The organism is Tsukamurella sp. 8F (assembly GCF_029167375.1).
Lineage (GTDB): Bacteria > Actinomycetota > Actinomycetes > Mycobacteriales > Mycobacteriaceae > Tsukamurella.
The window spans coordinates 1-56,249 of sequence record NZ_JARFTP010000026.1; the positions used below are offsets into that span (position 1 = coordinate 1).

Annotated in this window: 53 protein-coding genes and 1 pseudogene (1 of these 54 running past the window's edge); 29 read left to right on the forward strand and 25 right to left on the reverse strand. The window is 69.0% G+C overall.

The genetic code is table 11. The annotated features are described in order from the left end of the window. Nucleotides 1-74 precede the first annotated feature (74 nt). The gene (locus tag P0W64_RS17210; protein ID WP_275481391.1) at nt 75-518 is read right to left on the reverse strand and encodes a flavodoxin domain-containing protein; all 444 of its coding nucleotides are present in this window, start codon (nt 516-518) and stop codon (nt 75-77) included. A 104-nt stretch (nt 519-622) separates the two neighbouring features. Here P0W64_RS17210 and P0W64_RS17215 point away from each other — a divergent pair, with 104 nt between their 5' ends. The 4 genes from P0W64_RS17215 to P0W64_RS17230 all read left to right on the forward strand — a co-directional run bounded on the left by P0W64_RS17215 (nt 623) and on the right by P0W64_RS17230 (nt 4,670). Then, nucleotides 623-1,492 carry an alpha/beta hydrolase-fold protein gene (locus P0W64_RS17215; RefSeq protein WP_275481392.1) on the forward strand — a complete coding sequence of 290 codons (870 nt, stop codon included), beginning with the start codon at nt 623-625 and terminating at the stop codon, nt 1,490-1,492. Nucleotides 1,493-1,536: 44 nt separating this feature from the next. Then, nucleotides 1,537-2,319, forward strand: coding sequence for an alpha/beta fold hydrolase (locus P0W64_RS17220; RefSeq protein ID WP_275481393.1), 783 nt, complete (start codon nt 1,537-1,539; stop codon nt 2,317-2,319). Between the two features lie 69 nt (nt 2,320-2,388). After that, a complete protein-coding gene (locus P0W64_RS17225) occupies nt 2,389-3,489 on the forward strand; it encodes an alpha-hydroxy-acid oxidizing protein (protein WP_275481442.1) in 1,101 nt (366 codons plus the stop codon). A 26-nt stretch (nt 3,490-3,515) separates the two neighbouring features. After that, on the forward strand, nt 3,516-4,670 hold the full coding sequence (locus P0W64_RS17230; RefSeq protein ID WP_275481394.1) for a cation:proton antiporter: 1,155 nt from the start codon (nt 3,516-3,518) through the stop codon (nt 4,668-4,670). Here P0W64_RS17230 and P0W64_RS17235 read toward each other — a convergent pair. Beyond that, the gene (locus P0W64_RS17235; RefSeq protein ID WP_275481395.1) at nt 4,667-5,599 is read right to left on the reverse strand and encodes an exodeoxyribonuclease III; all 933 of its coding nucleotides are present in this window, start codon (nt 5,597-5,599) and stop codon (nt 4,667-4,669) included. The genes P0W64_RS17230 and P0W64_RS17235 overlap by 4 nt on opposite strands. 4 nt (nt 5,600-5,603) lie before the next feature. Further along, the gene (locus P0W64_RS17240; protein ID WP_275481396.1) at nt 5,604-6,776 is read right to left on the reverse strand and encodes a zinc-binding dehydrogenase; all 1,173 of its coding nucleotides are present in this window, start codon (nt 6,774-6,776) and stop codon (nt 5,604-5,606) included. 178 nt (nt 6,777-6,954) lie between these two features. Here P0W64_RS17240 and P0W64_RS17245 point away from each other — a divergent pair, with 178 nt between their 5' ends. The 5 genes and pseudogenes from P0W64_RS17245 to P0W64_RS17265 all read left to right on the forward strand — a co-directional run bounded on the left by P0W64_RS17245 (nt 6,955) and on the right by P0W64_RS17265 (nt 11,925). After that, nucleotides 6,955-8,772: a DUF4407 domain-containing protein gene (locus P0W64_RS17245; RefSeq protein WP_275481397.1), complete on the forward strand. Its 1,818-nt coding sequence runs from the start codon at nt 6,955-6,957 to the stop codon at nt 8,770-8,772. A 78-nt stretch (nt 8,773-8,850) separates the two neighbouring features. Further along, nucleotides 8,851-10,059, forward strand: coding sequence for a GGDEF domain-containing protein (locus tag P0W64_RS17250; RefSeq protein WP_275481398.1), 1,209 nt, complete (start codon nt 8,851-8,853; stop codon nt 10,057-10,059). Between the two features lie 9 nt (nt 10,060-10,068). After that, a pseudogene (locus tag P0W64_RS17255) lies at nt 10,069-10,689 on the forward strand (dihydrofolate reductase family protein); the annotation flags it as partial. A gap of 42 nt (nt 10,690-10,731) precedes the next feature. After that, nucleotides 10,732-11,166, forward strand: a complete 435-nt coding sequence (locus P0W64_RS17260; protein ID WP_275481443.1) for an SRPBCC family protein — start codon at nt 10,732-10,734, stop codon at nt 11,164-11,166. 39 nt (nt 11,167-11,205) lie between these two features. Continuing rightward, entirely contained in the window at nt 11,206-11,925 is a 720-nt protein-coding gene (locus P0W64_RS17265; protein WP_275481399.1) for a dienelactone hydrolase family protein, read from the forward strand. On the opposite strand, the gene P0W64_RS17270 is transcribed toward P0W64_RS17265, so the two are convergent. Then, nucleotides 11,922-12,686, reverse strand: coding sequence for a hypothetical protein (locus tag P0W64_RS17270; protein ID WP_275481400.1), 765 nt, complete (start codon nt 12,684-12,686; stop codon nt 11,922-11,924). The genes P0W64_RS17265 and P0W64_RS17270 overlap by 4 nt on opposite strands. Nucleotides 12,687-12,816: 130 nt before the next feature. On the opposite strand from P0W64_RS17270, the gene P0W64_RS17275 reads away from it, so the two are divergent. Next, a complete protein-coding gene (locus P0W64_RS17275; protein WP_275481401.1) occupies nt 12,817-13,593 on the forward strand; it encodes an NAD(P)-binding domain-containing protein in 777 nt (258 codons plus the stop codon). Between the two features lie 70 nt (nt 13,594-13,663). Here P0W64_RS17275 and katG read toward each other — a convergent pair whose 3' ends face one another. The 6 genes from katG to P0W64_RS17305 form a co-directional block, all read right to left on the reverse strand. Next, the gene (gene katG / locus P0W64_RS17280; protein ID WP_275481402.1) at nt 13,664-15,862 is read right to left on the reverse strand and encodes a catalase/peroxidase HPI; all 2,199 of its coding nucleotides are present in this window, start codon (nt 15,860-15,862) and stop codon (nt 13,664-13,666) included. Nucleotides 15,863-16,050: 188 nt separating this feature from the next. Continuing rightward, complete coding sequence (locus P0W64_RS17285; RefSeq protein WP_343232877.1) at nt 16,051-17,235, reverse strand: MFS transporter; 1,185 nt, start codon at nt 17,233-17,235, stop codon at nt 16,051-16,053. 37 nt (nt 17,236-17,272) lie between these two features. Then, nucleotides 17,273-17,911 carry a GntR family transcriptional regulator gene (locus P0W64_RS17290; RefSeq protein ID WP_275481444.1) on the reverse strand — a complete coding sequence of 213 codons (639 nt, stop codon included), beginning with the start codon at nt 17,909-17,911 and terminating at the stop codon, nt 17,273-17,275. A 70-nt stretch (nt 17,912-17,981) separates the two neighbouring features. After that, entirely contained in the window at nt 17,982-18,641 is a 660-nt protein-coding gene (locus tag P0W64_RS17295; protein ID WP_275481404.1) for a CE1759 family FMN reductase, read from the reverse strand. A gap of 2 nt (nt 18,642-18,643) precedes the next feature. Beyond that, nucleotides 18,644-19,780 (reverse strand): LLM class flavin-dependent oxidoreductase, encoded by a 1,137-nt coding sequence (locus P0W64_RS17300; RefSeq protein ID WP_275481405.1) that lies wholly within the window; start codon nt 19,778-19,780, stop codon nt 18,644-18,646. Nucleotides 19,781-19,871: 91 nt separating this feature from the next. Further along, on the reverse strand, nt 19,872-21,125 hold the full coding sequence (locus P0W64_RS17305; RefSeq protein WP_275481406.1) for a serine hydrolase: 1,254 nt from the start codon (nt 21,123-21,125) through the stop codon (nt 19,872-19,874). A gap of 40 nt (nt 21,126-21,165) precedes the next feature. Between P0W64_RS17305 and P0W64_RS17310 the strand changes: the two genes are divergently transcribed. Continuing rightward, entirely contained in the window at nt 21,166-21,843 is a 678-nt protein-coding gene (locus P0W64_RS17310) for a lysoplasmalogenase (RefSeq protein ID WP_275481407.1), read from the forward strand. After that, complete coding sequence (locus P0W64_RS17315) at nt 21,836-22,393, forward strand: hypothetical protein (RefSeq protein WP_275481408.1); 558 nt, start codon at nt 21,836-21,838, stop codon at nt 22,391-22,393. The genes P0W64_RS17310 and P0W64_RS17315 overlap by 8 nt, the downstream gene beginning before the upstream one ends. Before the next feature lie 2 nt (nt 22,394-22,395). Here the strand turns inward: P0W64_RS17315 and P0W64_RS17320 are convergent, their stop codons facing one another. Then, the gene (locus tag P0W64_RS17320) at nt 22,396-23,148 is read right to left on the reverse strand and encodes a hypothetical protein (RefSeq protein ID WP_275481409.1); all 753 of its coding nucleotides are present in this window, start codon (nt 23,146-23,148) and stop codon (nt 22,396-22,398) included. A 99-nt stretch (nt 23,149-23,247) separates the two neighbouring features. Then, a complete protein-coding gene (locus P0W64_RS17325; RefSeq protein ID WP_275481410.1) occupies nt 23,248-24,777 on the reverse strand; it encodes an urea amidolyase family protein in 1,530 nt (509 codons plus the stop codon). A 35-nt stretch (nt 24,778-24,812) separates the two neighbouring features. Here P0W64_RS17325 and P0W64_RS17330 point away from each other — a divergent pair, with 35 nt between their 5' ends. From P0W64_RS17330 to P0W64_RS17360, 7 genes are all read left to right on the forward strand, one after another. Further along, entirely contained in the window at nt 24,813-25,970 is a 1,158-nt protein-coding gene (locus P0W64_RS17330; protein ID WP_275481411.1) for a metallophosphoesterase, read from the forward strand. A gap of 39 nt (nt 25,971-26,009) precedes the next feature. After that, nucleotides 26,010-26,660 (forward strand): PASTA domain-containing protein, encoded by a 651-nt coding sequence (locus tag P0W64_RS17335; protein ID WP_275481412.1) that lies wholly within the window; start codon nt 26,010-26,012, stop codon nt 26,658-26,660. 35 nt (nt 26,661-26,695) lie between these two features. After that, nucleotides 26,696-28,255, forward strand: a complete 1,560-nt coding sequence (locus P0W64_RS17340; protein WP_275481413.1) for a carboxyl transferase domain-containing protein — start codon at nt 26,696-26,698, stop codon at nt 28,253-28,255. Between the two features lie 144 nt (nt 28,256-28,399). Beyond that, entirely contained in the window at nt 28,400-30,640 is a 2,241-nt protein-coding gene (locus tag P0W64_RS17345) for an NADP-dependent isocitrate dehydrogenase (protein ID WP_275481414.1), read from the forward strand. A 144-nt stretch (nt 30,641-30,784) separates the two neighbouring features. Continuing rightward, a complete protein-coding gene (locus P0W64_RS17350) occupies nt 30,785-32,239 on the forward strand; it encodes an FAD-dependent oxidoreductase (RefSeq protein WP_275481415.1) in 1,455 nt (484 codons plus the stop codon). A 23-nt stretch (nt 32,240-32,262) separates the two neighbouring features. Further along, entirely contained in the window at nt 32,263-33,417 is a 1,155-nt protein-coding gene (locus tag P0W64_RS17355) for a GTP-binding protein (protein ID WP_275481416.1), read from the forward strand. A 337-nt stretch (nt 33,418-33,754) separates the two neighbouring features. After that, the gene (locus P0W64_RS17360) at nt 33,755-35,179 is read left to right on the forward strand and encodes an APC family permease (RefSeq protein WP_275481417.1); all 1,425 of its coding nucleotides are present in this window, start codon (nt 33,755-33,757) and stop codon (nt 35,177-35,179) included. Here P0W64_RS17360 and P0W64_RS17365 read toward each other — a convergent pair. Beyond that, entirely contained in the window at nt 35,176-36,090 is a 915-nt protein-coding gene (locus tag P0W64_RS17365; RefSeq protein ID WP_275481418.1) for a class I SAM-dependent methyltransferase, read from the reverse strand. The two genes, P0W64_RS17360 and P0W64_RS17365, sit on opposite strands and share 4 nt — an antisense overlap. Nucleotides 36,091-36,167: 77 nt before the next feature. Between P0W64_RS17365 and P0W64_RS17370 the strand changes: the two genes are divergently transcribed. Further along, on the forward strand, nt 36,168-36,785 hold the full coding sequence (locus P0W64_RS17370; protein ID WP_275481419.1) for an ATP-dependent Clp protease proteolytic subunit: 618 nt from the start codon (nt 36,168-36,170) through the stop codon (nt 36,783-36,785). Beyond that, complete coding sequence (locus P0W64_RS17375) at nt 36,782-37,369, forward strand: ATP-dependent Clp protease proteolytic subunit (RefSeq protein WP_275481420.1); 588 nt, start codon at nt 36,782-36,784, stop codon at nt 37,367-37,369. The genes P0W64_RS17370 and P0W64_RS17375 overlap by 4 nt, the downstream gene beginning before the upstream one ends. Here the strand turns inward: P0W64_RS17375 and P0W64_RS17380 are convergent, their stop codons facing one another. Together P0W64_RS17380 and P0W64_RS17385 are read right to left on the reverse strand one after the other, a co-directional pair. Beyond that, nucleotides 37,370-37,678, reverse strand: a complete 309-nt coding sequence (locus P0W64_RS17380; protein WP_275481421.1) for a helix-turn-helix transcriptional regulator — start codon at nt 37,676-37,678, stop codon at nt 37,370-37,372. A gap of 57 nt (nt 37,679-37,735) precedes the next feature. Then, nucleotides 37,736-39,067 carry an MFS transporter gene (locus P0W64_RS17385; protein WP_275481422.1) on the reverse strand — a complete coding sequence of 444 codons (1,332 nt, stop codon included), beginning with the start codon at nt 39,065-39,067 and terminating at the stop codon, nt 37,736-37,738. Between the two features lie 146 nt (nt 39,068-39,213). Between P0W64_RS17385 and P0W64_RS17390 the strand changes: the two genes are divergently transcribed. From P0W64_RS17390 to P0W64_RS17400, 3 genes are all read left to right on the forward strand, one after another. Continuing rightward, complete coding sequence (locus P0W64_RS17390) at nt 39,214-39,639, forward strand: hypothetical protein (RefSeq protein WP_275481423.1); 426 nt, start codon at nt 39,214-39,216, stop codon at nt 39,637-39,639. A 104-nt stretch (nt 39,640-39,743) separates the two neighbouring features. Then, nucleotides 39,744-39,941 (forward strand): hypothetical protein, encoded by a 198-nt coding sequence (locus P0W64_RS17395; RefSeq protein WP_275481424.1) that lies wholly within the window; start codon nt 39,744-39,746, stop codon nt 39,939-39,941. 75 nt (nt 39,942-40,016) lie between these two features. Further along, nucleotides 40,017-40,928: a ribokinase gene (locus P0W64_RS17400; protein WP_275481425.1), complete on the forward strand. Its 912-nt coding sequence runs from the start codon at nt 40,017-40,019 to the stop codon at nt 40,926-40,928. A gap of 2 nt (nt 40,929-40,930) precedes the next feature. Here the strand turns inward: P0W64_RS17400 and P0W64_RS17405 are convergent, their stop codons facing one another. From P0W64_RS17405 to P0W64_RS17420, 4 genes are all read right to left on the reverse strand, one after another. Further along, nucleotides 40,931-42,586: an LCP family protein gene (locus tag P0W64_RS17405; protein WP_275481426.1), complete on the reverse strand. Its 1,656-nt coding sequence runs from the start codon at nt 42,584-42,586 to the stop codon at nt 40,931-40,933. Nucleotides 42,587-42,745: 159 nt separating this feature from the next. Continuing rightward, complete coding sequence (locus tag P0W64_RS17410) at nt 42,746-44,113, reverse strand: NtaA/DmoA family FMN-dependent monooxygenase (protein ID WP_275481427.1); 1,368 nt, start codon at nt 44,111-44,113, stop codon at nt 42,746-42,748. Then, a complete protein-coding gene (locus P0W64_RS17415) occupies nt 44,088-45,047 on the reverse strand; it encodes an LLM class flavin-dependent oxidoreductase (RefSeq protein WP_275481428.1) in 960 nt (319 codons plus the stop codon). Before P0W64_RS17415 ends, P0W64_RS17410 begins: the two co-directional genes overlap by 26 nt. Then, nucleotides 45,044-46,162, reverse strand: a complete 1,119-nt coding sequence (locus P0W64_RS17420) for an LLM class flavin-dependent oxidoreductase (RefSeq protein WP_275481429.1) — start codon at nt 46,160-46,162, stop codon at nt 45,044-45,046. Before P0W64_RS17420 ends, P0W64_RS17415 begins: the two co-directional genes overlap by 4 nt. 227 nt (nt 46,163-46,389) lie before the next feature. On the opposite strand from P0W64_RS17420, the gene P0W64_RS17425 reads away from it, so the two are divergent. Then, nucleotides 46,390-47,703, forward strand: coding sequence for an NtaA/DmoA family FMN-dependent monooxygenase (locus tag P0W64_RS17425; RefSeq protein WP_275481430.1), 1,314 nt, complete (start codon nt 46,390-46,392; stop codon nt 47,701-47,703). Here the strand turns inward: P0W64_RS17425 and P0W64_RS17430 are convergent. After that, entirely contained in the window at nt 47,700-48,641 is a 942-nt protein-coding gene (locus P0W64_RS17430) for a DUF5995 family protein (protein ID WP_275481431.1), read from the reverse strand. The genes P0W64_RS17425 and P0W64_RS17430 overlap by 4 nt on opposite strands. Nucleotides 48,642-48,711: 70 nt before the next feature. Continuing rightward, a complete protein-coding gene (locus P0W64_RS17435; protein WP_275481432.1) occupies nt 48,712-49,284 on the reverse strand; it encodes a CGNR zinc finger domain-containing protein in 573 nt (190 codons plus the stop codon). A 93-nt stretch (nt 49,285-49,377) separates the two neighbouring features. On the opposite strand from P0W64_RS17435, the gene P0W64_RS17440 reads away from it, so the two are divergent. Next, a complete protein-coding gene (locus P0W64_RS17440) occupies nt 49,378-50,550 on the forward strand; it encodes an epoxide hydrolase family protein (protein ID WP_275481433.1) in 1,173 nt (390 codons plus the stop codon). A 93-nt stretch (nt 50,551-50,643) separates the two neighbouring features. Here the strand turns inward: P0W64_RS17440 and P0W64_RS17445 are convergent, their stop codons facing one another. After that, on the reverse strand, nt 50,644-51,174 hold the full coding sequence (locus P0W64_RS17445; protein WP_275481434.1) for a hypothetical protein: 531 nt from the start codon (nt 51,172-51,174) through the stop codon (nt 50,644-50,646). A gap of 207 nt (nt 51,175-51,381) precedes the next feature. Here P0W64_RS17445 and P0W64_RS17450 point away from each other — a divergent pair, with 207 nt between their 5' ends. Then, the gene (locus P0W64_RS17450) at nt 51,382-52,161 is read left to right on the forward strand and encodes a crotonase/enoyl-CoA hydratase family protein (RefSeq protein ID WP_275481435.1); all 780 of its coding nucleotides are present in this window, start codon (nt 51,382-51,384) and stop codon (nt 52,159-52,161) included. A gap of 58 nt (nt 52,162-52,219) precedes the next feature. On the opposite strand, the gene P0W64_RS17455 is transcribed toward P0W64_RS17450, so the two are convergent. The 3 genes from P0W64_RS17455 to P0W64_RS17465 form a co-directional block, all read right to left on the reverse strand. Continuing rightward, on the reverse strand, nt 52,220-52,633 hold the full coding sequence (locus tag P0W64_RS17455) for an STAS domain-containing protein (protein WP_275481436.1): 414 nt from the start codon (nt 52,631-52,633) through the stop codon (nt 52,220-52,222). 198 nt (nt 52,634-52,831) lie between these two features. Then, nucleotides 52,832-53,578 carry a GAF and ANTAR domain-containing protein gene (locus P0W64_RS17460; protein WP_275481437.1) on the reverse strand — a complete coding sequence of 249 codons (747 nt, stop codon included), beginning with the start codon at nt 53,576-53,578 and terminating at the stop codon, nt 52,832-52,834. A 160-nt stretch (nt 53,579-53,738) separates the two neighbouring features. Continuing rightward, nucleotides 53,739-54,374: a TetR family transcriptional regulator gene (locus P0W64_RS17465; RefSeq protein ID WP_275481438.1), complete on the reverse strand. Its 636-nt coding sequence runs from the start codon at nt 54,372-54,374 to the stop codon at nt 53,739-53,741. A gap of 75 nt (nt 54,375-54,449) precedes the next feature. On the opposite strand from P0W64_RS17465, the gene P0W64_RS17470 reads away from it, so the two are divergent. Then, the gene (locus P0W64_RS17470) at nt 54,450-55,361 is read left to right on the forward strand and encodes an alpha/beta fold hydrolase (protein WP_275481439.1); all 912 of its coding nucleotides are present in this window, start codon (nt 54,450-54,452) and stop codon (nt 55,359-55,361) included. 47 nt (nt 55,362-55,408) lie between these two features. Continuing rightward, a protein-coding gene (locus P0W64_RS17475) for a hypothetical protein (RefSeq protein WP_275481440.1) crosses the window boundary here: on the forward strand, nt 55,409-56,249 show its 5' portion. It continues 29 nt past the right edge of the window; the window shows 841 of its 870 coding nt (coding positions 1-841); the start codon lies at nt 55,409-55,411; its stop codon lies off the right edge, out of view.

Here is a 56,249-nt window from a genome sequence, read left to right on the forward strand (position 1 = left end):
TTCCCGCTCGCGGACCCCCCGCACAGCGGCGTGCCCCCGTCGCCGACGGGGGCACGCCTTTGCGCTCGGACCGGTCAGATCAGCGGGAGGATCCCCTGCGCCCACTCGACGGCGGTCTCCTCGGGGTCGTCCTCGCCGGAGTTGTCGTGCTCGGCGCGCTCGCCGACGCGCTCGCCGCCCAGCTCGGTGATCTTGGCGGTGATGATCTTGCCCGCGGCGTTATAGGTGTCGTCGTAGATCGTGTCGCCGAGACCGAACACCGCGAACCGCAGACCGGCCAGGTCCGGCTCCTCGTCGCCGAGCGTCTCGAAGAAGTACTCGGCACCGGCGGGGAGTTCGCCCTCGCCGTACGTGGCGCACACGAAGACGTGGAAGGAGCCCGGGTCGAGCGCGTCGGTCTCGCCGTCCATCATGTCGTGGACTTCCACGGGGCCCTGCTTCTCGAACACCTCGACCATCGAATTGGCCGCGCCCTCGGCGGTCCCCGTCGACGAACCGTAGAAGATGTGTACAGACATGACCGTAGAGTGTACTGCGCGCTCGAGGCGGCCCTCACATCTGTTCACGCGGGTGTGACCGGCTCGCTATCGCGCTGCCAGGGGGTTTCGGTACGGGAGGGTGCATGGGGGGATCACTCGGTGTGACCAGGCGCACATTCATCGGGTTCGGCCTGGGCGCCGCAGCGCTCGGAGCGGTGGGGGCGGCAGCGGCGACAGGGGTGGGAGAGGAGGTAGTCGGCCGCATACTCCCGGCGCCCGGCGGCACCCCGGTCCGCGCAGGCGTGCGCGTCACGAGCGGCGCGTTCACGTCCCTCGCAGCGCGCGCCGAGGTCGGGTACTCGATCGCACGTCCCGCCCGCGGCGGTCCGATGCGGGTGGTCGTCGTATTGCACGGCAAGGGCGGCGACCATCGCGCGGCCTTCGACGGATTGCACATGGATCGCTCGCTCCAGGAGGCGGTCGACGAGGGAGTGCCCCCCTTCGCGCTGGCCTCGATCGACGGCGGCGACCACTCCTATTACCACCGGCGCTCGGATGGCACGGATCGCGGTGCGATGATCCTGCAGGAGTTCCTGCCGCTCCTGGCCCGGCAGGGCTTCGACACGTCCCGAGTCGGATTTCAGGGCACGTCGATGGGTGGGTACGGTGCTCTGCTCCTGGCCGCACGGCTCGGTGAGCGACGCACCGCGGTCGTCGGCGCGGAGGGCCCGGCGATCTGGCGCCGCGCAGCCGACACCGCGGCGGGAGCCTATGACTCGGCTCAGGACTTCGCTGCCAACGACCTCTTCGCGCTGATCGACGAACTCGCGCCTGTCCCGAAGCGCATCGACATCGGCATCGCGGACCCGTTCTACGCGGCCACCACGGCGTTCATCGACTCGTTCGCGCCGCGGCCCGCACACGCGTACCTCCCCGGCGGGCACGACCCCGCCGTATGGGTCAGGGCGATGCCCGACCAGCTCCGATTCATCGGCGGGCACCTGTCGGCGTGAACCCGCCCGGCGAAGGCGTCGCCCTACCCGCGATAGTGGACGGCATGTCGTTCGCCACCGCCTCCGACGGCGCGCAGCTCTGGTACCACGTCCACCCCGCGACCGTATCCGGAGCCGACCGGGCGACGCTGCTCATCGCCGGCCAGTCCCTCGGGGCGAAGGCGTGGCACCCCGTCGTCGATGCGTTCCGCGTGCTCGGTCCCGTCGTGACGTACGACCACCGCGGTGTCGGCCGCAGCGACGACAGGTTCCCCGACGGCGGTTGGAGCACGCGATACGGCGCGCAGGACGCGGCCTCGGTGCTCGACGCGGCCGGCATCGCGTCCGCCGGCGTATACGGATTCTCGATGGGTGGGCGCATCGCACAGTGGCTTGCCGTCGAGCACCCGGTCCGCGTGTCCCGTCTCGTGCTCGGCGCCACGACCGTCGGCGACCGACGCGGCGTGCCGCTCCCCGAGGAAGCCCTGCGGATCCTCATGCGCTCGGACCGTCGCAAGCTACTGGAGATGTTCTTCACGCCCGGGTGGCTCGACGCCGATCCGCCGGAGGCGGGGGCGGTCCTCGCGGCGCCGCGATCGCTGCGTGCGCAGCGCCAGCACTTCGGCGCGAGCATGGACCATGACGCCTTCGCGGCCCTGTCGACCGTGGAAGCACCCACGTTGGTTCTGCACGGCGCCGACGACCCGATGTGCCTGCCGGACAATGCACGCATCCTCGCGGACGCGGTCGGCGCTGCGCGGGTCGTCACCTACCCGGGGATGCGGCACGGCTATTACCTGGAGGAGCCGCGCGCAACGCCGGACGCCGTCGGATTCCTGGCGGGCTGACCGGCTGCTAGCGTCGCGATCATGACGACCTTCGGCGCGTTCCAGGATCCGATCTACGCGGAGGGCCTCATGGCCCGGCATCGGAGGCTGCCCTTCTCGTTCGCCGAGTTGGAGCGCAGGGCCGGGGATGTGCTCGACCACGAGGCCTTCGACTACATCCGTGGCGGCGCGGGCGACGAGTACACCCAGGACGTCAACGTGTCCGAGCTGCGCCGCTACGGCTTCGTGCCGCGCATGCTGCGCGATCGCACGGCCCGAGACCTCTCCACGTCTTTCCTGGGGCGCCGACTCGACGCGCCGGTGTTTCTGTGCCCGGTAGGCGCCAACGGTATGGCGTACCCCGACGGCGACGTCGAGACAGCCCGTGCCGCAGCCGAGCTCGGCGTCGCGGCGATGTATTCGACCCTGTCGGATGCGCCGCTCGAGGAGATCGCCGATGCGCGTGGGGACTCGTTCGCGATGTTCCAGCTCTACCCGACCAAGGACGACGTCCTGACCGACAGTCTCGTCAAGCGCGCGGCGGCCGCGGGCTTCGACGCCCTCGCGATCACCCTCGACACGGGATCGCTCGGCTGGCGCCCCCGGGACCTGGCCAACGCGTACATCCCGTTCCTGCGGGGAAGATGCCTCGCGAACTACACGACCGACCCGCGATTCCTCGAGATCGCCGGCTCCGACGCTCCTGCGCCGCAGCACGCCGGGATCGTCTGGGCATCGCTGTTCTCCAAGCCGACCTTCTCGTGGGAGGACGTCGCCCGCATCCGACGGCTCACCGACCTACCGATCGTGCTCAAGGGCATCTGCCACCCCGGCGACGCCCGCCGCGCCGCAGCCGAGGGCGTCGACGCGATCGCGTGCTCGAATCACGGCGGGCGCCAGGCCAACGGCGGCATACCCGCTATCGCGCACCTCGCCGACGTCATCGAGGCATCCGGCCTGCCCGTCACGTTCGACTCCGGTGTCCGGGACGGTGTCGACATCCTGCGGGTCGTCGGCCTCGGCGCGGTCCTCGCGGGCATCGCGCGTCCCTATGTCTACGGCCTGGCGTTGGGCGGCCGGGAGGGCGTGGTGCACGTGGTGCGGTCCATGCTCGCGGAGGCCGACCTGACCATGGCGGCGGACTGTTATGCGTCGATTTCCGAGCTCGAGGTGGTCAAGCGCGCCGAATAGCGCTCCGCGCGTGACACACTCGCGCGGTGACCTTCTCGACTCTCGCCCTCGTCATTGTGCTGGGGCTGCTGGGCCCGCTGCTCGCGTGGCGACAGAGCTGGCACATCCCGGTCATCGTCGGGGAGCTCGGCGCGGGTGTCGTGTTCGGTGTCACCGGGCTGCGTGTGCTCCATCCGGGCGACCACGTCTTCACCTTTCTCGCCGACATCGGGTTCGCCGTCGTCATGTTCATCGCGGGAACCCATGTGCCCGTGCGGGATCCGCAGGTGCGCGCGGCACTGGGCAGGGGGGCGGTCCGGGCCGCTGCGGTCGGCGTCTTCGCAGCAGTCATCGGATACGGACTCGCGGCGGCCTTCGAGACCGGCCACGCCGGTGTGTACGCCGTGCTCATGGCGTCGTCGTCGGCCGCGGTGGTGCTGCCCATCATCGACGGTGTGGGACTGACCGGCGACAACGTGCTCGCCACCACAGCCCAGGTCGCCATCGCGGATACGGTGTGCATCGTCGCTCTCCCGTTGGTGGTCGACGCGCGACACGCCGCTGCGGCGGCGCTCGGCGCCGTAGCGGTGGCCGGGTGTGCGGCGGTGTTGTTCGCGGCGATGCGCTGGGCCGAGCGATCGGGTCTCCGCAGGCGCGTGCATCAGGTCTCGGAGGACCGGAAGTTCGCGATCGAGTTGCGGGTGAGTCTCGTCGGCCTGTTCGCGCTTGCTGCGCTCGCCACCGCGGCTGGCGTATCGGTCATGCTCGCCGGTTTCGCGCTGGGCCTCGCAGTCGCGGGTGTGGGGGAGCCGCGGCGGGTCGCGCACCAGTTGTTCGCGATAGGCGAGGGTTTTCTCGCGCCGCTGTTCTTCGTATGGCTCGGAGCGCGGATCGACCTGCGCGAGTTCGGCGCGCACCCGAGGTCGATCGTGCTCGGCCTCGCCCTCGGAGGCGGCGCGATTGCTGTGCACGCTGCTATGCGGTTACTCGGCCAGCCCCTGTCCCTGGGTGCCCTGGCCGCCGCGCAGATCGGCGTCCCGGTTGCGGCGGTCACCGTCGGGCAACAACTGCATGTGCTGGTGCCCGGGGAGGCCGCCGCGATCGTGCTCGGGGCGCTGATAACCATCGCCGGGGCGGCCGCGGCCGCCGGGATCGCCGCTCGCGCAAGAGCTTCCGCTCCTGCATCGGCGGAGGCGCGCTAGAGCTCGTAGCCGACCACAACCGGAGCGTGGTCGCTCATGCGCTGCTCCCGGGTCGCTGCACGGTCGACGCCGGCCCACGCCGCCGTGCGGGCCAGCGCCGGGCTCGCGAGGTGGTAGTCGATGCGCCAGCCCACGTCGTTCTCGAACGACCGACCCAGCCAACTCCACCACGAGAGCGGCCCGGGTTCGCCGGGATGCAGCATGCGGACCACGTCGACCAGGGTGCGCGGGCCGAGCCGCGCGCCGAGCCACTGCCGTTCCTCGGGCAGGAAGCCCTCCATCTTCTGCGCCGGGCGCCACCGGGTCACGTCCAGCTCGGTGTGCGCGATGTTGAGGTCACCCATCAGCAGGAACTCGCGGCCACGTGCGCGCGCGGCCAGCCGCGCGCGGTCCAGCTGACGGGCGAAGGAGCCCAGGAAGCGCATCTTGCGTAGGTACTTCGCGCCGCCGTCGGGGGCGTCCCGCATGCCGCCGCTCTTCTGCATGTGCGCGGGTAGGCCTCCCTTCGGGAGGTACAGGCAGGCGACGGTGACCGGGCGGTCGGTCAGGTCGACCTCGATGTACCGCCCCTCGGCCGCGTACGTGGCCAGCCCGCGGGCGAGTGCACCGCCCCGCCCGGCCGCGACGGAATCACCGCTCCGCCCCCCGGCGACGGATGGACCCGAGAGCCACACCGTCGAACCCCAGGTGCGTACAGCCTCCGGGGGCTCGCGGGTGAGAACCGCGACCCCGTTGCGCCCTGCGAGCGTGCCGGGGTCGTATGCGAGGTGGTACCCGCGGAAGGCCGGGAGCTCGGAGACCGGACATCGCATCTCCTGCAGCGCGGCGGCGTCGGGGGAGCGCGTCGCGAGCCAGTCGGCGAATCCGCGCCGCGTGGAAGCACGGATGCCGTTGACGTTGAAGGAGGCCGCGGTGAACGGTTCGGCCATATCGCTAGGCGACCGGCTCCGGCGTCGTGGCCGAACTGGTGGGCGATACCAGGATCTTCGCGTGGGTCTCCGGGTCGCCGAGCGCATCGAACGCGGCCGCTGTGCCCTCGAGACCGACGCGACCCGTGATGAGCGGTCGCACGTCCACCTTGCCGTTCGCGATCATGTGCAGCGTGTCGCGGAACTCGCCTGGGTCGTAGCCGAACATGAAGCGCAGGTCGATCTCCTTGCTGATCGCGAGCGCCGGCAGGATCGTGTCGGGTTCCATACATACGCCGACCACCGCGACGCGCGACTGCAGCGGAGCCTCGGCGATGATCGAGTCGATCATCCCCGGAATACCGACGCACTCGAAGACGACGGGTCCGCCCGGTACGGCGCCGATGCGCTCCGCGAGCCGAAACACCTTCCACCACGGCAGTCGATCGACGATGCGGAGTTGCTTCATCGTCGAGATGCCCAGGAGCGCGAGTTCGGAGTAGCGGCGGATCTCGTTCTTGGCCGTGTACGCGTCCCACGGCGACTGCTCGCGCGGGTCGACGACGGTCGTCGCGCCCATCTCGCGCGCCAGTTCGCGCCGGCGTTGCGACAGGTCGCTGGCCACGATCCGCTTCACACCCGAGGCCCGCAGCATCGCGATCACGGCGAGCCCGATGGGACCGCAACCCACCACGATCGCGGTCCGTCCGCGCGAGACGTCGGCGCGGCGCACCGCGTGCCATGCGACCGACATAGGCTCTGTGAGCGCCGCCTGCTCGTCGGTGAGGGAATCGGGAACCGGGATCGCCATCGCTTCCTCCACGACCACCTGCTGTGCGTATGCACCCGGGGACTGCGTCGAGAAGCCGGTCAGCTGGGCGTCGTCGCCGCACTTGCGGATCGGCAGGGCGACGATGCGGGTCCCGACGGGCCAGCGCTTTCGCGTGCCCGGACCGTACGCGGCGACGCGTCCCACGAACTCGTGGCCCATCACCACCCGTTCCGCCGAGCGCATGAAGCCAGGCTGGCCGACCCGGTCCATGAGATCAGCGACCTCGTCGGCATGGCCGCGGGCGTGCAGGTCCGATCCGCAGATACCCGCGTACGCGACGTCGAGCACCAACTGGCCGTGGCCGGGCTCGGGAGCGGGCACCTCGCTCACCGTGAACTCGCCACCCGAACAGATCACTGCCTTCATTGGTCCTCCGTCGTCGCAGGCCCGCCCGTCCGGGCGCTCCGGGCCAGGGTAATCGTGGTTCTTCGCGGTGCGTGAGCGGGTTGATAGAAGTCGGTGTGACGCGTATCACGAGCCCAGGATTCGGTGAGGCGTGGCGGGGGCTGTCAGTCTGAGGTCCACCGAGGTAGGGAGTCGTGAGATGACGCATAGAACCCCTGAGCCCCGCGGCATCACCCCGATGACCGCTACCGCCGTCTGGCTGGGCGGCGGGCGGCCCACCGAGGCCGCCGAGCGCGACGACCGCGCGACCTATGCGACCGCGGGCGTGGTGGTCGCAGTGCTGGTGCTGGTCGCGGCCATGGCATGCGGCCTCGCGCTGGCTGCCGACGGCGCCGTCGTCGCCGGTGTGCTGGGCGCCGTCGCCGCCGGAGCGATCGTGTTCGCGGTGTCCCGTGCCCTGCTGCAGGGGCGCGTGCGCGACGCGTTCGCTGCTCGCGTCGCCGTCGCAGCACTGATCGGTCTCCTCATCGGCGAGTGCGCCGCCCTCGTCCTCCTCGGCGGACGCATCGGCCCGGAGGTCACCCAGCGCGCGTATGCGCAGGCTGCGTCGGCTCCCGCGGTGACGGATGCGAACGCCGCGTTGGCAGACGCCCGCTCAGACCGGGCGGCCCTCGACGCTGCCGTGGACAAGGCCACCGCCGCCCGCGACCGGGCCCTCGTCGTCGCGCGCTGCGAGTTCCGGCCCACAGCCACGTGCCCGCAGACCCGCATCACCGGCGTACCCGGCCAGGGGCCGGAGACCCGTACCGCGGACGCCGAGCTCGCGCGCGTACAGGCGGAGCTCGATGCCGCCGTCGCGGCCCGCACGCAGCAGTCCGCGGGTCTGGACCAGCGCGTCGAGCGGCGTGCCGATGCCGCCTCCACGGCACGCAGGTCGGCGGTCGACTCGGCCGACCGGGGGATCGGTATCCGCTGGCTCGCGCTGGGCCGCGTGACGAAGCGCGACGGTTCCGCTCTGCTGCTGCGTATCGCCGTCGACCTCGCGGGAGTCGCTCTCGCGGTACTTCCGCTCGCGGTGCGGCGCTGGCGCGGGACGACGCGGCAGGACCACGCGGCATCCGTGCGGGCGGCGGCGGGGGCCGCGGAGGCGCGCGCGGACACCGATATCGCCGTGCGTGCGGCGCAGGCGCGTTCGGAAGTGGACGCGGTGTGGACCGAGCAACGGCTCGCCGAGAACCGGATGGCCGCGGACGCCGAGACGGCCGTGGCGCGCAGCGGCATCGAGCGCGGGCTGGCGCAGGCCGGGATCGGGCGTGACTCCGACCCGCCGACGGTGCAGTTCGCCCCGGTCGAGTCGGTACGCCTCACCACACGCCGCAGCGTGCGTGGGGTCCCGCCCAGCAGTCCGCTGCCTCCGCGCAGCACGCTGCCGCCGGCCGGCGACGACGACGGCTTCCTGCCGATCGCGCTTGCTGCCGAGGCCGCCAGCCTGGGTGCTGAGGTTCCCTCGGCAGTAGGACGCCACCGGGGTTCGCGACCCGCGGCGGTCGCCGAGCCGGCCGAGCCCGCCGCGGACCAGGAGTCGTCGGGCGGGGCCCTGCCAGCCGTGCACGAGCCTGCGCCGGACGATGACGGCAAGCTGATCCCGTTCCTGCCGGCGGTGCCCGTACTCGACGACGTGAACCGGGCTGCCGGGCGATGGGTGCGCCCGTTCGTCCCGTCGCTCGTCACCAACGCCTTCGACGCGGGTACCCGACCTCTGCGCACCGTGCGGCACGCGTTCGAGGAGGTCGAGGAGGTGACGTTCTCGATGCGGCGGGTCCGTCGAGTTACCGTCGAGTCGAGCGCGCCCGCGACCGAGGACGCGACGCCCGGACGGGACTGGGTCGAGGGCTCGGTCGCACCCGACGCGGACCGAGCCGCCGTGGACGCGGGTGCCGGGCGTGGCCTGGAGGGGGCGGCGCGGCAGGGGATCGATGCATCCGGGAGACGCGCGTTGGGGCCGTCTCGCGATTGACTCGTCCGTCAGGTGGACCACAGCCACGGGCATGTGTCCTGCGTCTCCTGGTCTGTCGCTATTCTGCATCCTGAACGGATGGGTAGTGGATCGGGGATCTCGGTCCATAGGAGAGACGGTTGGTGCGGGATGGGGGTCGTCGCGCGGGCGCGGTCCGCAGTCCTCTGGACGTTGATCCAGGGCTGGTGGACGGCCGACCTGCAGTACGGCGAGCGGGTCGAATACTGCCGCTCGCGTGGCTTGGCGACGGCGATGCGCATCCTCGTCGGGCTGTGCAGTTGCGCACTGGCCCTGATGCCCGTGATCGTGCAGATCGGCGTGGTGCCGGGCGCACCTGCGCCGTTGACGAATGTCGTCGGCCCGACCGTCGGCGTCGTGGTCGGTCTCGCGTGGGCCTTCCGCTGGTGGTTCGGCCCTATGCCGGGGCGCGTCGAGTCGACGGCGTTCGTGGTGTCGTCGGAACTCGCGATCGTCGCGGTGTCCTGGTCCGACACCGATCCCATGGCCGGTGCGCTCGGTCTCGCGACGCTGGCGCTGATCGCGATGTACGCCGCCTTCCTGCACAGCCAGCGCGTGCTGTTGGTACAGGTGGCGATCGCGGCGGTGGGGATAGCCACGTTCGTGCCGCCGATCGCGACGCAGTTCGGTTGGGGGCTGGCGGCGGTCAAGGCGATGATCCTGCTGATCGTGACCATAGCGTTGCCCGTCGTCACACAGGTGCTGGTGTGGACGATGGGCGGTGATGCGATCTCGGCCGACCTGGACCCGCTCACCGGGGTGCTCAATCGTCGCGGTTTCCTGAACCGGGCCGCCGCGCGTCTCGCGCGCGCTGAGCCGGGCGAGGAGATCGTCGCGGTCCTGGTCGACATCGACCACTTCAAGGACGTCAACGACCAGCAGGGCCACGCCGCGGGCGACCGCGTCCTCGAGCACGTCGCCCGGCAGATCCAGCGCAGCGTCGGCCCGGAGGCCGTGGTCGGCCGTGTCGGAGGGGAGGAGTTCGCCGTCGTCGACGTCCGCACCGGAGCCGCGGCGGAGTGGCTCGGTGACACTGTGCGAGCCGCCATCGCGCAGCGCGGCGACCATGTGCCGGTGACGGCAAGCGTCGGGGTCTTCCGCATGCCCGTGGCCGCCATCGGGCACACGGGGGCGCTGGCGGTGGAGAGTCTGGTCGCCCGGGCGGACGAGGCGATGTACCGGGCGAAGCGTTCCGGCCGGGATGTCACGGTGGTCGCTGCAGGCGGACGACACAGGCTTCCCGAACACGCTCCGGCGCGCACGGCGTAGCCTGACGCCATGTCATCTGTGCGCGTGCACAATCTCGCGGTGTCCCTCGACGGCTTCGCAACCGGAGAGGGCCAGTCGTTCGACGCCCCGTTCGGTCATGCCGGCGGCCGGCTCATGGAGTGGTTCTTCGAGACCCGTCAGTGGCGTGCCCAGCACGGCCTACCGGGTGGAGGTAACGGTGTCGACCAGGCCGTCGCCGCACAGTGGGCGCCCGGGATCGGTGCGGAGATCATGGGCCGCAACAAGTTCGGGCCGCAGCGTGGGCCATGGGAGAACGAGGAATGGCGCGGCTGGTGGGGCGACGAGCCACCCTTCCACACCCCCGTCTTCGTGCTGACGCACCACCCTAGGCCGACCCTGGAGATGGGCGACACCACGTTTCACTTCCTCGACTCGACTCCGGGTGAGGCGTTGGATGCGGCCCGGGAGGCCGCCGGCGGGCTGGACGTGCGTATCGGCGGCGGTCCCACCGTCGTCAGAGAGTTCCTCGAGGCCGACCTCGTCGACACGTTGCACGTCGTCGTGGTACCGATCCTGCTGGGTCGTGGAGTGTCGCTGTGGCAGGGTCTCGAGGGTCTGGAGGAGCGCTTCGATATCGAATCCGTGGCCTCGCCCAGCGGCGTCACGCATGTGACGTTCACGCGGCATCCGAAGGGCGCGAGCGCATCTCGAGTGATTGCCGCCGACGCCGCGGCGCTGTTCGAGCTGATCGCGGACCCTGCCCAGCAGCCGCGGTGGGACGGCAACGACAACCTCGCGCAGGCTCCGGAGGGGCAGCGGGTGCGAGCCGTGGGCGACGTCTTCACCATGGAGCTCACGGTGGGCGCGCAGCGGGAGAACCACGTCTTCGAGTTCGAGGAGGGGCGGCGGCTCGCGTGGCGCCCCTCCGAGCCTGGCGGGCGTCCTCCCGGCCACATATGGCGATGGGAGCTCGAACCCCTGCCCGATGGCGGCGTCCGCGTCACGCACTCCTACGACTGGTCCCACGTCACCGATCCGAGGCGGATGGTCCGCGCGCGCTCGACCACGGCTGATCGGCTGCAGGCGTCGCTCGACCGTCTTGCGACGCTGGCTGAGCAGGGCGACGTCCCGGCGGGGCACGCGTAGGCCTGCACCGACGGCCCCTCGCGTGGCAGGATCGACTGCATGGCAATGGAATCCACTACGTCCGGTCTGCCCTACTATCGGGCCGATCCCACCTCCACGCCGCGTGGCGCGGTCGTGGTCATCCACGAGATCTGGGGCCTGAACGGTCAGATCAAGTCGGTCGCGGATCGCCTCGCGGCGGAGGGGTATGCCGCCGTCGCCCCCGATCTGTTCAGCTCGGTCGGGCTGACCCCCGAAGTGGGCGCCGAGCTCGAGCGGTTGATGCACGGCACCGAAGAGGAACGCCACCGCGCGCAGCCGCTCCTGCGCGAGAAGACGACGCCCATCCGGTCGCCCGAGTTCGCGGAACAGGCCCTGGCGCACCTGAGCTCGCTCGTCGACGATCTCGCAGGGACGACGGTGACGGTGACCGGCTTCTGCTTCGGGGGGACCTATGCGTTCGCGCTTGCGGCCGCTGACCGCCGGATCGCCGCCGCTGCGCCCTTCTACGGATCGGCGCCGGAAGACGCCGATCTCGCAGCGATCGCCGGTCCTGTGCTGGCGTTCTACGGCGCCGACGACGAGCGCATCACCGGTGCCCTGCCGGACGTCGAGCGCGCCATGCGCCGGTCGGGGGTCGACTTCGAGGCTGTCGTGTACGAGAACACGGGCCACGCGTTCTTCAACGACACCAATCCCAGCGCTTTCCGGGCCGGGCCCGCCGCGGACGCGTGGTCTCGGTTGCTGGACTTCTTCGGGCGGGCGACCGCCCAGGACTAGCTCGGTCGCGCCCAGGCGGCGTGCGCAGGGTGGTGTACGTGCCGGCCCGCTGGCGAATGGTCGTGCCACCGTAGCGCGAACACGATGACGGCAGCCGCGGCCGCGGCCGCGATGCCGACCGTTTCAGGCGTCCAACCGACTCCGTTGACCATCCAGTCGGCGGCCGCGGCCGCGAGCGCCCGTGCTGCGGCGAGAGTGGCCCACAGGACGGTTGCGGGAGCCACGCCGGTCACCCGGCGCAGCAGCATTGGGGCGGCTGTGAGCAGTGCTGCGAGCAGCAGCGTCGCCGAGTAGCCTAGGCGGCCGTCGGCGCGGCCCCAGTCGGCCAGCGCGCTCCCGAGCGTGAGCGCCAGCAGCACCGCGCCCCAGTAGCAGGCCTCGCGCCGGCGGGTGTCGACGGATCCGGGCAGCGCACTTCCCTCGGTCGCGCGCCACACGCCGAGCCAGACCGCCAGCCCCGCGCCGACACCGAGCGCGATCACGAAGTAGGGGAGCCCGACGTCGTCCGCACCGCGGACCGCGACCGAGCCGAAGACCGCGATCGCGGTGAACGTCAGCCAGTGCAATGGCGGCATGCCCCGCCTGGACGCGAGTTGCAGGCCGCACAGGGTGAGTACGACGCCACCCGATAGTGCGAGCGCCGCAGGCGGACTCGACGAGAGTAGTTGCGCGGCGGCAGTTCCCGCTAGCGTGCATAGGATGGCCAGCCCCCAGAACCATGCCGAGGGCACGGCGACCCGGCGATGTGGTGTGGCGTGCATGGGCTCTTCCCTCACGGTCGGTTCGGCGTATGTGAGCCGATACTCGCCGCGGCGGCATCGCACCGTCTGATCTCCCGCTCGGAACCGGCTGTGAGTCTCTGGACCGGGTGATCCGTGTTTCACTGGGCCCATGCTGGATCAGACGGTCAGGGTGGGGATCATCGGTGTCGGCGCCATCGCGGAGGCGATGGTCGAGGGTCTGTGCAGAACGGATTCCCCGCCTCGGATACTTCTCTCGCCGCGCAGCGCGCAGTTGTCCAGATCGCTCGCCGAACGGTTCGACGAGGTGGAGATCTGTCCGGGGAATCAAGAGGTGGTCGACGGTTCCGACATCGTTCTGTTGACGGTCCGGCCAGAGGACGTCGACGATGTACTCAGTGCTGTGCGAGTGCCCCGAGATCGCTTGGTGATCAGCGCGGCCGCGGGGTGGTCATGCGCCTCGCTGCGCGCCCTGCTCGGCGATGTGCCTGTGGTTCGGTCCATCCCGCTTCCCGCGGTCCGTTCGAGGGACGGACTCACCGCGATCTTTCCGTCGCACCCGATGGCCGAAGAGCTGTTCTCCAGGCTCGGCGGGGTCGTGGCGGCACCGACGGAGGAGGGCTTCAGCGCGCTGTCCGCCGCGACAGCTGCGGCGTCGAGTCAGCTGCGTTACGTCGCGGTCGTGTCCGAGTGGCTTGCAGCCCGGGGACTCCGACCGGGCGGTGCCGACCGGTTCGCACGGAGCCTGTTTCGCGGCGTGGGGCGCGCTCTGGAGGACGAGTCGAGACCTTTGGACGCGCTAGTGGCCGCGCACGAGACTCCAGGCGGCATCAACGCTGAGTTGCGCGGTCGTTGGCTCGACAGCGGCAATGAAGAACGCCTGCGAGATGCACTAGACAGGATCCTGTCCAGAGTCGAACCGAGCTGAGTCGGCGGGAAGGCGGTGCCCCGCACACGGAGCGTGTGCGGGGCACTCGTCACGAGACTGCAGTACGGCGCTACTTCTTGATGTCGTACCGCTCGTTCTCGGACACCTTGGTCCAGGCGGCGACGAAGTCGCGGACGAACTTCTCCTTCGCGTCGTCCGTGGCGTAGGCCTCGGCGAGAGCGCGCAGGATGGAGTTCGAGCCGAAGCCCAGGTCGGCACGAGTGGCGGTCCATTTCTGGGCGCCGGTGGCGCGGTCGGTCCCGACGTAGGTTCCATCATCCGCGGGCGACGGCGCCCACTTGGTGTTCATGTCGAGCAGGTTGACGAACCAGTCGTTGGTCAGCGCACCCGGCGTCGACGTGAACACACCGTGTGCCGAGTCCTGGAAGTTGTTGCCCAGGACACGGAGACCGCCGATCAGCACCGTCATCTGCGGGGCAGAGAGTCCCAGCTGGCTCGCCTTGTCGACGAGTAGGTACTCGGGCGACATCGGCGCGCCCTTGCCGACGTAGTTGCGGAAGGCGTCCCACTTGGGCTCCAGCGCGTCGACGGAGTCGATCTCGGTGTCCTCCTGCGTCGCGTCGGTGCGGCCGGGTGTGAACGGCACGGTCACATCGAACCCGGCCGCCTTCGCCCCGGCCTCGATGCCGACGTTGCCGGCCAGGACGAGCACATCGGAGAAGGACACCTTCTTGCCGCCGTCGGCCCCCGCATTGAACGCGTCGACGACCCCCTCGAGCTCGGTGATCGTCCGCGCGAGCTCGTCCGGCTCGTTGACCTCCCAGCCGACCTGCGGCTGCAGGCGCACGCGTCCGCCGTTGGCGCCGCCGCGCTTGTCGCTCTGACGGAACGACGAGAACGCCGCCCAGGCGGTCTTTATCAGCCTCGACGTGGACAGGCCGGTTGCGAGAATGCGCTCCTTGATGGCAGCGGCATCGGCGTCGTCGATCAGCGGATGATCGACGGCGGGGACCGGGTCCTGCCAGGTGTGCTCCTCGGCAGGGATCAGTGGGCCGATGTAGCGCGAGGTCGGGCCCATGTCACGGTGCAGGAGCTTGAACCACGCCTTGGCGAACTCGTCGGCAAGCTCCTCGGGGTGATCGAGCCAACGCCGGGTGATCGGGCCGTAGATCGGGTCGAACCGCAGCGACAGGTCGGTGGTGAGCATCGACGGGTGCGTCTTGCCGGAGCCGAAGGCCTGCGGAACGGAGTTCGCCCAGCCCCCATCCTTCGGTTGCCATTGATTGGCGCCCGCGGGGCTCTTGGTCAGCTCCCACTCGTTGCCGTAGAGGATCTCGAGGAAGCTGTTGTCCCACTTGGTGGGTGTGTGCGTCCAGATGACCTCGAGGCCGCTCGTGACCGCGTCCGCGCCGACTCCTGTGCCGTGTGCACCCTTCCATCCCAGGCCCTGTTGCTCGATCGGGGCTGCCTCGGGCTCGGGCCCGGGCTCCTCGGGCCCCGCGCCGTGCGTCTTGCCGAAGGTGTGCCCGCCGACGATGAGCGCTGCGGTCTCGATGTCGTTCATCGCCATCCGGCTGAACGTCTCGCGGATGTCGTCGGCGGCAGCCATGAAATCCGGAACGCCTTCGGGCCCCTCGGGATTGACGTAGATGAGACCCATAGTGGTAGCGCCGAGCGGCTTCTCCAGGTCACGCTTGCCGGTGTAGCGTCCGTCGGTGCCCAACCACGTGTTCTCGGGGCCCCAGTAGACCTCCTGCGGTTCCCACTCGTCCACACGGCCGAACGCGAATCCCTCGGTCTTGAAACCCATGTCCTCGAGCGCGACGTTTCCTGCGAAGAGGATCAGGTCGGCCCACGACAGCTTGCGGCCGTACTTCTTCTTGATCGGCCACAGGAGGCGGCGCGCCTTATCGAGGCTGACGTTGTCCGGCCAGCTGTTCAGCGGCGCGAAGCGCTGCATACCGGCACCGCCTCCGCCGCGGCCGTCGTCGACGCGGTAGGTGCCGGCCGAGTGCCACGACATGCGGATGAAGAACGGACCGTAGTGACCGAAGTCGGCGGGCCACCAGTCCTGCGACGTGTGCATGACCTCGATGACGTCGGCCCGCACGGCGTCCACGTCCAGCGTGGCCACCTCTGCCGCGTAATCGAAGTCGGGATCCATCGGGTTCGCGACGTCGGGGTTGTGCGCGAGAACCTTGAGGTTGACCTCCTCAGGCCACCAATCCTGGTTGCCGCCGCCGGCGACGGGGGGTTCGAGCCGGCCGTTGTGTACAGGGCATCCGGCTGCTGCGGCTTCTTCAGACACGGTGTTCCTTTCAGGCGAATCTTGGCTGTGATCCGTGGGGCTCCGGCCGTTCCTTGTCCGGCGATGTCCGGGGGCTGAACCGGCGCCACGTCAACGACCTTACGAGCCGGCGGCGCCTCGCGCCACCATTTTCTGGAATTATTCAAGAATTTCTCGGGCCTGCGTTCCGACCTGCGGGAACAGCGGCGTCAGTGGCGGATGGACGACTCCAGATCAGCCTTGTCCGCTGTCGGCGGTGTCCTGCCGCGCGATGCCGCCCACACCACGCAGAGGCAGCAGAGAGCGAGCACGGCGAGGGCGCCGAACATGATCGGATACGTCAGTGCGGGCGATGCCTCGTCGAGGACGGTGAGCACCACCGGGATGCCGAAACCGAGGTATGTCACCGCGTAGAAGACGGCCGTCAGGCCTGCCAGATCCGTAGGCGCGGCTATGCGTCCGATCTCCGACAGGCCGGCGACCAGCGCGGTGCCGTAGCCGGCGCCCAGCACGAGGGCGGCCGCCAGCACCACGGGCACCGTCAGCACGCCGGACGCGAGTGCGGCGAGAGCCATGCCCACGACGACGAGCGTGAGCGCCACGACGCCGGCGCGCTCCTGCGGGATGCGTCGAGCGACCGCCTGCGCGCCCAGCCCGCACCCGAGGCACACCAGGCAGCACAGCGCCGAGAAGGCGATCCTCTGGCCCGCGAGTTTCGGCGCGATCAGCGTCGGCAGGACCGCGTACGCCGCAGCGCCGGCGGAGAACACCCATGGTGCGACGGGCAGCACCCGTTCGCGGAAGTCCTTCTGCCGAACCCCGGGCACCCGGAGGTCGTCGACAAGGCGTCCGGCGGAGCGCTCGACGCCCGGCTCCGGAGCGTGCAGCTGAAGCAGCGCGCCGGGCACCGTGAGTGCCACATCGAATAGGAACGCGAGATGGGTGGGCCAGGGCGCCCACTGCGCTAGCGCGCCGGCGACTGCCGCGCCGAGTGAGAAGCCGGCCGTCAGGGACATCGCTCCCCGCCGCGCTCCGGTCCCGTCGGGGGTGTCGTCGAACGGGCGGTCCGACAACTCCTTCACCCACGAGCTGCCGACCGCCATAGCGAGTCCCAACGCCACGCCGGACAGCACGCGGCCCGCGAACAACAGCGGGAACCCGCCGGCGCCGAATGCGAGTACCAGTGAGCCCGCCATGCCGATGAACGGTGCGGGGAGCATGAGCGCCCGGCGCCCGTAGCGATCGGACAGCGGCCCGCCGACGAGCAGCGCAGGGATGATCCCGATGACGTATGCGAACAACAGCAGGTCCACCGCGGCAGCTGACAGTCCCTGTTGCCGGTACATGACCAGCAGCGGGGTGAATTCGTTGCCGCCCCAGGCGACCGCGAACATCGCGGCGGCGACGCGGTGCCACGGCCTGATGCGTATATCAGGCATCGCCGGTCACCACCTTCATGTGCCGGGCGAGTTCTGCCGCGAAACCGGCGGAGTCACCGTCGGCGAGTGCCTTGGCCAGTGCCCGGTGTCCGGCCACGGCCTTTGCGACTCGTTCGGGGTCGACTCCGACGGCGGTAGCCGTCATGCGCCGCTGCCGCTCGCGCAGGCTGTCGTAGAAGTTCTCGAGGAACGGGTTGTCCAGGCATCCCACAACGGCCCGGTGGAAGTCGGCGTCGGCCGCAGAGTATCCGTCGGCGTCGCCGGCCCGGGCCCGGTCCAGTTGCAGTGCGATGAGCCGGTCCAGACGGGACAGCAGCGCGGGCGATGCGCCGTCGGCGACGATGCGCGTGGCAGCCGCACCCTCGACCACCTGCCGGGCGGCGACGACCTGTCGGCCCTCCTCGGGTGCGACAGGCAGCACGAGGGCTCCGCGCTTGGGGTAGAGGCGCATCCAACCCTCGGTCTCGAGTCGCAGGAAGGCCTCGCGGACCGGTGTGCGGCTGTAGCCGAGCCGGGAGGCCACCTCGCCCTCGCTGAGCAGCTCGCCGCCGACGATGTCGCCGCGCAGGATCTGTTCCTTCACCGATCGGTACGCCTGCTCGGCGGCGCTCGGAACGGGGACCGACTTGATAGACACAACTTGTATCTAAGCAGTCGGCCGTAAGCCGGGCAAAACTGTGTGACCGGGTCCGCCCCGACCGCTAGACGGTGCCGGTGTGGCCGCGAAGCAGCGATGCGAAGTCGGCGACGGGACCGAGGTCCTTCGCGGTGCCGGATCGAACTGGCCGCTCGAGGTTCGACGGTCCTCCGAACCCGGCCACCGAACCGCCGTCGGCGACGAGTGCAGCGGCGAGTTCGGCTGCGCCCCGGCTGATCCGGGACGGCAACTCGACCGATGCGAAGTCCTCCGTGGCAGCGAAGACCCCGGTCGGCAGTACCTGTGCTCGCAGGTAGCTGAAGAGCGGCCGCAGCGCGTGATCCAGCACGAGCGAGTGCCGTGGTGTTCCCGCGGTCGCGGCGATCAGAACCGGTACGCCGGTGAGGGCGTCGGGGTCGAGCACGTCGAAGAACATCTTGAAGAGTCCGCTGTACGACGCGGCGAAGACCGGCGTCACGGCGATCACGCCGTCGGCGGATGCCGCCGCTTCCTGCGCTGCGATCAGCGCAGGGGTCGGTACCCCTGTCGTCATAGCCGTCGCCAGGTCGCGCGCCAGTTCCTTCAGCTCGAGGACGTTCACGTTCGCGGCCTCGCCCCGAGTCGACACGCCGGCGACGGTGGCATCGGCGAGCCGATCGGCAAGGAGGCGCGTGGACGAGGGCTCGGAGACGCCTGCGCTGATCACCAGTATCTCGCGCGTCATCGTCAGGCCTCCGGTGCGGTGTCGGCATGTTCCTGTGCAGGCATGACCCTGCGGTGCGCCGATTCGGTCCCCGCCGCGACCAGCGACGCGTGCGTGGGTGGGTCGCTCGGCACGTGGGCCGGGCGCCGCAGCTCGAACTCCTTGCGTAGCACGGGAACCACCTCGGTGCCGAGTAGCTCGACCTGCTCGAGCACCTGGTCCAGGGGGAGGCCGGCATGGTCCATGAGGAAGAGCTGGCGCTGGTAGTCCCCGACGTAATCGGCGAAATGCAGCGTCTTCTCGATCACCTGCTCGGGTGTGCCCACGGTGAGTGGAGTCATCTGCTCGAAGTCCTCGAGTGACGGCCCGTGCCCGTACACCGGCGCATTGTCGAAGTACGGCCTGAAGCGCCGCTTCGCCTCCGCCTCGGTCGCGGCCATGAACGCCTGTCCGCCGAGGCCGACGATCGCCTGTTCCGCGGATCCGTGTCCGTAGTGTTCGAAGCGCCGTCGGTAGAGCCGCACCATCTGTTCGGTGTGCTCGGGATTCCAGAAGATGTTGTTGTGGAAGAACCCGTCGCCGTAGAAGGCGGCCTGCTCGGCGATCTCAGGCGTTCGGATCGACCCGTGCCACACGAAAGGGGGTGTGTCGTCGAGGGGGAACGGCGTCGACGTGAATCCCTGCAGCGGAGTGCGGAACCGCCCCTGCCAATCGATGTTCTTCTCACGCCACAACCGGCGTAGCAAATGATAGTTCTCGACGGCCAGGTCCACGCCCTCGCGGATGTCCTTGCCGAACCAGGGATATACCGGTCCGGTGTTCCCGCGGCCCATCATCAGGTCGACGCGGCCGCCCGAGAGATGCTGCAGCATCGCGTAGTCTTCCGCGATCTTCACCGGATCGTTCGTGGTGATGAGTGTCGTCGCGGTGGACAGTAGGAGCTTGTCCGTGCGAGCTGCGACCCAGCCCAGCAGGGTGGTCGGCGACGACGGCACGAACGGAGGATTGTGGTGCTCGCCGGTCGCGAACACATCCAGACCCACCTCCTCGGCCTTCTGTGCGATGGCCGTCATGGTGGCGATACGCTCGCCCTCACCGGGGGTCCTGCCGGTGGTCGGGTCCATGGTGACGTCCCCGACGGTGAAAATGCCGAACTGCATGTCGGTCCACCTCTCCTCGTGTTGCCGGCGGGTTGTCCCGCCTGCCGACATCAGCTGTAACGGACCGCGGTCCGCTTATATTTCCCGGCAGTCAGCGCGGAGAGAACCACGTCGTGATCGAGTCGAGCAGGGCCGGGTAGCGCTTCGCCTCGGGGTGTGCGCCGGGCTTGCCCGTGCTCATGATGCCGACGGCCAGGTCGCGAGCGGGATCCGCCCACATCGCGATCTGCGTGAGGCCCGTGTGCCCGAACGCCTCCGGCGCATCCAGCCCGAACGGGCCGAAACGCTTGGATCCCAGCATGTATCCGGTGCCCCAGCGCATCGGCAGGCCGCCGGATGCCAGGTCGGGGCGTAACCGCCGCGCGGGAGCCCTTGCGGCCGAGAGGGTCTCGGGGCTCAGTACCCGATACCCGTCGAGCTCGCCACCGCGTCGCAACAGTTCGGCGAAGCGGGACAGCTCGTGCGCCGTCGACACCAGGTTGGAGGACGGCACGATCCCGGTCAGGAAGCGGCGGGAGTTCGCCGCCTTCATGGTCTGCGCCATAGTCCCGCCGACCAGCAGTCGGTAGCCCTTCTCGACCACCGGTGACGGCGGCGCCCCGGTCGCGTGGCTCGGCGCGACCAGTGGCAGATCCTCGTCGGACACACCGAGGTTCGTCCACCGGAACCCGAGCGGCCCCAGGATCTCGGTGGTGAGGATGTCGCGGATGGACCGGCCGGCCGCCGCCAGCACGATCTCGCGCACCAACGGGCCCCAGGTCAACGCGTGGTACATGTGCACGAGGCCCGGCGGATAGACGGTCCGCAAGCGTCCCAGCATCTCTCGCGTGTACGCGCTGTCCTCCGACCGCTTCAGATCGGGCCTGGGCCCGGTCGGCACCGGAACGCCTGCGGAGTGGGTCAGTACGTGGCGGATCGTCACGCGCTCCTTGCGGTCGCCCGTGAACTCGGGGAGGTATTCGCACACCGGCGTGTCGAGGCCGAGCATCCCACGCTCGATCAGCATGTGCAGCACGGTCACCGACACGCCTTTGGCAGCGGAGAACGCACACGACGGCGTACCCGTCTTCATAGCCGAGAGGTCTACGCGCTCCTCGCCGGGCGCAAGCGGTGCGTTGCCCCACCCGTGTCCGATCGCGCGATCCAACACCACGCGGCCCCGGTGCCGCACGCAGACCTGGATGGCGGGGTGCAGCCCGGCCGCGTACCAGTGCCGCGCGGCAGCCCACACCCGGCGGGCGGCCTCCGCCTCGGCCGCGTTCGCCTCCTCGGTGCCTACATCGGTGACCGCGTCCAGGTCCTCCGGCACCGCTATCCGCCCGCTCGTTCCGCCAGTTCGCTCCACGGCCGCCAGGGTAACGGCCGCGTGTGGCTACATTGACGGAGTGCGAACCTCGCAGATCCTGAAGGCCGCGTACGCGGGTCTCGCGGCCACCGACACCGCGCTCTCCGCGCTTCCATCGTCGCGTGCCCACCGCATGCGGCGGGTGAGCAAGCCGCTCCTGATGCCGACGCTGGCGGCAGCGACGATCGCCGACCCGCGCGGTGGTACCGCACCGCTCCGCAACGTCGCTCTGCGCGCGCAGGTCGCCGCCTGGTGCGGCGACGTCGTGCTGCTGGGGGACGAGCCCGCCGATTTCGCCGGCGGAGCGATCGCGTTCGCGGTGGCGCACGGGAACTACATCGACGGCTTTCTGGAGCACCGCGGCCAGCGCTCGCGGGGCTCCGTCCGGGCCGTCGCGGGGCTGTGGGCCGTCGCCGCTCCGGGGGTGATAGTGGGCGCGGGTCGTCAGCGACGATGGCTCGCCCCGGTCGTCGGGGTCTACTCCGCCGCGGTGGCGGCAACACTCGCGTCGGCGACGCTCGTCGGTTCGCGCGAGGTCCGCGTCGCGGCCACGGCCGGCGCCGCCCTGTTCCTACTCAGCGATTCTCTGCTGGGCGCGAGACGGTTCCTGCTGCGCAGCGCGCCGCCCGCGATGGAGGGTGCGGTGATGGCCACGTACTCGGCCGCGCAGTTCCTCCTGGCCGAGGCCGCCCTGCGCTCGGGCATCGGCGATGTCTGAGACGTCCTGGCACGAGCCGACCGACGCGCAGATCGCGGAGTTGTCGGCGCAGCAACGGCGCGTACTGATCGAGCGGCTCGAGCGACCGATCAGCGACGTCATCGCACCGCACCGTGTCGGCCGGGTGCGCGCGATCCGGCTCGGCCTGATGGCAGGCGCCGCCACGGCGTTGATCCCGTGGATAGTCTTCCTCGGCCTGTCGCTGCCGGACCGTTACGTGACGCAGCACTGGGTTGCGGTGTGGGTCGGCTTCGACTGCCTCCTCGTCACGAGCATGGCGATCACGGCGCTGTTGGGCTGGCGTAGGCGGCTGCTGGTCGCGCCGGCGAGTTTCGCCACCGGGGTCCTGCTGTTGTGCGACGCCTGGTTCGACGTCCTGACGGCCGATCGTGGCGACGTCATGGTGTCGCTGCTGACCGCGTTCCTCGCCGAACTGCCGCTGGCGTTCATCATGATGACGGGGGCGATGCGCCTGATGCGCTTCGTGGCGCTGCGTCTGTGGCTCATCGAACCGGGCACGCCGCTGTGGCGCGTGGAGATCCCCCTGTAGTTCTAACCGCTCACGACGCCGGTGCGGCGCGACCGCACCGCCGTGACCACGCGGCCGGTCGCGGTCGCGATGAGGAAGCCCGCGACCACCGCGAGCAGCATCGTCACCGTCCGGAATGGGGCGCGCCCGCCCTCGACAGCGGCCGCCACGAGGTCGACGGAGCGGTGTGCGAGCGATTTACCCACCTCGAGCGGAGTCTCGTAGACAGGCACGCTGTAGAACTGCCGCCAGGTGTTGAACTTCAGCCCCACGTTCGCGCTCTGCGCAGCGGTGCGGCACACCGAGTCCCGGCATACCGCATCCATCCGCGCGACGAGCTGGGCATCGAGCGCCTGCCGTGCCCACGGCCCCAGCGGATGGCCGTCGTGGGCTGCCACACGCAGCAGGTCGAAGCCCAGGTCGTGTGCGGCGCAGATGGGCATGAACTTGTGGGGCAACGGGAATCCCTTGTCCGAGCAGCCGCCGGTGGGCTTGGCCGGGACGCCGGCACGGAGCACGGGCCTGTAGTGGGCGATCGCCGCGAAATCGCGGGGGAGAAGATCCTGTGCCGTCTGTGGCGACGGCCCCGTGAGGGCGTACACGGCGCGGCCCGCAGGCGTGGCGAGGTCGGCGGCGGGAGCTGCCGCCCGGAAAGCGGGTAGGGCGGCGACGTCGGCGCGGGCCGGGAAAGCAGCGAACAGCGTCGCGACGATCGCCAGGACGAGCGCCATCGGCACGGCGAACGAGGCCGGGAGGCGCTTGAGGCGTGAGGACATGGCCGCCAAGCCTAGCGGCGAGGACCAGCTCGCGGAATGTCCGTGTCGACCATATCGTGATGGTTTGCGCTTATTCGTGGGGCATATGCGGGCGAGGTTTCAGCCTGGGCTCAGTCGAAAGCGCACCGGATCGCCTGGGCGCACCTGCGCGGCGACGTCGACGTCCTCGGGTTCGAGTACTGCGACGACGGGGTAACCACCTGTCGTCGGGTGATCCGTCAGGAACACCAACGGCAGGCCGCTCGGGGGGACCTGCACGGCTCCCCGCACCGTCGGCTCGCTCGCGAGTTCGCCGCCCCGCGCCCGTCCGAGTGGCTCGCCGTCGAGACGTAGCCCGACGCGGTTCGAGTCCGGGCTGGCCGACCACACGGTGCCGCACAGACGCTCGAGCGCGTCGACGATCCAGTCGGCGCGTGGCCCCACGGTGACTCGGAGCTCCGCGGCTGCCGCGAAATCGCGCTGCACCTCGGGGGGACCCACCACGCCCCGTCCCGGTAGTACCCGCAGCTCGTCCCCGGCGACGAGCGGTTCGGGCCCGAGGCGGGACAGTACGTCCCTCGCCGCACTGCCCAGCACTTCGGGTACGTCCAGTCCGCCCCGCGCTGCGACATACGTTCGCAGGCCCGCGGGCGGGTGCCCGAGTTCCAGAACGTCGCCTGCGCGCAGCAGGAAAGGTGCGGCCATCGGGGGCTTCCGCAGTGGCCGTTCGGGCGGCGTCACCGTCAGCTCGACAGGCGCACCCGCCACGGCCAGTACGACGTCCCTGAGGGCCTCTAGGGCGAGTCCGCCGTCGACGAGCTCCAGCGCCGGAGCCCCGGGGGCGTTGCCTGCCACCCGGTTCGCGAGCCGTAGCGAGCGCGCATCGGCCGCCCCCGAGGCGGGCACGCCCATCCCGGCGTAGCCCGGCCTGCCGAGGTCCTGGACGAGCGTCAGTGGCGACGTTCGCAATACCCGCAGGTCGCCATTGTCGACCGTGGCCCGGACATCGGCAGGAAGTCGTACGGCGACGGCCTCTCGCACGGCATGGAATCGGACCGATGTGCCAGGGCGGATGAGAGCCGGCGGGTCACGGTCGCTGTCCCACAGCGTGGCGCCGGTGCGGCCGATGAGCTGCCACCCGCCGGGTGAGGTTCGCGGGTACACGCCGGAATACGGCCCCGCCAGGGCTACCGAGCCGGGCGGCACGGCAGTTCGCGGGTTGTCCCGCCTCGGTACGTCCAGCCCGCCGCCGACCAGGTACGCGAACCCCGGTGCGAACCCCGTGAACGCCGCCGTCCACCGGGCGCGGATGTGGGCGTCGACGACTGCCGACGCGCTCATGCCGCACGCGCGCGCCACATCGTCGAGGTCGACGCCGTCGTAGACGACGTCCACGGTCACGGACTCCGCTGTACGGTCTGGCGGTGGCGGGATCATCATGCCGTCCAGGAGGTCTCGAATCGCCGCGGTGTGCGTGCGGTGACCCACGACGAGGACGGTCCGCGCCGCGACCACCACCTCGCACTGCCCGCTGAGCGGGTCGGTCTCGAGATGAGCGGCCAGGGCGGCCGCGTCGTTCGGTGACGCGAGCTCCGCCAGTACCGCGTGCCGTCCGAGCGGCCGCGCCCGCAGAACCCTGTGCTCACCCACGCCGCCCAGCTTATGTCTGCCCGTATCCTGTGCGAATGGCCCGGATCCTCATCCTCGCTCTCGTCTTCGCGCTTCTTTCATGGTGGCTGCACCGCCGCCTGGTGCGCGCCACGGATCTCCGGCGGGGATGGCGCATCGCGGCGGCGCTGGTGGTCGTCGCCGGCGGGGTGCTCACGGTGATAGGCGCGGGCAGTGGGAGCGTGTTCGCTCCCGCGTGGGCGCGCCTGCCGGCATTTGCGGGCTGGGTGTGGGCCGGAACGGTCTTCTACCTCGTGCTCGGCCTGCTGCCTCTCGCCGTTCTGTGCGTGGTCGCTGCCGTCGTCCGCCGGATCCGCAAGCGCGAGCGCAGGTCCCGACGCGCGGTGCGTATCGCCACCGCCGCAGTCGTGCTCGCGGCGTGTGGCACCGCGGGGTACGGGGTCACCGCGGCCGCGTCGCCCTCGATTGTGGGTGTCCGCATACCGCTGGACCGCCTTCCGCCCGGATTCGACGGTGTGCGAATAGCTTTCGTCTCTGACTTGCACGTGGGTCCCAGTCGTGGTGCCGGTTTCACGCAGAAGGTGGCCGACCTCGTGGCGGCGCAGCACCCTGATCTGATCGCGTTCGGCGGCGATCTCACGGACGGCACGGTGGATCGTGTGGGCGATACCCTGAAACCGCTTGCGCCGCTGAGGGCTCCGCTCGGCGTGTTCGGGGTGAGTGGCAACCACGAGTTCTACTCGGACGACGCCGGGCGCTGGCTGGACGCATGGCAACGCGTGGGTATACGGCCCCTGCGTAACGCGCGGGTGAGCCTCGTGCGGAACGGCAGTCGGATCGACCTCGCCGGGATCCACGACTACTCGGGGCGGTCGCCGAACGCGCCCGATCTGAAAGCTGCGCTCGCCGGCCACGACCCGCGCGCGTTCACGCTGCTGCTGGCTCACGAGCCGCGGCAGGCACTTGCGACGAACCGTAGGGGAGCGGGGCCGGTAGACCTCCAGCTGTCCGGCCACACGCACGGCGGGCAGCTGTGGCCGCTGCGGTACCTGGTTCCGCTGCAACAGCCCTCGGTCGAGGGGCTGGCATGGGTCGACGGGACGGCGGTCTACACGACGCGTGGCGTCGGCGCCTGGGGGCCGCCGATGCGCGTCGGCGCGCCGCCGGAGATCACCCTGCTGACTCTCGTCCGCACGGCCGCGACTCGGAAGTAGTCGCTGGCACGGACTCTACTGTCAGGGTACCTTGACAGCATGACGTTCTCCGCGTGGTGGCACGAGGGCGAGCGGGTGTGGCGACGGCTGGCCGGCCACCCCGCGGGTCCGCAGACGAGCGACGACGCGCTGGGCGCCCTGTCCGACATCGCAGCGCTGCGGCGAGTGCTCGACCAGGCGGAACTCGCGGCGGTACGCCTCGCGCGGCGCGGCCAGACGTCGTGGACGGAGATCGCGACGAGCCTGGGCGTGAGCCGCCAGGCGGCGTGGGAGCGGTGGCGGGAGATCGACCGTACGCCCGATCCCGAGCGGACTCCCGATCCGCCGGGTAGAGAGGTCGCAGACTGGGAGCTGGACCTGCTCGACGCGGCTGAGCGACGGGCCCGCAAGTACGAGAACGTCGCGGTGCCGGATGTGATCGGCATGCAGTGGCCCGCGGCGCGGGCGCGCATCGTCGGGCAGGACCTACTGCCGAAGGTCGTCTCGCCCGCGGGTCCGGAGCCGGCGGCGGACGATGCGGCGTGGGTCGTGACGGATCAGTCCCCGGAGTCGGGCGCGAGGGCGCTCAATCGCACACCGGTCCGTGTGTGGCTGCGGCCCGACGGCGACGCGGGCGTGCGCGAGCCCCGTCGGCCCCGTCCTACACCGCGCCAGATGCGGGAGACGAAGGAGCCCGATCCCGCCGCCTGATCCGCCGTCGGGAGAACGGCTGTTAACCTGGCGCCGTGACAGAGGACACAGAATCCCTGGTAGAGAAGGTGCGCGCGGCGTATGCCGCCGTCACCGACGAGGCTCGCGCCGACAAGGTCGCGAAACAGCACGCACGGGGGCGTCAGACGGCGCGGGAACGGGTTGCACAGCTGGCGAACGGCGGCTTCTACGAGTTCGGCGCGCTTGCCGGGCCCGGTCCTGCGCAGGGCGGGGCCGCTCCGCTCGTCGCGCCGGGCGACGGGGTCGTCACGGGGATCGCCTACATCGACGGCCGTCCCGTGGCGCTCGCGGCATTCGACTTCACGGTCCTCGGTGGGAGCAACGGTGCCACCGGCATGGCGAAGCTCGAGCGTTGCGCCGAGCGGGCGCTGCTCGACGAGATCCCGCTCGTCATGCTCATGGACGGCGGCGGCCACCGCATGCAGGAGGCCCTCGACTCCCGGCTCGCCGCACCCGGCTCGCGGCTGCTCATGCGGCTCGCCGACCTGTCCGGTCACGTACCGCTCGTCGCCGCGATGATGGGCCCGGGCTTCGGTGCCCCTGCCAACCTCGCGGCCTGCTGTGACTTCGTCGCCATCGTGCGTGGCGTGGGCACGATCGGTATGTCGTCCGCTCCGCTCGTGCAGGCGGCGACGGGGGAGGAACTGACGAATGAGGAGATCGGCGGCGCGGACGTGCAGGCTCCTCGTGGAGTCGTCGACGTGGTTGCGGACGACGAGAACGAGGCTCTCGACGCGATCCGCGCATACCTGTCGTACCTCCCGCCGTCGGGGTCCGGCACTCCCGTCCTGGCCGCCGGCCCGCACGAGCCGGGAGACGCTGCCGCCGAGATCGACACCCTCGTCCCGGCATCCATGCGCCAGGCCTACGACGTGGTCGACGTCCTGGAGGCGCTGTCCGACCGGGACACCGTGTTCGAGCTCAAGCGGCTGCACGCGCCCAACATCGTTACCGCGTTCGCCCGGATCGGCGGCCGACCCGTCGGTTTCGTCGCCAACCAGCCCCGCGTCCACGCCGGCGCTCTGGACAGCGCCGCCTGCGAGAAGGCGGCGCACTTCGTCGCGGTGTGTGACGCGTTCGGTCTGCCGCTGGTCGTGCTGATCGATCTGCCCGGCTTCCTCGTCGGTGCGAGCGCCGAGGAGAGCGGACTGGTACGCAGGAGTGCCCGTCTCGGGTACGAGCTCGCGAATGCGACGGTGCCACGTTTCGTAGTCACCACGCGCAAGGCCTACGGTGCCGCCTACATCGTGATGGGCGGCGGGCGCAGCATCGAGGCCGACCTGTCGCTGGCGTGGCCCACCGCGGAGATCTGCGCGATCCCCATCGAGAGCGCCGTCGATCTGGCCTTCCGCGGCGACTACGAGAACGCGCCCGACCCGCAGGCGCGCCGGGCCGACCTCATCACCCTCTTCCAGGCCAATGTCGACCCGCTGCTGGCGGCCGACGGATTCGGCATCGACGACATCGTGCTGCCGTCGGCGACGCGGGGGCTGCTCATCGAGGCCCTCGGACGCGTCAGACCCCGGCGCCCGCTCCGCGTCCCACACAAGCGGCGCTCGATATCGCCCATCTGACGCCGAATCGGGCGAGGCGTCGCTACGGGTGGGAATTCGACGCGCCGGTCTGTGCGTAGCGTCACGGCGGCATAATGTAGCCACCGCGTATTACAGGCGTTTGTTCGAATGGATTCCGACAACAGTGGAGGCCGAGAGAAACTCATGAGTGATCAGAAGTCGCAGACCATCATCTACACGCTGACCGACGAGGCACCGCGCCTTGCGACCGCGTCGTTCCTTCCGATCATTCGGACATTCGCCGAGCCCGCGGGCATCGAGGTCGAGACCACCGACATCTCGGTCGCCTCACGCATCCTGGCTACGTTCGCCGACTACCTCACCGACGAGCAGAAGGTGCCGGACAACCTGGCCGAGCTCGGCCGACTCACTCAGGAACCCAGCACCAACATCATCAAGCTCCCCAACATCAGTGCCTCGGTGCCGCAGCTGCTGGCGGCGATCAAGGAGTTGCAGGGCAAGGGCTACAAGATCCCCGACTTCCCATCCAGCCCCTCGACGCCCGAGGAGGAGGAGATCCGCGCCCGCTATTCCACTGTTCTCGGCAGTGCCGTGAATCCTGTTCTGCGCCAGGGTAACTCCGACCGCCGTGCCCCGAAGGCCGTCAAGGAGTATGCGCGGAAGTACCCGCACAGCATGGGTGAGTGGTCGCCGGCCTCCCGCAGTCACGTGTCGCACATGCGCGAGGGCGACTTCTACCACGGCGAGAAGTCGATCACGCTGGACCGCGACCGCGACGTCCGCATGGAGCTGGTCACCAAGAGCGGCGAGAAGATCGTGCTCAAGCCGAGTGTGGAGGTCGGCAAGGGCGACGTCATGGACAGCATGTTCATGAGCAAGAAGGCTCTCCTGAAGTTCTACGAGGACCAGATGGAGGACGCCCGCAAGACCGGCGTCATGTTCTCCCTGCACGTCAAGGCGACCATGATGAAGGTCAGCCATCCCATCGTGTTCGGCCACGCAGTCCGCACCTTCTACAAGGATGCGTTCGAGAAGCACCAGCAACTGTTCGACGAGCTCGGCGTCAACGTCAACAACGGCCTCGCCGACCTGTACGACAAGATCGCTACGCTGCCGGCGAGCAAGCGCGAGGAGATCGTCGACGACCTGCACAAGTGCCACGAGCACCGCCCGGAGCTGGCGATGGTGGACTCGGCCCGCGGCATCTCCAATTTCCACTCGCCGTCCGACGTGATCGTCGATGCGTCGATGCCGGCCATGATCCGCGCGGGAGGCAAGATGTACGGCGCCGACGGCAGGCAGAAGGATGCCAAGGCCGTCATGCCGGAGTCCACGTTCGCGCGGATCTACCAGGAGATCATCAACTTCTGTAAGACCAACGGTGCATTCGACCCCACCACGATGGGCACAGTGCCGAACGTCGGTCTCATGGCGCAGAAGGCCGAGGAGTACGGCTCCCACGACAAGACCTTCGAGATCCCCGAAGCCGGCGAGGCCAACTTCGTCGACAACGACACGGGCGAGATCGTCCTCTCGGAGACGGTCGAGGAGGGCGATATCTGGCGTATGTGCAACGTCAAGGACGCCCCCATCCGCGACTGGGTCAAGCTCGCCGTCACCCGGGCCCGTAACTCGGGCATGCCCGTCATCTTCTGGCTGGATCCGTACCGCCCGCACGAGAACCAGCTGATCCACAAGGTCAACGAGTACCTGAAGGAGCACGACACGGAGGGGCTGGACATCCAGATCATGTCCCAGGTACGTGCGATGCGGTACACGCTCGAGCGCGCCGTTCGCGGCCTCGACACGATCTCGGCCACCGGAAACATCCTGCGTGACTACCTGACCGACCTGTTCCCGATCCTCGAGCTCGGCACCAGCGCGAAGATGCTCTCGATCGTCCCGCTCATGGCAGGTGGCGGCATGTACGAGACCGGTGCAGGCGGCTCCGCCCCGAAGCACGTCAAGCAGCTACTGGAGGAGAACCATCTCCGTTGGGACTCGCTCGGCGAGTTCCTCGCGCTCGCCGTCAGCCTCGAGGAGGTCGGGCAGAAGAACGACAACCCGAAGGCCGTCGTGGTGGCGAAGGCGCTCGACGCGGCCACCGGCAAGCTCCTCGACACGAACAAGGCGCCGTCGCGCAACACCGGAGAGCTCGACAACCGTGGCAGCCAGTTCTACCTCGCCCTGTACTGGGCGCAGGAGCTGGCGACCCAGACGGAAGACGCCGAGCTGGCCGCGAAGTTCGCGCCGCTCGCTGACAAGCTCGCCGCCGACGAGGACAAGATCATCGCGGAGCTGAGCGAGGCGCAGGGCCGCCCGGTAGATATCGGCGGGTACTACCAGATCGACCAGGACAAGACCAACCGGATCATGCGTCCCAGCTCGACTTTCAATGCGGACCTGGAGACCGTCGAGCCCTGACCGGCTCGGATTCCGGCCCGAGCAGTTCGATCTTCTCTACCCTCTCAAACATATAGCGCACCCCGGGGCTTGCGGCAAGACCCCGGGGTGCGCGCACACTCTCTGCTCGACGCCCGTGTCCGGCGGGCCGAGGGGAGTGGACGAATGCCTGACGTGATCGTGGTGGGTGCGGGACCGACGGGCCTGATGCTGGCGATCGAATTGCGTATGCGCGGCGTAGACGTGGCGGTGCTGGAACGGGATCCGGAACCGACGACCGTGGTGCGGGCTCTCGGCATGCATGTGCGCAGTATCGAGATCATGGACCAGCGGGGTCTCCTGGCCGAGATGTTGGAACGCGGCACGAAGCACCCCTTGCGTGGGTTCCTCACGAGCACCGCCGCCCTACGTGAAGAGGACATGGATACGGCGCACCCCTATGTACTCGGTCTGCCGCAGCCGGTGATCGACCGGGTGCTGGAGGATCACGCCGTGCAGCTCGGCGTCGAGATCCGCAGGGGCGCAGAGGTAGTCGCCGTTCAGCAGGACCCGGACGGTGTGACCGCCGGACTCGGTGACGGTGCCGATGTGAGAGGGCGGTATCTGGTCGCCTGCGACGGGGGGCGCAGCACGGTTCGCAGGCTCATCGGCGTCGGGTTCCCGGGTGAGCCCAGTCGCAGCGACACGCTGATCGCCGAGGCGGAGCTCGCGATGGCGCCGGATGAGGTGGCGGCGGTGAACGCCGAGGTGCGCAAGGCCCAGATGTTCTTCGGGGCCGGTCCGCTGCCGGGAGGGGGATACCGCATCCTCGTACCCGCCGAAGGGGTCGCCGAGAACCGCACCACGCCACCCACACTCGACGAGTTCCGAGCACGCCTGCGTGTGATCGCCGGAACCGACCTGGGCATGCACTCCCCGCGTTGGCTGTCGCGGTTCGGCGACGCCACGAGGCTGGCCGAGCGCTACCGCGAAGGCCGGGTACTGCTGGCCGGCGACGCTGCTCATATCCACCCTCCCGTCGGCGGGCAGGGGCTGAATCTGGGTGTGCAGGACGCGTTCAATCTCGGGTGGAAGCTCGCGGCCGCGGTGGTGGGACGTGCCCCGAACGATCTACTCGACACGTACGAGCGGGAGCGCAGGCAGGTCGCGGGACGGGTCCTGGATTTCACGCGCGTGCTGAAACGGACGCGGGCCGACGACTCCGACGCCCGGGCGCTACGCAGTCTGATGGACGAGCTGGGCGCGCTACCAGACGTCGCGCGGTATCTCGCAGAGCGGCTGGGCGCCGTCGACATCCGGTACGACCTCGGCGACGAACACGGCATCGTGGGACGCCGGCTGCGTGACGTGTCGCTGCCGGGTGGCCGACTGTACGAGCAACTGCGAGCCGGTCGAGGCCTGCTGCTCGACCGCACCGGGCGGCTCGCGGTGACACCGTGGGCGGGTCTGGTCGACCGTGCGGATGCCGACGGGGACGAGGCCGGACGTGTGCTCTGCGGCAGGTCGGCGGCGCTGTTGCGTCCCGACGGGTACGTGGCGTGGGCGGGTGTCGATCAGACCGGCCTCGATGAGGCATGCCGGCGGTGGTTCGGTGCGATCGGGGCGGTGAGCCTCGACTAAATGGAAACGGTTACCATTAATGGATGACCACTTCAGCCCTTCCTGTCACCGTCCTGTCCGGGTTCCTCGGAGCCGGAAAGACCACAGTGCTCAATCACATCCTGGCCAACCGTGCGGGCATGCGGGTTGCGGTGATAGTCAACGACATGAGCGAGGTGAACGTCGATGCTGCGCTGGTCGGGCACGGCGGGTTCGATCGGACTACAGAGCGCCTCGTCGAGCTCACCAACGGTTGCATATGCTGCACGTTGCGCGAGGACCTGCTGGAAGCGGTCGGCTCCATCGCGCGCCAGACCGACGACGATGGTAAGCGTCGTTTCGACCATCTCGTGATCGAGTCCACCGGTATCTCCGAGCCGATGCCGGTGGCCGCGACCTTCGATTGGGAGTTCGAGGACGGCACGCGCTTGGGAGACGTCGCCCGACTCGACACGATGGTCACCGTCGTCGACGCCAGCACTTTTCTGCGCGAGCTCGTTCGCGGCGAGCGGCTCGACGAACGCGGTATGGGTGCGGCCGAGGGCGACATCCGGTCGATCTCCGATCTGCTGGTCGATCAGGTCGAGTTCGCCGACGTCGTGCTGTTGTCGAAGACCGACCTGGTGAGTGCTTCGGCGCGGGGCACCGTCGAGGCGACGCTGCGGCGGCTCAATCCGCGGGCACGAGTGCTGGATGCCGAGCACGGGCGCGTCGATCTGCGAGAGGTGTTGGAAACCGGACGATTCGATCACGATGCGGCGAGCGCCGTCGCAGGTTGGGACGACGAGGTGCTGGGCGTCGCGCACGAATCCGAGACCGAGGAGTACGCGATCTCGTCGCTCACCTACCGCTCGGACCGGCCGTTCCACCCGGCGCGCCTTGCGGAATCCCTCGACCAGGTGCGTGCGGTGTTGCGTAGCAAGGGGTTCTGCTGGATCGCGAGCCGCCCCGAGTTCGCGGCGGTGTGGTCGCAGGCGGGCCCGAACCTCACCATAGAGCCCGCCGCATACTGGTCGCAGGTCGACGGAGACGCGGGCCAGGAGCTCGTGGTGATCGGCGTCCGGCTCGACCACGCCCGGATGCGAGGGCTGCTCGACCGGGCGACGCTCACGGACGACGAGTTCGCCCTCGGGCCCGAGAGCTGGCGGTCCCTCCCGGATCCGTTGCCGCGCTGGCAGGGCTCGGTCCACGACCACTGATGGGCATCGCCCGGTCGGCGACCCGCTCTGCCTGCTCGGCGATCTCGTCACGTACCGACCGCGGGGACCTTCACGTCGCCCGGGGCCCGAGTCGCCCACGGCCCCATAGCCCGCGCCGTGCGGATTCAACCCGGTGAGCAGTGTTGCGCCCGCACGGAAGAACCGCTGGCCATGCCTCAGTGATCCACCGTCGTGACCACGCCGTCAAGTGTTGTCGTCGCGGGGATCGTGGACTCGCGGTGAGTGGAGTGGGGCCGGTACCGTGTTGCGCTACAGCGATCTCATGACCGCGGCAAGTGATCGCGGCCCTCGGCCGCGGGAACGACAGGAGCGGGACATGGCGATCGGAACACAGGTGCCGGTGCGGCGGCTCGGATACTGGAGCGTCGTACTTCTCGGCATCAATGCGATCATCGGCGCGGGGATCTTCCTGACCCCGGGAGACGTGATCAAGGCGGCCGGGTCGGGGGCACCTCTGGCGTACCTCATCGCCGCGGCGTTCGCGCTCGTCTTGGCGATGGTGTTCGCGACCGCCGCGCGGTTCGTCACCACCAACGGCGCGTCATATGCCTATACGAAGGCCGGACTCGGCGAACGGCCCGCGATCTACGTCGGCGTCACGCACGCCTTCACCGCGGCGATCGCGTGGGGCACCCTGGCGTCGTTCGTGGTGACCACGTTCCTACAGGTCGCCTTCCCGCACCGGACGTGGTCGAAAGACACCGGCCTGTGGAGCGTCAAGACATTGGTCTTCGTGGTGTTCATCTTGATCCTGCTCGCCATCAACTATTTCGGTAACGCCGCCGTCGCGTGGGCGAACGGTATCTCGACAGTGGCCAAGGTGGCTGCCCTCGCCGTGTTCGTCATCGCTGCCGTGGTGCTCGTCGCGTCGCGCGGCACCAGCAGCTACCACCTGGCTGATCGGCCCCCGGTACACACCGGCAACGGCACGTACTCGCTTCTCGGTTACCTCCCGCTCGGTTCCAGCGATTTCGCGAGCATCGTGCTCGCGGTCATCGTCGCCCTGTACGCCTACACGGGATTCGAGTCCATCGCCAACGCGGCCGAGGAGATGCACGAACCCGACAAGACGTTGCCGCGGGCGATCCCCGTGGCCGTGTCGATCGTCGCGGTCGCGTACCTTGCTGCGATCGTCGCGGGGATGCTCCTGGCGCCGGACAAGATCGCGACGTCGGACGAGACCGTCAGGCTTGCGGCGGCGATCTCCAACAACGCGGTGCACGCCGTGATCGTGGTCGGCGCGCTGGTGTCGATGTTCGGTATCAATGTGGCGGCGTCGTTCGGATCCCCACGACTGTTCACTGCGCTGGCGGACAACGGGCTGCTTCCACATGTGCTCTCGAAGAAGGGCCGCTTCGGCGTGCCACTCTTCGCTTTCGGTGTCACGGCGGTTCTAGCCCTCGCGTTCCCTTTGTCGCTGGGCTATGACACGTCGAGCCTTACGGGACTCGCGGTCATCGCGCGGTTCGTGCAGTATCTCATCGTGCCGATCGCAGTATGGCGGCTCGCGTCGAGCGCCGACGTACGCTGGGCCGGCGTGCGGACCGGGCTGCTCACCGGTCGCGTGCTGCCCGTCGCGGCGTTCGTGTTCTCGCTGTTCCTGCTGGTGTCGTTCAACTTCAAGAGCATCTTCGAGCACGCGGGCGGCGGCGCCAACGTCCTTTCCATCGCGCTACTGCTCATCGGCTTCGTCCTGGTGCCGGCCCTCGCGTACGTGGCCGATGCGCGGCGACGCGCCTAGGAACGGTCCGCTACCACGATCCGGCCCATGTGCCGGCCGACCCGGCGGCTGGATATGCCCAGCCGGCGCGCGACGTCGTTGAGGTCCTCGTCAGTCGATACGCGGAAGCCGTTGCCCGCTAACAGATCACGAATCTCGTCCGGTGCCCAGGCAGAGATGTGCGGCTCACCGGCGAGTGGGTCGTATGCGCCGAGGACGCGCGCGGCCGCCCGGACCGCCCTAGCGGCGATGCCGGCAAGGACGTTGGACGTCGAATACGTGGCTATCAGCCGGCTCGTCGCGGCCGAACGTGCCTGCACCACTGCGAGGGTCGCGGTCACAGCATCGTCCGTGAGGTAGGGGAGTACGCCCTCCCACACCCACGTCGTAGGTGCGAACGGGTCGTGCCCCGCACCGGCGAGTGCGGTCGCGAGCGAGTCGTGTCGGAAGTCGACCGGCACGTACTCGAGGCGCCGTGCGATCGGGACGAATTCGCCGACGCGAGAGCGCTTGTCCTGCTGCGTGAGTGGATGATCCACTTCGAACACCGACACGTCCCGCAGGCAGTCGAGCCGATATGCTCGTGCATCGAGACCCGCGCCGAGCACTACGATCTGTGAGTGTCGGGCCTCCCGGATCGCGTCGTCGATGGCCACGGTGCGGGCGGCGAGAACCGTCGAGCTGCCTTCGACGAATCCGTCCCGCATCCTGTCTCGCCAGTCGTCTGCCTGCGTGCCCGCGCGCACCCGGTCGACGGGCATCCGCTCGTTGTCCAGCAACAGCTGCCAGGCCACGGGGTCGCCGAACCTGCCCGGGGCCAGACGCCCGTCGGCGACCGCTCGAGCCTGGCACACGAGCACAGCCGTCCTGCTCGCCTCACCCTCCATACCCGTCTCCTTACTCTCGGAGACCAGGCTACCGGCGCTGCTCACGGCGGACCTGCTGACAGCGGCTCCGCCCAGCGCGGATCGGGCGGCGCACAACGCGTTCGGCGGGCCACGATCGTGGCATGAGCGAACAGTCAGCCCCCCGATTCACCGAACGTGTACGGCGTGAGCTGTACGAGCACAGGGTGCTCGTACTCGACGGCCCACTCGACGACGACAACGGCGCGCTCCTCGCGACGCAGCTGCTCGCGCTCGCGGCCGACGACCCGGCCGACGTCGCGCTCTGGATCCACTCGCCGGGCGGCTCGGTACCGTCGATGCTGGCGATCCGCGACGTCATGCGCCTCGTGCCCTGCGAGGTGTCCACTCTCGTCCTCGGGATCGCATACAGCGCAGGGCAGTTCCTGCTGTCCGCGGGTGCGCCTGGGAAGCGGCGCGCGCTGCCGCATGCGCGGGTCCTCATGCACCAGGGGTCGGCCGGGATAGGGGGTTCCGCCGTCGACATCGAGCTACAGGCCGGTGACCTGCGCTATACCCGCGACACGGTGCTGGGCCTCATCGCAGCCGATACCGGACAGCCGCCCGAGAGGATCTTCGAGGACTCGCTCCACGACCGCTGGTACACCGCCCGAGAGGCGCAGGTGTACGGCTTCATCGACGAGATAGTCACGGACTTCGATGATGTGGTGCCAGGGCGGCGTCGGCGCGCGGGATTCGATCTGACGGGAGCGACACGATGAGCACTTACACGATCCCCAACGTCGTCGAACGCCGGCCAGAGGGCGAGCGCATCACCGACGTCTACTCGCACCTGTTGTCCGAGCGGGTCGTGTACCTCGGCACAGCGATCGACGCGGGAGTCGCGAATGCCCTGGTGGCACAGCTGCTCTACCTGGAGTCGGATAACCCCGATCGAGACATCCAGCTGTACATCAACTGCGAGGGCGGTGACCCGGCGGCGATGCTCGCGGTGTACGACACGATCCGGTATATCAAGGCCCCGGTCGCCACGACGTGCGTGGGTCAGGCGGTCGCCGTCGGCGCGGTGCTGCTTGCAGCCGGCGTCTCGGGAAGGCGGGTAGCGTTGCCGCACGCGCGAATTGTGTTGCACCAGCCCGCGGCGCAGGGCCGCGGAGCTATTCCGGACCTCATCCTGCAGGCCGACGAGGTGGTACGGGTACGCGGAGAGATCGAGAAGATCCTCGCCCGGCACACCGGGCAGACCACCGAATCGCTGCGTGCCGACACAGATCACGACCGGGTCTTCACCGCTGAGGCCGCGCGCGAGTACGGGCTGATCGACGGGGTCATCGAGGAGCGGTGATCACGCCGCGAGAGCGAGTGCGAACGCCTGCGGCGCTGCCGGGCGCCGAGGCTCGCCGGTCTTGAGGCGCTCGCCGACCGCCACGGCCAGATCGCCGACCTCGACGTCGAGGGCCCCGGCGACCGCGGCGATCATCTCGCTCGACGGATCCTTGATGCCGCGCTCGATCTCCGAGAGGTACTGGGGCGAGACGCCCGCGCGGCGTGCGGTGTCGACGAGCCGCTCGCCCCGACCCTGACGGAGGCCGCGCAGGTGGGCGCCCAGTTCGTCGCGGAAGAGCGTCTGGCGCGTGAGCAGTACGACGGTCATGGCCTCAGGGTAGGCCGCTCACTCGCCACCCGTCGCCCGCGCTGCTCTCAGCAGACATCACGCTGAGGGCCAGCGCGGATGCAGTGGGTCGATCACGTAGGGGTGTGCGTGCTGGAAGCCGCCGTCGACCGCTACCGCGCCCCGCACATGGGCAGTGCCCGCGAACTCGGGTGGGTGGACGTGTGCGAGCTCCGCGGGCTCGTGGTGGGACCAGCATGTGAACCCGACGGCGGTCCCCGCCACAGCCAGGACCGTGAGGATCAGCCAGGTGGCGGTGAAGCCGGCCGCGGTCGCGACCCACCCGGCGATCGGGTATGTCACGAGCCAGCAAGCGTGCGACAGCGAGAACTGCGCGGCGAACAGTGCGGGGCGGTCGCCGCCGTCGCTGGATCGGCGCAGCACCCGGCCGACGGGCGTGAGCGCCGCGACCGTCCCGGCGCCGATGGTCACCCACAGGGCCACCAGCGTGCGCCAGCCGAGCGCGTCGGCGGCGGATACCGCCGTCAAGACGACGCCCGCGCAGCTGAGTGTTGCCGCGCCGCCCACCATGAGCGAACGCGTGGAGATGCGCTGTAGCAGCCACGGAACGGCGAGAGCCACGACGAGTGCCCCCGCTCCATTGGCTGTCAGCAGCCATGCGACATCCGCCTCGGGCCGTCCCAGTCGCTGCTGGACCAGGTTCACGGTGTTCACCATGATCACCGCGCCGACCGCCGCGACGGAGAGGTTCAAGCCGAGCACGCCCCGCAGGCGCGGGGTCGCCGCGAATATCCGGATCCCGGAGACGATGCGGTCGCGCACGCCGTACCGAGCCGATGGCGCCGCATCGGGTACGCGGGTGGACGCGACGAGCGCCGCGGACGCCAGGAAGCCTGCGGCGGTCGCGGCGAACAGCCAGTGAAAGTTCACGACGCTGACCAGGATCGCGGTCAGCAGCGGGCTGAGCAGTGTCTCCATGGTCGACGCCAGCTGGGAGAGCGACAGCGCGCGGGTGTAGTCGCGCTCGTCGGGCAGTAGGTCGGGCAGCACGGCCTGGAACGTCGGGGTGAAGGCCGCCGAAGCCGTCTGGAGGACCGCGATGAGCAGGTACACATGCCAGATGCGGTCGGCCAACGGCAGGGCTGCAACGACGGCGGCCCGCGTCAGGTCGAGGGACACGAGGAGCCTGCGTCGTTCGAAGCGTCCCGCGTACGCGGTGGCGATCGGTGCTACGACGACGTACGCGATCATCTTGACCGCGAGCGCGGTGCCCAGTACGGCTCCCGCGCGCGGACCTGCCAGCTGGTAGGCCAGTAGTCCGAGAGCGACCGTGGCGAGCCCGTTACCGGACAGTGCGACGAGCTGCGCCGTGAACAGGCGTCGATAGTCCCTCATCCCGAACGGTCCCATGGGCGCCTCCTTCGCCTGCCCATCGTATGCCGGATCGTGCGTGACTCCCACAGGCGTGTAACGCATTCGGTGGGCGGCGCGACAAGTCGGATAGCGGTGAAGACGCGGGCCGCGGGGAATCCGGCGTCGACGAGAGATGGGGAATCATGAACGCACGTAGCAGTTTTGCGATAAGGACCGGAGCGATCGCGGCGGGTGTCGCGATCGCGGCGACGGTGTTCGGCACGGGCAGTGCGGCTGCCACGCCCGTCGGCGAGGACGGTTTCGTCCCGGGGCCCGCCTGTGATCACTACTCGTCGCGAGCGAAGGTGATCGCGGAGTCGGGCCAGTCGGCCTTCGTCGTGTGCCACCGGTACAACTCGGCAGGCGACTTCTACTACCGAGGGCTCGCCAAGACCAACGGAAACACCGTGACGGTCGAGGACGTCACCTGGCAGAACGGTGTCTATCGCGCCTGGAACAACGGGTATACGTACACGATCACGCCCGGAAACCTGACCATCGTCGCGCCGAACGGCGCCGTCGTCTCGAACGAGGCGACCTACGACTACCGGTTCGAGAACTACCGCTGATCCGGAGCTCGTTCGTAGGATGACGTCCCGACTTTCGTCGGTGGCCCCGTAGCGCCCTGCGCACTAGCGTGGTCGGCAGTCGAACGAGTCATCGAGGAGGCACCGTGGAGGACACCTGGGAGGGCGTCGTCGTCGGGAAGAAGCGGATCCTGCTGGACGGGTCGAACATGTACCGCCGGTTGAGGATCCGAACCGCCGACGGTGCAGAACGCCGGGTGCGTGTTCCGCGTGACCTGTGGAAGGCGCTCGACGTCGGCGACACCGTGGTGAAGCGCCCAGGCGAGGCGCCCGCGAAGGGGTGATCCGGCGACCAGGCGGGAGCCCCAACCGGGTACGGTCGGCAGCATGCCGGAAGCCGTCACCCGCGGGTGCATCGCGTGAGCGGGACCGTCGCGGTCGTGGGGTCGCTCAACGCGGACCTCACTCTGTACACCGAGCGGATGCCTGCCCCGGGGGAGACGGTGGCCGGCACCGGATTCGAGGTGCATCCGGGCGGCAAGAGCGCCAACCAAGCCGTCGCCGCCGCGCGCCTCGGTGCACGCGTACGGCTCGTCGGGGCGGTGGGTGACGATGCTCATGGTGCGATGCTGCGTGGGTCCGCCGCCGATGCCGGCGTCGACGTAGCCGATGTGCGGACCGTTGCGGGCGTGCCGACCGGCGTCGCCGGAATCACGGTCGACGCGCGCGGCGAGAACAGCATCGTCATCGTCGCCGGAGCGAACGGACGGCTCTCGCCCAGTGACGTACCCGCACGGGCTGTCGACGGTGCCGGAGTCGTCTGTCTCTGCCTCGAGGTCCCGCAGCCGACCGTGCTCGCGGCCGCCCGGGCCGGCCGGCAGGCCGGAGCGACGGTGATCCTCAACCTCTCGCCGTACGCACAGGTTTCGCGCGAACTCGCTGCCGTCACGGATGTGCTGCTGGTGAACGTGCACGAGGCGTCCGAGGTCCTCGGATACCCGCCTGACGGCGACTGGGAGCGGGTTGCTCGAGGGCTCGGCGACGCTGGATTCGGCTGCGCGATAATCACACTCGGTGCCGCCGGCGCGGTGGTGATCGACGGGCGGACTGCCACGTGTATCGCCCCGACGCCCGTCGATGCGGTCGACACCACCGGGGCGGGGGACGCTTTCACAGGAGCCCTGGCTGCGCAGCTAGCCGATGGTGAATCCGTGGAGCGCGCAGCGCGATTCGCCTCGGCGGCCGCCGCGCTCGCAACGACCAGGCGCGGCACTCAGACCGCTTACGCCACGCTCGACGAAGTCCGGGCGCTGCAGCCCGGCATACGGTGACGTCAGTTGACGCAGGGAACGCCGCCGCCGCGGACGTTCGAACCGGTGGAGGGGACGGACACGGAGCCGTCGGACTGCGGCTTCGCCACCGCCTTCGCCTCGCCGTGGACATCAGCTGTTCCGGCGGGCGCCTGGGTGTGCGACGTCGGCGCCGACGGAGGCTGATAGCCGAACGCGGTGCGGACGGTCGAGCGCACCTGCGCGGTGTCGACCAGGTTGACGTCCTGCCCGTCGACAGTCGAGTACGACTTGATCGGCAGCGTGCTGAAACGCAGTTTCTTCAGGCTGAGCCCGTTCATGTCCTGCGCGAACCGGGGGATGTCCCAGCCCGACGACAGCACCACGTCGTCATGTGTCGCGGACACGAGCTTGTCCATCGTGCCCACGTTCGACAGCGTTCCGTTCGACTGGAGTGCGTGCAGCACCGATGCGACGAATGCCTGTTGCCTGTGCGTGCGATCGAGGTCGCCGTTGTCCAGCCCGTGTCGCTGCCGAACGAAGGCGAGGGACTGCGCCGCGTCGAGGTGCTGCACTCCGGCGGGGAATCTCGCGCCCGAGAAGCTGTCGTGGACCGGATGATTCAGGCACACTGTGACCCCGCCCAGGGCCTGCGCGATGTCGTAGAAGCCGATCAGGCTGACTTCCGCGAACCGGTCGATCGGTATGTCGAGGAACTGCTCGACGGTCTTGATCGTCGCGGTGCGGCCGGCCTCCCGGCCCTTCGTCTCGAGCTCGACGGGGTCCGTGACGCCGTCGCCGTGCAGCTCGTCCTCGCGCTGGGCCTTCATCATCCCGTAAGCCTGTTTGATCTTGGCGCGGTGGACGCCGTTGATGCCCTCGACCGGGACGAGGTCATCGCGCGGGACGGACACGGCCGAGACCGACTTCTTGTCTGCCGGGATGTGGACGACGATCAGAGTGTTGGTGTTGTACCCGCCCTCGTCGCCGTCGCCGGCGTGCAGCTGGGACAGCACATCTTCGGGTAGCTGATCGCCGTTGCGGTCCTTACGTGTGTCGAGTCCGATCAGCAGGATGTTCTGGCCCCCGTCGGTGGACCGGGCCCCGCCGGCAGCCGCCAGTGCCGACGAGAGGGAGAACCCTCCGACGACGCGACCCATCAGATACCACGTGGAGCCGGTGATGAGGAGGGCCAGAGCCGCCAGGCAGGCGATCGCCACCTGCGCCCGGCTCAGCCTCGCCGCGGCCGCCGCGGGCGGACCGTCGGACAGGGGAGTGCGTGACGTATCGGGTGGCGCGGGAGGCGGCGTCGGCGGCGTACCGCCGCGCCTACGCGGCGCGCGGGCCGGTGCGCGCCGGTCGGACGCCGAGCGGATGCCGGGGTTCGGTTCCCGGAGTCTCGTGCCATCGGCCGGACCGCTCCGGGCCGCGTGTTCCGGTTCCGGAGTCGGGCGCAGACGAGCGGTGCGCTCCTGGCGTTCCCGCGGTGTACGTTCCCGTTTCGCGCGTCGAGCACGCTCCTGGCGTGCTCGATCGCGGGCCGCGCGGTACCGTGCCGCGCCGTCGCGCGGCACGTCACCGAGTTCGGCGTGGTCCCGCGCTACGCGCTCCGCGTCGGCGGATTCGCCGTCGAAGGGGCGACGTTCGCGCCGCGCCGCGGACGCGGCACCGCGGCGCGAACGTTCGGGGCGGTCGTGCATGGGCGCCGAGTGTACTGAAGACGCCGGTTCGAACGGGATTGCATCAGTAGACTTTTCCGGCGTTTCGGGTGGCATCGATGTGGTCGATCTCCCGATGAACTCCGCATTCGGCCTCGGCTGTGACGCCCGCGACCGTCCGCCGGCATGGGCGTGTCGGGTTCAGGCCACCTGTGCCGAGCGCCGGGTGAGCGGTGGTCGCAGGCCGAGGTGCTCGCGCAGCGTGGTGCCTGCGTACTCGGTCCGATAGGCGCCGCGCTCCTGGAGCGCAGGTACGAGCTTGTCGACTATGTCGTCCAGCCCCCCGGGCACGATCCAGGGGGTGATGTTGAAGCCGTCCGATGCGCCGTATCGCACCCATCGGGCGAGCTCGTCGGCGATGGCCTGTGGGGTGCCGACGAAGCCACGCTCGCGCTCCTGGGCGATCACCAGCTCCCGGATCGTGAGGTTCTCGGTCTCGGCACGCGCTCGCCACCGTGCTGCGACGGCGCGCGGATCCAGACCGCGACGGGGCGCACCCCGCGTCTCACCCACCTTGTCGATCACTGGATCATGCTGGGGTAGAGGGCCTTCGGGGTCGTATCGGGAGAGGTCCTCGCCCCAGATCTGACCGAGTAGCGACAGCGCCGTCGCGGGCGTCACCTGCTGCTCCTTCACCCAGCGGGCCTTCTCGATCGCGTCGGCGGGTGTGTCGCCGAGGACGAACTGCGTGCCGGGCAGGATCTTGAGATCGTCGGCAGGCCGTCCGGCCGCGACGGTGCGTGCCCGGACGTCGTCGGCGAAGGCGAGCGCATCGTCGAAATCGGTGCCATGAGCGGAGAAGACCACCTCGGCGTGGTGTGCTGCGAAGTCGCGGCCCGACGGGGAGTCGCCGGCCTGGAACAGCACGGGATGCTCTTGGGGGCTGCGCGGCACTGTGGGGACGACGGTGACGTCGAGGGTCGGTCCGCCCGTGCGCACCGCGGCGACGGGCTCCGCGGGCGAAGACGGCGACCCGTCCCAGATGGCCTGCGCCGCCGCGACGAAGTCGGCGGCGCGGCGGTAGCGATCGGAGTGGTCGAGCCAGCCTCCGCGGCGGAAGTTGGCCCCCGTCCACGCGTTGTCGGTGGTGACGATGTTCCACGCCGCGCGGCCGCCGGAGATCACGTCCAGGCTCGCCAGGCGTCGGGCCAGATCCGCCGGATCGTTGTACGTGACGTTCTGTGTCGCCGCGAGACCGATGCGGTCCGTGACGGCGGCGAGTGCTGCGAGCTGGGTGATCGCATCGGGGCGGCCGACCACGTCCAAGTCGTGGATACGCCCGAGTTGTTCGCGCAACCGAAGCCCTTCCCCCAGGAAGAACGCATCGAAGAGCCCGCGTTCGGCGGTCTGTGCAACCTTCTGGAAGGTCTGGAAATCGATCTGCGAGCCGCTTGCCGGGTCGGTCCACACCGTCGTGTGGTTGACGCCCTGTAGGAACACACCGAAGTGCACCTGCGCGTCGGGGCGGGATACGTCTCGTCGGTCATCGGATGCTCCCGGATGTGGCATAGCGATTGGTGGGTCTCGCGAGGCCGAGGGTGTCGCGCAAGGTGGCTCCTGGGCGCGGCGTCGCGGTCCGGCGTTCGACGCGCAGGGGCGGCAGGACATCGCGGACGAGCAGCGGGACATCGGCGGCCGGATCGGCAGGTACGAGCCGGACACCGTCGACCTGTCCGTGCAACCTGCGCAGCTGATCGGTGAGCGTCGCCGCGGAGCCGTGGCCGGCGAGTGCGAAGGGGAGATCGACGAAGACCTTCGGACCGGCCGCGGACCGACTCTGAGCGGCGTCCGGCGCGACCAGCACGATGTCGATCAGGTCATTCGGCACGGTACCGTGGCGGGCCACTACGACAGGTCGCCCTTGCGGGCCGCGGGGCACGATGAGCGGACCTTTCACGCTGAAGCCCGGGCGACCGTCGGGTGTGCTTTCGAAGTCGACGTAGTGCAGCCGCTCGCGGTCGATATATCTGCCGGAGGCGGTGTCCCGGACGACGGCGTCGTCCTCCCACGAGTCCCAGAGCCGCTGGGCGACCTCCACCACGTCGGCGATCTCAGCGGTCAGCGCGGCGCCGTCAGCCGGGACCGGTCGGTCCAGTGCGGCGGCGGCGTCCGGTACCGAGACCGAGCCGACGAGCCATCCCGCGCGGCCCTCGGTCGCGTGGTCGAGCGCTGCAAGCTGGCTGGCGAGGTGGAAGGGCTCCGTCGTCGCCGGGTGGGCGAGAGGGACGATCCCGAGACGCGACGTCGTGCGAGCGAGGAATGCCGCGCGTACGACGGCGTCGAGCCGCACGGCCGGGCCGGCGGGCGCCGGCGTGAGCGAGTCGTCGATGGTCACGAATGTGAATCCAGCGTTCTCGGCTACGGCACCCACTGCCCGGACACCAGCACCGGATTGCGCACCGGCGCCGTCGATCTCGAGAGCGAGGTGAAGGGGTCTGGTCATGGCTTGGCGGATTCCTTCGTGTCGTCGATGAGCCCGGCGGCCCGCCGTTCGTCCTCGACCGTCCAGAGGGTTGTGGTCAGTTCCTGTCGAACCAGGGGAACCACTTCCTCAGCGAATTGTGTGAGGACCTCGTGCTGCTGCTGGTACGGCAGCACCGGATTGAGCGAGACCGATTGCAGGTCATGGCCGTACGCCGCGTGGTAGTCGATGATCTTCTCAGCCACCCGTTCCGACGAACCCACCAGTGCGGGACCTCGTTCCACTGCGTCCTCGATGGTCTCGAACATGTTGATCTTCCCGATCCGGGTCTCGCCGGCGAACTTCTCACGGTCACGCGCCGCGAATCCGTCATACACGGGCCGGTACTCGGCGATCGCGCGGTCGGTCGTGTCGGCGAGAAAGAGTCCGCCCGACCCCGAACCGACGTAGGCGGCGGCTGGGTCGTGCCCGTACTCGGCGTACTTGTCGCGATAGCGGTCGATGAGCACCTTGTAGTTCTCGCGCGGCTGCAGGGCGTTCGCCGTGATGATCGGATCGCCGAACCGGGCGGCGAGATCCACGGCGGTCGTCGACGTGGCCGAACCGTGCCACACGCGGAACGGACCGGCGAACGGCCGCGGCGCGGTGGTGACGGCGGCGAGCGGCGTGTGATGAGCGCCCCGCCAGGTCACGTCCTCCTCGCGCAGTAGGCGCCGAAGCAGCTCGTAGTTCTCTATCAGGTACTCGTACTGGTGTTCCAGGCTGCGCCCGAACATGGGGAAGTGCCTGTCCTCGTTGCCCTTCCCGATGACGATCTCGAGCCGGCCTCCGGACAACTGGTCGACGGTCGCGTAGTCCTCGGCTACGCGGACGGGGTCGAGGAGGCTCAGCACGGTCACCCCGGTCGAAAGCAGGATGCGCTCGGTCGCCTGGGCGAGCGCGCCGAGGAGGACGGTCGGGGCCGAAGACAGGAACTCGCCCGCATGCCGCTCACCTACGGCGTACGAGTCGATCCCGAGATGCTCGGCTAGGACCGCGTTCTCGACCACCCGTTGGAGGCGCGTGTGCGGGCTGAGGATCTCGCCGGTCACGGGATGCGGTGCGTGCGGGACGATATCGAGAACCTGGAAGCGCATGACCTTCGATCCATGGGGAAGTGGGCGGCAGCCCGAGGGTGAGCCGCCGGGCCGGTGACCTGCCGTCAAGTTAATCGAACGGACGGGCACCCGCGGGTTTGCGATCACCATGAACGAATAACGGGCGGTGGGGAATACCGTGTAGCCCATACGAATGCGTGGTGCGGCAGGAATCGCGATGCGTGCAACCCTGCCGCGGCCGGGGCGGTCGTTCTAGCTTGGCTTCTGTGAGTTCTGCGTGGGAGCGGCGGGAAGATCGACGGAAGTTGAAGACGGTCACCGGGGTCAGCGGCGGACAGGACGTCTACCGACACGCGATCGATCCCGAGCGATCCACGCTCGCGACTGCTCTCGAGACGGCGCGGATCGCCGAGGACCTGCGACTCGACGCGCTGTTCGCCGCCGACCTGCTCAGCTTCGGCGCTCAGGGAGCGATCGGCGCGCAGGAGCCCATCGTGTTCCTCGCGGCTTTGGCCAGCGTCACCGAACACGTGGGGCTGATCGCGACGGTGACGACGACCTTCCACCACCCGTACAACCTGGCCCGGCTGTTCGGCACGCTCGACCATGTCAGCAACGGCCGCGCCGCGTGGAACGCGGTGACGTCGTCGCTCGGCGAGGAGAACTACGGCGACACGGAACTCCCGCCGCCCGGCCGGCGGTACGCCCGCGCGGCCGAGGTACTCGAGGTGACGAACGCGCTGTTCGACTCCTGGCAGCCCGACGCGCTCACCGCCGGTGAGGACGGTTCCGTGGTGCTCGATCCCGAGCTCGTGCGCCGCATCGACCACCGGGGCGAGTTCTTCAGCGTCGCAGGTCCGCTCAACATCCCGCGGCTGCCGCAGCGGCGGCCGGTGCAGTTCCAGGCCGGGCAGTCGGCGGGCGGGATCGAGTTGGGGGCGCGATTCGCGGAGGTGGTCTTCACGTCGCTGGCGACGTTGGAAGACGCTGTGACGTACGCGAAGACGATTCGCACCCGCGCGCGCCAGTTGGGCCGGGATCCCGCACTGCCGCTGATCTTCAGCTCCCTGCACGCGACGTACGGGGCCACTGAGGAGGAGGCATTGCGGGCCGTACGCGAACGCGCCGAGTCCCTCGACTTCGAGGAGGGACGCCGGAGGCTGGAGGACATGCTCGGCGGTGGTGTCGATCTGTCGGACGTCGCCCTGGACTCGCCGCTTCCGGCGCATCTGATCCCCGATGCGTCATCGGTCAACCGGAGGCAGGGGAGAGTCGAGATCTTCGCGCGGCAGGCGGCCACGGGGAAGACGGTGCGCGAGCTGATCGTCGCGGCGCAGGACACCGGGCACTGGGCCGCAGCGGGGACACCGGAGCAGATCGCCGACGCGATCGAGGAGCGCTATCGCGCAGGAGTTCTCGACGTGGTGTCGTTCGGCGGTCTGACGGATGCTCGAACCTACGAGTTCGTGGCCGACGGTGTGCTGCCGCTGCTGCGGCGCCGCGGCGTTGTGGGGGAGGACTACGTGGGTCGTACGTTCCGGGAGAATCTCGAGCTGCCGGCGCTACCTGTGCAGGCTTAGCGTGCGCCTGCTCCGGCAGGCGCACGAGTCTGCGCCGGGCGAGGTGTTCCGAGCCCGCCGATACCGCTCAGTACGTCGAACGCGACCTCTCCGGTCTGCCACAGGGCCGTGATCGCCCCGTCGACGGCGGGATGGGAGCCGGGCTGCTGCAGCGCGAGCCCGTTGGCGAACGTCAGGGTGTTGTACCCGTCATCAGCGGCACGGAGCATCAGATTGGACGCGACCCCGGCGCCGACGACACGGTCGATGCCCCGCCCGAAGAAGTAGAACTGCCACAGTCCCCACAGGTCTCCGCCGTAGATCCGCTTGGTTCGCTCCGGGATCACGTTGCCGTTGCGGGCGATGTTGTCCACGATCCGGTAGAAGTCGTGGGCGTCCTCGGGTCTGCTTCGGGCCGCGGCCACGGTATACGCGAGGTCGGCGGTGATGTGCGCGTTGTATCCGGCCATCGCCACGCGGGCGGGGGGAAGGTTGCAGTGCGTCGCGAGCGTGAAGTAGTGAGCCCACCACTGCGGCAGGGGGCCGCCGGTCCACTGGGCGTGGACGGCGTCGAGCCACCTGGACACCAGGTCGATCGAGAGTGTCTTCGCATAACGCGGGCTCCGGAGACTGCTCTCGTCGCGCTGCACCGGGCTGACGGCGTCCTTTATCACCCCGTCCAGTCCGACTGCGAACAGGCCGCGCCAGTCGCGATGTGCGGCAAGGATGTCGGCGATATCGCGTTGCCGTGCGGTCAGGTCGTCGAGCGTCGCGAACGTAGGGCTCGACGAGGTTCCGTGCAGGTTCGAAAATTTGGCGATCCGCGCGTTCTCGGCCGCCGACAGGGGTGTGCCACAGTACTTCGACGGTGCCGCATGAGTGGGAGGCGCCGCGCCGGTGGCCACGACGATTCCGATGGTGAGAGCGATGAGACCGCAGCGAGCCGACCGTATACGCACGGCGACACAGTAGCGGCTCGGAGGCCGACGGCGCTCCGGATCGAACGGACCACGGCGTCCGGTATGGCTACTAGCCTGTGCCCGGCCTGCTGCGATGGGTCGCGTTGAAACGCGCCTTCTTCTCGCGGTTTCCGCACGTGTTCATCTCGCACCACCTGCGGGTGCGACTGCGACTGGTGTCGAAGAAGGCGGCCCGGCAGGTCGTCGAGGCACACAGCGCCAATCTGCCGTCGCGTCCGCCTCCGATGATGCTGATGGCATCGGAGGCGATGACGCCGAGCGCGTCCTCGACGGGGGAGTGCGGGCTCAGGCTCCAGTGCCGCTGACCTGCTGGGGTCAGCACGGCGGAGGCACATCCACGAATGCTGCATTCGTTGATCACCCGGATCGCTGCTTCGGGAAGAGATGCGTCGACAGCCGCCGCCGTCGCGGCGGCATGAATGGCTTCCCTCAGCTCTCGGGCCGACTCCAGCTGGGCGGTGCTGCACGAAGGGACTTCCAGCCCGTTCACCGCCAGCCAGTCGACGAGTCGGCCCGGCGTGGGAATGCGCTCCACCGGTTCGCCGTGACGCTCGCTCAGGGTCCCGGTGAAGCTGGTGGCCAGCACGGTACCGAGGCGGAATTCAGGAGGCTCGGCCGACATGGAACCACCATAGCTGGTTGCCCCGGAGGTGTCTTCATGTTAGAACCGTCATAGGAGGTTCTAACAGTCCCAGCTCGCCCAACAGGAGGTGCCATGTCCGATTCGACCGCAGGCGTGTATCCGTTCGAGAGACGCGCGAGCGCCGCCGACCTCGACGACTTGCGCGTGCGATTGGCCGCGGCAAGGTTGCCCGAGGCCGAGACGGTCTTCCGTCCGGCGCCGGACGGTCGCCGTTGGGATCAGGGCGTTCCGCTGGCGGATCTAGTCGCGGTGGTGGACTACTGGCGTACCCGTTACGACTGGCGGTCGTTCGAGGCGCGGCTCGATCGGGTCGGTCAATTCCGCACAGTGATCGATGACCTGGGGATCCACTTCTTGCATCGCCGATCGTCGCGTGCGGACGCGACACCCCTGATCCTGACGCACGGATGGCCGGGTAGCGTCGTCGAGTTCGTCGACGTGGTCGACCGACTGGCGGATCCGAGCGACACGGATAGGCCCGCCTTCCATGTGGTGGTCCCGTCGTTGCCGGGCTTCGGCTACAGCGACAGGCCGACAGTCACCGGGTGGGGAACCGAGAAGATCGCGGCCGCGTGGGTCGAGCTCATGGGAAGGCTCGGCTACCGCAGATTCCTGGCCTACGGCGGCGACTGGGGAGGGAACATCACGACAGTCCTGGGTGGTAGGTTTCCGGCGCACGTTCTGGGTATCCACACGACATTCGCCGAAGGCCCGCCCGACTCTTCGATCGAGGAGCTGACCGCGGCCGAGCGCAGTTGGGCCGAGGAGACGCGCCACTTCTGGCGGCACCGTGCCGCGTACGCGAAGCAGCAGGCGACCCGTCCTCAGACCATCGGATACTCGCTGGTCGACTCGCCGGTGGGGCTCCTCGCCTGGATCCTCGACAAGTTCGCCGAATGGTCGGATACCGAAGACAGCCCGTTCGAAGCGATACCGATAGATCGGGTACTAGATGACGTCACCCTGTACTGGCTCACCCGAACCGGAGCTTCATCGGCCCGGATCTACTACGAGAGTCACAATTCCCTGGATCCGTCGCTTCGTGTCGACGTGCCGGCTGCGATAACGATGTATCCGCGCGACGTCGAGAAATGCCCACGCGCATGGGCAGAGCGACGGTACAGGCGGATCGTGCGGTGGACTGAGCCCGAGCGCGGTGGCCACTTCCCGCCGCTGGAGGTACCCGATTACTTCGTCAGGGACCTGCAGGACGGCCTTGCCGCCGTACTGGCTGCCTCGGCATGAGGGCGTGAATGGTGCTGCCCGTGAGCCCGACTCGCGCTGAGCACGAGCCGAGAACGCCTCGACCGTGTCGGTAGGGCGCGCGCCGGAGCGATGTCAGATGGTGCCCGAGCACTGGTCGCGCAGTGACACGAGTCCGTGCCGACCTTTCACCGTTGCGCGCGCCGTCACCGATATCCTGCCGATACCGGTCCTGACACCCGCGATCGTGAACTGGTGTGCCACGTTTCCGCGGCCAGTCGCCCGTCCGTGCGCGCCCGTGGAGCTGTTGCTCCAGTCGACGGTGGCGAAGACGGTGCCCGACGACGCGGCTGGGCCCTTACCCTGCGCCTGCACCGCGAAATTGGCAGTCGAGGGGATGTCGGGTGACGTGAATCCGGCGTAGAGGGCCAGGTGTGCGGACCGGCAGACCAACGACGATGCACCACCGGTCGGGGGGAGCCCCGCTGGTTCGGCCGCGGCCAGGTCTGCAGCAAGATGCATCGGCGTGTGGTGGGGCGTCGCAATGGGGAGCGACAGCGCCACCGGGAGGGCGACGAGCGCTACGACGCCGCCACCGATCACGCCCGCGCGTTGCCTACGCTGGGGCGCGGGCTCGGTTCCGCGATCATGGTCGCTCGGCGTCATGACGTCCTCCCTTCGCTATCGATCATCCGGGCAGAACAGCGGATCGCCAATGCGATCCGCCCAGAACTTTCCAGAATCGTCCGATAACGGTCACGGTTGGTGTCGAACGTGACCCGCCACATGTACCGACACGACCGGAGTCGGACATAGGACTCGGGGAGTCGTGTCGCGAGGGATAGTGCTGTGAGGCGACGTAGGAGGTCACGCATGGATGCAAGGAAGTACGAGTCGATTCGGGTCGAGACCGAGGCCCGCGTGACGACCGTGGTGATGAACCGGCCCGAGCGGCGCAACGCGGTCGATGGCGTGATGGCGACGGAGCTCGCCTCCGCCTTCCGAACCTTCGACTCCGACGATGGTGCAGATATCGCGGTCCTGTGGGGTGCAGGCGGAAACTTCTGCGCGGGAGCTGATCTCAAGTCGGTCGGTACCGAGCGGTCCAACACCGTATCGCCCGAGGGTGACGGGCCCATGGGGCCGACACGGCGACGGACCGCCAAGCCCGTGATCGCCGCCGTCGAGGGCTACGCGGTGGCGGGCGGCCTGGAACTCGCCCTGTGGTGCGACCTGCGCGTCGCCGCCGCGGACGCGACGTTCGGTGTCTTCTGCCGACGTTGGGGAGTCCCATTGATCGATGGCGGCACGGTGCGGCTTCCGCGGCTGATAGGGATGAGCCGCGCGATGGATATGATACTCACGGGGAGGCCTGTATCCGCCTCGGAAGCAATGGATTTCGGTTTGGTCAATCGCGTGGTCGAGCCCGGAAGCGCGCTGGCGGGGGCGACCGAGCTGGCGCGCTTCGTCGCCGGGTTCCCTCAGACGTGTATGCGTAACGACCGCCGCTCCGTCTATGAGCAGGCCGGGCGCACCGAGGCCGACGCGATGGCCTTCGAACTCGGGGTAGGGCTCGAGTCCCTGCGGGTCGACGGGCGATTCGGCGCCGGCCGGTTCGCGGACGGTGCCGGTCGGCACGGGCGGTTCCATTAGGGTTGCTCGCCGTCCGCCCGCCCGCTCGCGCCTGGGCGACGATGCCGGGCGGGTCCGCCTATGTCGCTTCCCGGCGGCAGGTGCCGGAGAGCAGTGCGTCACCGGCTTCTCGAAGATGGTCGAAGACCCACAGGGGCCGGTGGCCGTCCATCAGGCGGAGCAGTCGATCCACCTTGCGGTTCGATACCACGGTGCATCCCAACTCCTGGGCGAAAGCGGTCTGGGGGAGGCCGACCACCACCCGCAGGCCGCACGTGCCGATGAAGTGCAGCTCGGAGAGGTCGATGACCACATCCCTTCGTTGCTCGAACAGCGTCTGCGCACGTCGAGTGACCTCGTTCAGGTTCGATGCATCGATGTATCCCGAGACCGACAGCACCGTCGGCGGCCGATGATGGGGATCGGACGGCTCGACCTCGCGCGCTGTGGCGGTGAACTCGTGTTGGTGTGACGTGAAGATCGCTGAACTCATAGCGGTCGACTCCCATGAAATCTCAGTGCCTGCGGCGCGGGGAGCGTTGACGGGCACCGACCGCGCGCCGGTACGAAGGGCTGCGAAGTTCAACCATCGAAAGCATAAGCAGTGCGCGGGAAAGCATCAACGTTTCGGCTATTCCCGCGGCCGGCCTTACATCGACGCCGCCGGAAACCGGGCCGCGCTATGGGGATGTCAGATGCCCTGGAGCTCACCGCTGGCGACGAGCTCCTCGGCGATCTGATGCAGCTTCACGTTCCTGTGCTGAGATGCCGTGACGAGAAGGTTGAAGGCTTGTTGGGCCGTGATCTTGTAGCGTTCCATCAAGATGCCCTTCGCCTGTCCGATGACGTCGCGGTTGGTCAAGGCGACCGTCAGGTTGGCTTCGGTTCGGGCGGCTGCCAGCGCGACCGCTGCGTGGGAGGCCAGGAGCAGGCCGATGTTCTCGTCGTCGGAGTCGAACGCATGCGGGGACTCGGCGTAGAGGTTCAGCGCGCCGAAGTTCTTCTCCTCGACGAAGAGTTGGAACGACAGAACCGAGTGCACGCCGATGCCTACGACTGCTTCGGCGAACTTCGGCCAGCGCTGATCGGCGCTCAGGTCGTCGACGCGCATCGTGGCGTGCTCGCGGCCTGTGCTGACGCAGGGCCCTTGCCGCGTCTCCAGTTGTACGGTATCGATCCGTGACACCAGGTCCGACGTCGCGGCCGGTGTGACGATGCTGTCGTGACCGGTAAGAGTGATTCCCGCATGTTCGGCACTGGGGATCTCCTCGACGGCGGCTCTGACGATGTGATGCAGCAGCGCTTCGGTATCCGGTTCGGCCTGCAGGGTGCGTGCCAACTCGCTGAGCTGGCGGGACAAGCCTGGAGCAGCACGTTCGCCCGCGCTGTCTCTTCCCTGTGTCACCCCGACCTCGGTCGGTGCCTGGTCTTCTGTCATCGCGCGAACCCCCTGGGACCTGTGCCGGGTGCTGGCAGACATCGGTGTGGACGGATCCAGAATACGGCGACTCGGCGTCGGGGACCGATCAGCAGCAGGCAGGGTCCAATACCTTGCAGATGGCCTTGCCGTGCGCGCGAGAGGGCTCTCGATCGCCAGGCTATCGGCGGACGCCCGTCTCGATGATGGTGGTCGCGGCGGCGACCAACGATTCTGGGGTGACGCTGCCGGGGCGCATGGCGTCGGTGCGCAAGGCGACCAAGAGCATGCCGTTGAGCATGCCCCACAGGGCGGTGGCGGCGGATTCGGGATGCAGGTCGGCGGCGAGCACGCCGGCGTCGATGCCCTCTCGTAGCAGGCCGGTCAGTCGCTGGTGCTGTTCGGTGGCCAGCGCCGCGATCTTCTCGATGGATTCGGGATCCTCGGGCGGGTTCGCGAAGATCTTGAAGGCCTGTGGTCGGTCGAAGGCCAGTCGGATGTAGGTCTCACCGACCCGGCGGAGGCGCTCGTCCACTGAGTCGTTGCCGTCGTAGGCCGTCTGCATGAACTCGCGGGTTTGCTCGAGCGCCCGCTCGGCGACGGCCAGCAATAGCGCTTGTCGCCCGCCGACACGGTTGTAGACCGTCTGCAGCGACACATCGGCCCGCTGGGCGACGACGTCGGCGGTGACGGCCTGAGCCCCACCTTCGAAAAGCAAGGTCTCGGCAGTGTCGACCAGCCGGGACCGCATCTCGGTGACGCGACGCTGCATCCGCGTGGGCACCTCGGAAGTCTCGGATTTCGACTGCAGAGCCATGCATTGACTGTAACTCAATCCAGCGTTAGAGTCGACTCAAATATTAGAGTTCAATCCAACTTCGGAAGGTTGGCCATGACCACGCGCACCACCATCGACTTCCTCTCCGGCGGCGAACGCTGCACCGGATGGCTGTACCTCCCCGACGGCAAGACTGCGAACACTAAGACTGCGCCGCCGGTGATCGTGATGGGTCACGGCTTGGGCAGCGTGCGGACCATGCGCCTGGACGCCTACGCTGAGCGGTTCGCCGCCGCCGGGTACGCGTGCCTGCTGTTCGACTACCGCCATTTCGGCGATAGCGAGGGGCATCCTCGCCAGCTTCTCGACATCACCAAGCAGCGTCAGGACTTCGCGGCAGCACTCGCCTACGCCCGTACACTTCCGTCCGTCGAGGGTGATCGGATCATCGTGTGGGGAACGTCCTTCGGTGGTGGACATGCCATCGCGACTGCCGCCGACGACGGCCACGTCAGCGCTGTGATCGCGCAGTGCCCCTTCACCGACGGCGTGGCCTCCGCCCGCGCGATAGCGCCGTGGACGTCGATCCGATTGACCGCGCTGGCCATCGTCGATCAGATCCGCGGCGCCCTGGGTGCCGCGCCACTGCTGGTGCCCACCGCCGGTGCGCCGGGCACGGTCGCGCTGATGACCGCCCCGGACGCCGAAGCGGGTTACCTGAACCTGGTACCCGCCGACGGTGCCGGTGGCTTCGAAAACCAGGCGGCAGCGCGGATCTCACTGCACCTGGTGCGCGACTTTCCCGGCCGTCGCGCAGCCGACATCACCGCCCCGATCCTGTTCGCGATCTGTGACGCCGACTCCGTCGCGCCGGCCGGCCCCACCCTGAAGTACGCCCGCACGGCGCCCGCCGGCGAGATCAAGCTCTACCCCGAAGGCCACTTCGACATCTACGTCGGCGAACCGTTCGAGCGCGTCATCACCGATCAGCTCGACTTCCTGTCCCGAACCGTCTCCGTCAGCTGAACGGCTCGTCGGCACCCACACATCCATCATCCCGAGGAGAATCGACCATGACCGCCCGCAGCCTACTGACCCGACTACTGTTCCCCGCCAACGCACCCGACCCGAACCGCCCCACACCGCGTCAGATCGACGGCGTCACCGTCTTCCTGCGCCTTCAGCTACAACCGCATCGCACTGCCACCGACGTGCGTCACGTCGTCGCCCCACTGCTGGCTCCCGATTCGACATCTCTCGCCACTCTCGGGGCCTCCCAGGTGTACCTCTATAGCGATGCCACCCACCGCGGCCTGGAACTGGCGCCGTTCATCCTCGGACGAACACACACCGCACTGACCGTGATCAGCAAGATCGCCGGAAGGCCAACGCCGCCGAAGTTCAGCACCCACGTTGCGCCGGCCCCGGCGGCGATGCTCGAGATTCAATTCGACGCACCCCTGACTGACGCGCAACACGCCGCGGTCGACGAGATCCGGGCCGCCCTCGCACCGCTGGCAAGCAACCTCAGCAGCGACGAATGCGATCGCCGCTACATCGTCGTGGACAGCCGGGCCAGCCGCCCCGCCGCGGTGTTCTTGACCGTGCTGACCCGAGTGCCCTGGAACCGCACCCTCGACCAGGCTCAGCACTACTGGATCAACAATCACGCCGCGCTCGTGCACGACAACCTCTCCCGCACCAACATTGTTGGATACATCCAAGCGCACACCACCACCGACCCGAACAGCAAATACGACAACGAGTTCGGTGGCGTCGCCCCTATCGAGTTCGATAGTTTCGCCGACTACCAGCGCCAAGGCCGACGTCCAGCGTCCATGGGGTTCAACAACACCCTGTGCCTCGACGAAATGAACCTCACCATCGACTCTGAGATCTATCTCTTTCACCGCA

Excerpts from the sequence above, each read along its gene's own strand:
- P0W64_RS17335 (WP_275481412.1), top strand. The coding sequence starts at position 26,010 with ATGACGTTCTCCGCGTGGTGGCACGAGGGCGAGCGGGTGTGGCGACGG.
- P0W64_RS17460 (WP_275481437.1), bottom strand. The coding sequence starts at position 53,578 with ATGACAGAAGACCAGGCACCGACCGAGGTCGGGGTGACACAGGGAAGA.
- P0W64_RS17320 (WP_275481409.1), bottom strand. The coding sequence starts at position 23,148 with ATGTCCTCACGCCTCAAGCGCCTCCCGGCCTCGTTCGCCGTGCCGATG.
- P0W64_RS17435 (WP_275481432.1), bottom strand. The coding sequence starts at position 49,284 with ATGTCGGCCGAGCCTCCTGAATTCCGCCTCGGTACCGTGCTGGCCACC.
- P0W64_RS17385 (WP_275481422.1), bottom strand. The coding sequence starts at position 39,067 with ATGGGACCGTTCGGGATGAGGGACTATCGACGCCTGTTCACGGCGCAG.
- P0W64_RS17470 (WP_275481439.1), top strand. The coding sequence starts at position 54,450 with ATGACCACGCGCACCACCATCGACTTCCTCTCCGGCGGCGAACGCTGC.
- P0W64_RS17390 (WP_275481423.1), top strand. The coding sequence starts at position 39,214 with ATGAACGCACGTAGCAGTTTTGCGATAAGGACCGGAGCGATCGCGGCG.
- P0W64_RS17370 (WP_275481419.1), top strand. The coding sequence starts at position 36,168 with ATGAGCGAACAGTCAGCCCCCCGATTCACCGAACGTGTACGGCGTGAG.
- P0W64_RS17465 (WP_275481438.1), bottom strand. The coding sequence starts at position 54,374 with ATGGCTCTGCAGTCGAAATCCGAGACTTCCGAGGTGCCCACGCGGATG.
- P0W64_RS17455 (WP_275481436.1), bottom strand. The coding sequence starts at position 52,633 with ATGAGTTCAGCGATCTTCACGTCACACCAACACGAGTTCACCGCCACA.
- P0W64_RS17330 (WP_275481411.1), top strand. The coding sequence starts at position 24,813 with ATGGCCCGGATCCTCATCCTCGCTCTCGTCTTCGCGCTTCTTTCATGG.
- P0W64_RS17350 (WP_275481415.1), top strand. The coding sequence starts at position 30,785 with ATGCCTGACGTGATCGTGGTGGGTGCGGGACCGACGGGCCTGATGCTG.
- P0W64_RS17315 (WP_275481408.1), top strand. The coding sequence starts at position 21,836 with ATGTCTGAGACGTCCTGGCACGAGCCGACCGACGCGCAGATCGCGGAG.
- P0W64_RS17225 (WP_275481442.1), top strand. The coding sequence starts at position 2,389 with ATGGCCCGGCATCGGAGGCTGCCCTTCTCGTTCGCCGAGTTGGAGCGC.
- P0W64_RS17415 (WP_275481428.1), bottom strand. The coding sequence starts at position 45,047 with ATGACCAGACCCCTTCACCTCGCTCTCGAGATCGACGGCGCCGGTGCG.
- P0W64_RS17380 (WP_275481421.1), bottom strand. The coding sequence starts at position 37,678 with ATGACCGTCGTACTGCTCACGCGCCAGACGCTCTTCCGCGACGAACTG.
- P0W64_RS17375 (WP_275481420.1), top strand. The coding sequence starts at position 36,782 with ATGAGCACTTACACGATCCCCAACGTCGTCGAACGCCGGCCAGAGGGC.
- P0W64_RS17300 (WP_275481405.1), bottom strand. The coding sequence starts at position 19,780 with ATGCAGTTCGGCATTTTCACCGTCGGGGACGTCACCATGGACCCGACC.
- P0W64_RS17360 (WP_275481417.1), top strand. The coding sequence starts at position 33,755 with ATGGCGATCGGAACACAGGTGCCGGTGCGGCGGCTCGGATACTGGAGC.
- P0W64_RS17220 (WP_275481393.1), top strand. The coding sequence starts at position 1,537 with ATGTCGTTCGCCACCGCCTCCGACGGCGCGCAGCTCTGGTACCACGTC.
- P0W64_RS17285 (WP_343232877.1), bottom strand. The coding sequence starts at position 17,235 with ATGTTCGCGGTCGCCTGGGGCGGCAACGAATTCACCCCGCTGCTGGTC.
- P0W64_RS17275 (WP_275481401.1), top strand. The coding sequence starts at position 12,817 with ATGCTGGATCAGACGGTCAGGGTGGGGATCATCGGTGTCGGCGCCATC.
- P0W64_RS17240 (WP_275481396.1), bottom strand. The coding sequence starts at position 6,776 with ATGAAGGCAGTGATCTGTTCGGGTGGCGAGTTCACGGTGAGCGAGGTG.
- P0W64_RS17265 (WP_275481399.1), top strand. The coding sequence starts at position 11,206 with ATGGCAATGGAATCCACTACGTCCGGTCTGCCCTACTATCGGGCCGAT.
- P0W64_RS17210 (WP_275481391.1), bottom strand. The coding sequence starts at position 518 with ATGTCTGTACACATCTTCTACGGTTCGTCGACGGGGACCGCCGAGGGC.
- P0W64_RS17410 (WP_275481427.1), bottom strand. The coding sequence starts at position 44,113 with ATGCCACATCCGGGAGCATCCGATGACCGACGAGACGTATCCCGCCCC.
- P0W64_RS17420 (WP_275481429.1), bottom strand. The coding sequence starts at position 46,162 with ATGCGCTTCCAGGTTCTCGATATCGTCCCGCACGCACCGCATCCCGTG.
- P0W64_RS17345 (WP_275481414.1), top strand. The coding sequence starts at position 28,400 with ATGAGTGATCAGAAGTCGCAGACCATCATCTACACGCTGACCGACGAG.
- P0W64_RS17405 (WP_275481426.1), bottom strand. The coding sequence starts at position 42,586 with ATGCACGACCGCCCCGAACGTTCGCGCCGCGGTGCCGCGTCCGCGGCG.
- P0W64_RS17245 (WP_275481397.1), top strand. The coding sequence starts at position 6,955 with ATGACGCATAGAACCCCTGAGCCCCGCGGCATCACCCCGATGACCGCT.
- P0W64_RS17270 (WP_275481400.1), bottom strand. The coding sequence starts at position 12,686 with ATGCACGCCACACCACATCGCCGGGTCGCCGTGCCCTCGGCATGGTTC.
- P0W64_RS17295 (WP_275481404.1), bottom strand. The coding sequence starts at position 18,641 with ATGACGCGCGAGATACTGGTGATCAGCGCAGGCGTCTCCGAGCCCTCG.
- P0W64_RS17440 (WP_275481433.1), top strand. The coding sequence starts at position 49,378 with ATGTCCGATTCGACCGCAGGCGTGTATCCGTTCGAGAGACGCGCGAGC.
- P0W64_RS17250 (WP_275481398.1), top strand. The coding sequence starts at position 8,851 with ATGGGTAGTGGATCGGGGATCTCGGTCCATAGGAGAGACGGTTGGTGC.
- P0W64_RS17445 (WP_275481434.1), bottom strand. The coding sequence starts at position 51,174 with ATGACGCCGAGCGACCATGATCGCGGAACCGAGCCCGCGCCCCAGCGT.
- P0W64_RS17355 (WP_275481416.1), top strand. The coding sequence starts at position 32,263 with ATGACCACTTCAGCCCTTCCTGTCACCGTCCTGTCCGGGTTCCTCGGA.
- P0W64_RS17235 (WP_275481395.1), bottom strand. The coding sequence starts at position 5,599 with ATGGCCGAACCGTTCACCGCGGCCTCCTTCAACGTCAACGGCATCCGT.
- P0W64_RS17215 (WP_275481392.1), top strand. The coding sequence starts at position 623 with ATGGGGGGATCACTCGGTGTGACCAGGCGCACATTCATCGGGTTCGGC.
- P0W64_RS17450 (WP_275481435.1), top strand. The coding sequence starts at position 51,382 with ATGGATGCAAGGAAGTACGAGTCGATTCGGGTCGAGACCGAGGCCCGC.